Annotated in this window: 51 protein-coding genes (2 of these 51 only partly in view); 39 read left to right on the plus strand and 12 right to left on the minus strand. The window is 62.5% G+C overall.

Annotated elements, in window-relative coordinates:
• The 4 genes in view from GVN17_RS06360 to GVN17_RS06375 are tightly spaced (at most 58 nt apart) and all read left to right on the plus strand, a layout consistent with a single transcriptional unit that may run on beyond the window.
• Positions 1-54: the final stretch of an ABC transporter permease gene (locus GVN17_RS06360; RefSeq protein WP_166594391.1), read on the plus strand. 966 nt of this gene lie to the left of the window's left edge; the window shows 54 of its 1,020 coding nt (coding positions 967-1,020); the start codon falls outside the window, past its left edge; it ends in the stop codon at positions 52-54.
• Positions 55-56: 2 nt separating this feature from the next.
• On the plus strand, positions 57-1,070 hold the full coding sequence (locus GVN17_RS06365; RefSeq protein ID WP_166594392.1) for an ABC transporter permease: 1,014 nt from the start codon (positions 57-59) through the stop codon (positions 1,068-1,070).
• Positions 1,067-2,857 carry an ABC transporter ATP-binding protein gene (locus GVN17_RS06370; protein ID WP_166594393.1) on the plus strand — a complete coding sequence of 597 codons (1,791 nt, stop codon included), beginning with the start codon at positions 1,067-1,069 and terminating at the stop codon, positions 2,855-2,857. The genes GVN17_RS06365 and GVN17_RS06370 overlap by 4 nt, the downstream gene beginning before the upstream one ends.
• A gap of 58 nt (positions 2,858-2,915) precedes the next feature.
• Positions 2,916-3,938, plus strand: coding sequence for an aldo/keto reductase (locus GVN17_RS06375; protein WP_178115706.1), 1,023 nt, complete (start codon positions 2,916-2,918; stop codon positions 3,936-3,938).
• A 151-nt stretch (positions 3,939-4,089) separates the two neighbouring features.
• On the opposite strand, the gene GVN17_RS06380 is transcribed toward GVN17_RS06375, so the two are convergent.
• Positions 4,090-5,316, minus strand: a complete 1,227-nt coding sequence (locus GVN17_RS06380; RefSeq protein WP_166594394.1) for an MFS transporter — start codon at positions 5,314-5,316, stop codon at positions 4,090-4,092.
• A gap of 287 nt (positions 5,317-5,603) precedes the next feature.
• Between GVN17_RS06380 and GVN17_RS06385 the strand changes: the two genes are divergently transcribed.
• The 4 genes from GVN17_RS06385 (at position 5,604) to GVN17_RS06400 (ending at position 9,948) form a co-directional block, all read left to right on the plus strand.
• Positions 5,604-6,677 carry an ABC transporter substrate-binding protein gene (locus tag GVN17_RS06385; protein WP_256665105.1) on the plus strand — a complete coding sequence of 358 codons (1,074 nt, stop codon included), beginning with the start codon at positions 5,604-5,606 and terminating at the stop codon, positions 6,675-6,677.
• A complete protein-coding gene (locus GVN17_RS06390) occupies positions 6,670-8,394 on the plus strand; it encodes an FAD-dependent oxidoreductase (RefSeq protein ID WP_166594395.1) in 1,725 nt (574 codons plus the stop codon). The genes GVN17_RS06385 and GVN17_RS06390 overlap by 8 nt, the downstream gene beginning before the upstream one ends.
• Positions 8,395-8,419: 25 nt before the next feature.
• Complete coding sequence (locus GVN17_RS06395; protein WP_166594396.1) at positions 8,420-8,800, plus strand: 2Fe-2S iron-sulfur cluster-binding protein; 381 nt, start codon at positions 8,420-8,422, stop codon at positions 8,798-8,800.
• Between the two features lie 83 nt (positions 8,801-8,883).
• On the plus strand, positions 8,884-9,948 hold the full coding sequence (locus GVN17_RS06400) for an ABC transporter substrate-binding protein (RefSeq protein WP_166594397.1): 1,065 nt from the start codon (positions 8,884-8,886) through the stop codon (positions 9,946-9,948).
• Between the two features lie 510 nt (positions 9,949-10,458).
• Here GVN17_RS06400 and GVN17_RS06405 read toward each other — a convergent pair.
• Positions 10,459-11,370 carry an AraC family transcriptional regulator gene (locus GVN17_RS06405; protein WP_166594398.1) on the minus strand — a complete coding sequence of 304 codons (912 nt, stop codon included), beginning with the start codon at positions 11,368-11,370 and terminating at the stop codon, positions 10,459-10,461.
• Between the two features lie 101 nt (positions 11,371-11,471).
• Between GVN17_RS06405 and GVN17_RS06410 the strand changes: the two genes are divergently transcribed.
• From GVN17_RS06410 to GVN17_RS06430, 5 genes are read left to right on the plus strand one after another with little or no spacing between them, the layout of a single operon-like run.
• Positions 11,472-12,032, plus strand: coding sequence for a carboxymuconolactone decarboxylase family protein (locus GVN17_RS06410; RefSeq protein WP_166594399.1), 561 nt, complete (start codon positions 11,472-11,474; stop codon positions 12,030-12,032).
• Between the two features lie 46 nt (positions 12,033-12,078).
• Positions 12,079-13,149 carry an acyl-CoA dehydrogenase family protein gene (locus tag GVN17_RS06415; protein WP_166594400.1) on the plus strand — a complete coding sequence of 357 codons (1,071 nt, stop codon included), beginning with the start codon at positions 12,079-12,081 and terminating at the stop codon, positions 13,147-13,149.
• Entirely contained in the window at positions 13,146-14,000 is an 855-nt protein-coding gene (locus tag GVN17_RS06420) for an ABC transporter ATP-binding protein (RefSeq protein WP_166594401.1), read from the plus strand. The genes GVN17_RS06415 and GVN17_RS06420 overlap by 4 nt, the downstream gene beginning before the upstream one ends.
• Positions 13,966-15,165, plus strand: coding sequence for an ABC transporter substrate-binding protein (locus GVN17_RS06425; protein WP_166594402.1), 1,200 nt, complete (start codon positions 13,966-13,968; stop codon positions 15,163-15,165). The genes GVN17_RS06420 and GVN17_RS06425 overlap by 35 nt, the downstream gene beginning before the upstream one ends.
• A 32-nt stretch (positions 15,166-15,197) precedes the next feature.
• On the plus strand, positions 15,198-15,926 hold the full coding sequence (locus tag GVN17_RS06430; protein ID WP_166594751.1) for an ABC transporter permease: 729 nt from the start codon (positions 15,198-15,200) through the stop codon (positions 15,924-15,926).
• 262 nt (positions 15,927-16,188) lie between these two features.
• Here GVN17_RS06430 and GVN17_RS06435 read toward each other — a convergent pair whose 3' ends face one another.
• From GVN17_RS06435 to GVN17_RS06450, 4 genes are all read right to left on the minus strand, one after another.
• Complete coding sequence (locus GVN17_RS06435) at positions 16,189-17,025, minus strand: CmcJ/NvfI family oxidoreductase (RefSeq protein WP_166594403.1); 837 nt, start codon at positions 17,023-17,025, stop codon at positions 16,189-16,191.
• Between the two features lie 31 nt (positions 17,026-17,056).
• Positions 17,057-17,797: an SDR family NAD(P)-dependent oxidoreductase gene (locus tag GVN17_RS06440; RefSeq protein ID WP_166594404.1), complete on the minus strand. Its 741-nt coding sequence runs from the start codon at positions 17,795-17,797 to the stop codon at positions 17,057-17,059.
• Between the two features lie 120 nt (positions 17,798-17,917).
• On the minus strand, positions 17,918-19,216 hold the full coding sequence (locus tag GVN17_RS06445) for an MFS transporter (protein ID WP_166594405.1): 1,299 nt from the start codon (positions 19,214-19,216) through the stop codon (positions 17,918-17,920).
• 199 nt (positions 19,217-19,415) lie between these two features.
• Positions 19,416-20,621, minus strand: a complete 1,206-nt coding sequence (locus GVN17_RS06450; RefSeq protein ID WP_166594406.1) for a LysR family transcriptional regulator — start codon at positions 20,619-20,621, stop codon at positions 19,416-19,418.
• A gap of 157 nt (positions 20,622-20,778) precedes the next feature.
• On the opposite strand from GVN17_RS06450, the gene galB reads away from it, so the two are divergent.
• Genes galB through GVN17_RS06465 form a run of 3 tightly spaced genes read left to right on the plus strand, consistent with a single transcriptional unit; the run spans position 20,779 to position 23,308 of the window.
• The gene (gene galB, locus GVN17_RS06455) at positions 20,779-21,513 is read left to right on the plus strand and encodes a 4-oxalmesaconate hydratase (protein WP_166594407.1); all 735 of its coding nucleotides are present in this window, start codon (positions 20,779-20,781) and stop codon (positions 21,511-21,513) included.
• Entirely contained in the window at positions 21,510-22,226 is a 717-nt protein-coding gene (locus GVN17_RS06460) for a 4-carboxy-4-hydroxy-2-oxoadipate aldolase/oxaloacetate decarboxylase (protein ID WP_166594408.1), read from the plus strand. Before galB ends, GVN17_RS06460 begins: the two co-directional genes overlap by 4 nt.
• A 2-nt stretch (positions 22,227-22,228) precedes the next feature.
• A complete protein-coding gene (locus tag GVN17_RS06465) occupies positions 22,229-23,308 on the plus strand; it encodes a 4-oxalomesaconate tautomerase (RefSeq protein WP_166594409.1) in 1,080 nt (359 codons plus the stop codon).
• 24 nt (positions 23,309-23,332) lie between these two features.
• Here the strand turns inward: GVN17_RS06465 and GVN17_RS06470 are convergent, their stop codons facing one another.
• The 4 genes from GVN17_RS06470 to GVN17_RS06485 form a co-directional block, all read right to left on the minus strand.
• Positions 23,333-24,307 (minus strand): GlxA family transcriptional regulator, encoded by a 975-nt coding sequence (locus GVN17_RS06470; RefSeq protein ID WP_166594410.1) that lies wholly within the window; start codon positions 24,305-24,307, stop codon positions 23,333-23,335.
• 211 nt (positions 24,308-24,518) lie between these two features.
• Positions 24,519-25,496, minus strand: a complete 978-nt coding sequence (locus tag GVN17_RS06475; RefSeq protein ID WP_166594411.1) for a sensor histidine kinase — start codon at positions 25,494-25,496, stop codon at positions 24,519-24,521.
• Positions 25,497-25,668: 172 nt separating this feature from the next.
• Positions 25,669-26,895: an acyl-CoA dehydrogenase family protein gene (locus tag GVN17_RS06480; protein WP_166594412.1), complete on the minus strand. Its 1,227-nt coding sequence runs from the start codon at positions 26,893-26,895 to the stop codon at positions 25,669-25,671.
• A 60-nt stretch (positions 26,896-26,955) separates the two neighbouring features.
• Positions 26,956-28,329 (minus strand): LLM class flavin-dependent oxidoreductase, encoded by a 1,374-nt coding sequence (locus GVN17_RS06485; RefSeq protein WP_166594413.1) that lies wholly within the window; start codon positions 28,327-28,329, stop codon positions 26,956-26,958.
• A 591-nt stretch (positions 28,330-28,920) separates the two neighbouring features.
• Between GVN17_RS06485 and GVN17_RS06490 the strand changes: the two genes are divergently transcribed.
• The 4 genes from GVN17_RS06490 (at position 28,921) to GVN17_RS06505 (ending at position 32,881) form a co-directional block, all read left to right on the plus strand.
• Positions 28,921-29,949 carry an ABC transporter substrate-binding protein gene (locus GVN17_RS06490; RefSeq protein ID WP_166594414.1) on the plus strand — a complete coding sequence of 343 codons (1,029 nt, stop codon included), beginning with the start codon at positions 28,921-28,923 and terminating at the stop codon, positions 29,947-29,949.
• 412 nt (positions 29,950-30,361) lie between these two features.
• Positions 30,362-31,231: an ABC transporter ATP-binding protein gene (locus tag GVN17_RS06495; protein ID WP_371928492.1), complete on the plus strand. Its 870-nt coding sequence runs from the start codon at positions 30,362-30,364 to the stop codon at positions 31,229-31,231.
• A 2-nt stretch (positions 31,232-31,233) separates the two neighbouring features.
• Entirely contained in the window at positions 31,234-32,025 is a 792-nt protein-coding gene (locus GVN17_RS06500) for an ABC transporter permease (protein ID WP_166594415.1), read from the plus strand.
• On the plus strand, positions 32,015-32,881 hold the full coding sequence (locus GVN17_RS06505) for a transporter substrate-binding domain-containing protein (RefSeq protein ID WP_256665108.1): 867 nt from the start codon (positions 32,015-32,017) through the stop codon (positions 32,879-32,881). Before GVN17_RS06500 ends, GVN17_RS06505 begins: the two co-directional genes overlap by 11 nt.
• A gap of 12 nt (positions 32,882-32,893) precedes the next feature.
• Here the strand turns inward: GVN17_RS06505 and msrA are convergent, their stop codons facing one another.
• A complete protein-coding gene (gene msrA / locus GVN17_RS06510; protein WP_166594416.1) occupies positions 32,894-33,400 on the minus strand; it encodes a peptide-methionine (S)-S-oxide reductase MsrA in 507 nt (168 codons plus the stop codon).
• Positions 33,401-33,577: 177 nt separating this feature from the next.
• Here msrA and uvsE point away from each other — a divergent pair, with 177 nt between their 5' ends.
• The 13 genes from uvsE to GVN17_RS06575 all read left to right on the plus strand — a co-directional run bounded on the left by uvsE (position 33,578) and on the right by GVN17_RS06575 (position 49,141).
• Positions 33,578-34,609: a UV DNA damage repair endonuclease UvsE gene (uvsE, locus tag GVN17_RS06515; protein ID WP_166594417.1), complete on the plus strand. Its 1,032-nt coding sequence runs from the start codon at positions 33,578-33,580 to the stop codon at positions 34,607-34,609.
• Between the two features lie 320 nt (positions 34,610-34,929).
• Positions 34,930-36,054, plus strand: coding sequence for a diguanylate cyclase (locus tag GVN17_RS06520; protein WP_166594418.1), 1,125 nt, complete (start codon positions 34,930-34,932; stop codon positions 36,052-36,054).
• A gap of 214 nt (positions 36,055-36,268) precedes the next feature.
• A complete protein-coding gene (locus GVN17_RS06525; RefSeq protein WP_166594419.1) occupies positions 36,269-37,894 on the plus strand; it encodes an NADP-dependent glyceraldehyde-3-phosphate dehydrogenase in 1,626 nt (541 codons plus the stop codon).
• 102 nt (positions 37,895-37,996) lie between these two features.
• Positions 37,997-38,593, plus strand: a complete 597-nt coding sequence (locus GVN17_RS06530; protein WP_166594420.1) for a LemA family protein — start codon at positions 37,997-37,999, stop codon at positions 38,591-38,593.
• 24 nt (positions 38,594-38,617) lie between these two features.
• Positions 38,618-40,507 carry a M48 family metallopeptidase gene (locus GVN17_RS06535; RefSeq protein ID WP_166594421.1) on the plus strand — a complete coding sequence of 630 codons (1,890 nt, stop codon included), beginning with the start codon at positions 38,618-38,620 and terminating at the stop codon, positions 40,505-40,507.
• 172 nt (positions 40,508-40,679) lie between these two features.
• Positions 40,680-41,306 carry a biliverdin-producing heme oxygenase gene (locus GVN17_RS06540; RefSeq protein WP_256665109.1) on the plus strand — a complete coding sequence of 209 codons (627 nt, stop codon included), beginning with the start codon at positions 40,680-40,682 and terminating at the stop codon, positions 41,304-41,306.
• Positions 41,303-43,525 (plus strand): ATP-binding protein, encoded by a 2,223-nt coding sequence (locus tag GVN17_RS06545; protein ID WP_166594422.1) that lies wholly within the window; start codon positions 41,303-41,305, stop codon positions 43,523-43,525. Before GVN17_RS06540 ends, GVN17_RS06545 begins: the two co-directional genes overlap by 4 nt.
• 301 nt (positions 43,526-43,826) lie before the next feature.
• On the plus strand, positions 43,827-44,750 hold the full coding sequence (gene pcaQ, locus GVN17_RS06550; protein WP_166594423.1) for a pca operon transcription factor PcaQ: 924 nt from the start codon (positions 43,827-43,829) through the stop codon (positions 44,748-44,750).
• A 126-nt stretch (positions 44,751-44,876) separates the two neighbouring features.
• Positions 44,877-45,596: a protocatechuate 3,4-dioxygenase subunit beta gene (gene pcaH / locus GVN17_RS06555; protein WP_166594424.1), complete on the plus strand. Its 720-nt coding sequence runs from the start codon at positions 44,877-44,879 to the stop codon at positions 45,594-45,596.
• 10 nt (positions 45,597-45,606) lie between these two features.
• A complete protein-coding gene (pcaG, locus tag GVN17_RS06560; RefSeq protein WP_166594425.1) occupies positions 45,607-46,209 on the plus strand; it encodes a protocatechuate 3,4-dioxygenase subunit alpha in 603 nt (200 codons plus the stop codon).
• 47 nt (positions 46,210-46,256) lie between these two features.
• The gene (locus tag GVN17_RS06565) at positions 46,257-47,621 is read left to right on the plus strand and encodes a 3-carboxy-cis,cis-muconate cycloisomerase (protein ID WP_166594426.1); all 1,365 of its coding nucleotides are present in this window, start codon (positions 46,257-46,259) and stop codon (positions 47,619-47,621) included.
• 16 nt (positions 47,622-47,637) lie between these two features.
• Positions 47,638-48,033, plus strand: coding sequence for a 4-carboxymuconolactone decarboxylase (gene pcaC / locus GVN17_RS06570; RefSeq protein WP_166594427.1), 396 nt, complete (start codon positions 47,638-47,640; stop codon positions 48,031-48,033).
• Positions 48,034-48,253: 220 nt separating this feature from the next.
• A complete protein-coding gene (locus GVN17_RS06575) occupies positions 48,254-49,141 on the plus strand; it encodes a DMT family transporter (RefSeq protein WP_166594428.1) in 888 nt (295 codons plus the stop codon).
• Between the two features lie 71 nt (positions 49,142-49,212).
• On the opposite strand, the gene GVN17_RS06580 is transcribed toward GVN17_RS06575, so the two are convergent.
• Complete coding sequence (locus tag GVN17_RS06580; RefSeq protein WP_256665110.1) at positions 49,213-50,580, minus strand: MFS transporter; 1,368 nt, start codon at positions 50,578-50,580, stop codon at positions 49,213-49,215.
• Positions 50,581-50,875: 295 nt separating this feature from the next.
• On the opposite strand from GVN17_RS06580, the gene quiC reads away from it, so the two are divergent.
• The 6 genes from quiC to GVN17_RS06610 all read left to right on the plus strand — a co-directional run.
• A complete protein-coding gene (gene quiC, locus GVN17_RS06585; protein ID WP_166594429.1) occupies positions 50,876-52,783 on the plus strand; it encodes a 3-dehydroshikimate dehydratase QuiC in 1,908 nt (635 codons plus the stop codon).
• An 89-nt stretch (positions 52,784-52,872) separates the two neighbouring features.
• Entirely contained in the window at positions 52,873-53,544 is a 672-nt protein-coding gene (locus tag GVN17_RS06590; RefSeq protein ID WP_166594430.1) for a TetR/AcrR family transcriptional regulator, read from the plus strand.
• Positions 53,545-53,635: 91 nt separating this feature from the next.
• Positions 53,636-55,030, plus strand: a complete 1,395-nt coding sequence (locus tag GVN17_RS06595; protein WP_166594431.1) for an MFS transporter — start codon at positions 53,636-53,638, stop codon at positions 55,028-55,030.
• Positions 55,031-55,158: 128 nt separating this feature from the next.
• Positions 55,159-55,926, plus strand: a complete 768-nt coding sequence (locus tag GVN17_RS06600; RefSeq protein ID WP_166594432.1) for an SDR family NAD(P)-dependent oxidoreductase — start codon at positions 55,159-55,161, stop codon at positions 55,924-55,926.
• Positions 55,927-55,941: 15 nt separating this feature from the next.
• On the plus strand, positions 55,942-57,150 hold the full coding sequence (locus GVN17_RS06605) for an acetyl-CoA C-acyltransferase (RefSeq protein WP_166594433.1): 1,209 nt from the start codon (positions 55,942-55,944) through the stop codon (positions 57,148-57,150).
• A gap of 91 nt (positions 57,151-57,241) precedes the next feature.
• A protein-coding gene (locus GVN17_RS06610; RefSeq protein WP_166594434.1) for an enoyl-CoA hydratase crosses the window boundary here: on the plus strand, positions 57,242-57,671 show its 5' portion. The gene runs 344 nt beyond the window's last position; the window shows 430 of its 774 coding nt (coding positions 1-430); the start codon lies at positions 57,242-57,244; its stop codon lies beyond the right edge, outside the window.

Here is a 57,671-nt window from a genome sequence, read left to right on the forward strand (position 1 = left end):
CTGCTGCACAAACGGCTCGATCCCCGGATATCTCCGCGAAAAGGGGGGCGTTGAGCATGACCCTGGAAACCTCTGCACCCATCAGCCGTCCACGGCCCGCACCGGTCAACCTGCCGGACAGTTCCTGGCGGCAGCAACTGGGCAGCTCGTTGCTCGGGCGTTTCGCGGGCAACGGGAAAACCCTGGCGGATCAGCCGGGCGACCCTTCCTCTGAGTTTCACGCCCACGACCGCTGGCCCGTGCTGCGTGCCTTATTGCGCTCACCGGGCGCCGTCGTCGGCATCGGCGTGTTGCTGCTGATCGTGCTCGTGGCGTTGGCGGCGGGGCACCTGTACCCCGGCGACCCGCTGGACATGGCGGGTCAGCCGCTGTTGGCGCCGGGCGAAGACTGGGCATTCCCACTGGGCACCGACGCCCTCGGGCGCGACATCGCCGCTGGCCTCGCCCACGGGGCACGGGTCTCACTGTTGGTCGGCATCACGGCGGCGCTGGTCAGCGTGGTGATCGGCACCCTGATCGGCGCGCTGGCCGGGTACTTCGGCGGGCGTATTGACCGTGCCCTGACCTGGCTGATCGAGCTGTTCCAGACCACGCCGTCGTTCCTGCTGGTCGTGGTGGTGGTCTCGATCACCCAATCCACGGTGGGCGTGATCGCCGTGGTGATCGGTCTGACGTCCTGGGACACCGTCGCCCGACTGGTGCGTGCGGAATTTCGTGCACTGCTCAACGCCGATTTCGTGCTGGCGGCACGGACGGTGGGATACAGCACCCGGTGGATCATCTTTCGTGAAGTCCTGCCCAATGCCTTGCCGCCGATCATCATCACCGCCTCGGTGATTGTGGCGTCGGCGATTCTCACTGAGTCGTCGCTGTCGTTCCTCGGCGTCGGTGACCCCAACCTCATCAGTTGGGGCAGCATGATCGGCAGTGGCCGCGACATGCTGCGCAGCGCGCTTTACCTGACCGCGATCCCCGGCGCCGTGCTGGTGGTCACCGTGTTTAGCCTGAATCTGGTGGGTGACGCGCTGATCGGCGCATTGAATCCAAGACTGCGTGGGAGAACGGCATGAACGCTGTAGCCAATATCGACGACTCGGGTCAGCCGTTGCTCAGCGTGAGCGATCTGCGGGTCAATTACGGCGAGTACCAGGCGGTCAAAGGCGTGAGCTTCACGGTGGCGCGGGGCGAAACCCTGGCGCTGGTGGGCGAATCCGGGTGCGGCAAGTCCACCACGGCCATGGCGATCATGCGCCTGCTGGGCGGGCGTGCCGGGATCACCGGCAACGTCGATTTCGACGGCCAGAACCTGTCCACCGTCAGCGACCCGGTGATGCGCAGCCTGCGGGGCAACGACATTTCGATGGTGTTTCAGGACCCCATGACCTCGCTGAACCCGGTGCTGAGCATCGGCGAGCAGATCGGCGAGGTGCTGCGGCGCCATCGTGGCCTGTCGCGCAAGGACGCCCGCGACGAAGCCCTGAAGCTGCTGAAAAAAGTGCGCATCCCCAACGCCGCAGCGCGGCTCGACGATTTTCCGCACAACCTGTCCGGCGGTCAGCGGCAGCGGGTGATGATCGCCATCGCCGTGGCCTGCAACCCGCGTTTGTTGATCGCGGACGAGCCGACCACCGCGCTGGACGTCACGGTGCAGGCGCACATCCTGCAACTGCTCAAGGAGTTGAGCGAGGAATACGCCATGGGCCTGCTGTTGATCACCCACGACCTGGGCGTGGTCGGGCAATGGGCGGACCGGGTGGCGGTGATGTACGACGGACTGATCGTCGAGTCAGGGACCACCGAGGCCATCTTCACCGCGCCGCAACACGCTTACACCAAAGGGCTACTGGGCGCTTCGCTGCGGCTGGACACGGATGCCCATTACGCCACCGCGTCGTTGCCGGAAATCAACGTGCGCAAGCACAACAGCGGGGTCATCGAGTTCGATTTGCACAGCCATTCCCGCTATTTCACAGCCCGGGATGCCAGCACGGGCGCCCTGGAACAACCGATCCTTGACGTTCGTCATTTGCGCACCGAGTACAAGACCAGTCAGGGTACGGTCACCGCGGTGGACGACGTGAGCTTCCAGATCCGGCCCGGCGAAACCTTGGGGCTGGTGGGGGAATCCGGCTGTGGGAAGTCCACGCTGAGCAAGACAATTCTCGGGCTGATCAAGGCCCGTTCGGGGGAGATCCTGCTGAACGGGACCGATATCGCCGGTTTTGACGAAAAACAGCTTCGTGGCCATCGCCCGTTCGTGCAAATGGTGTTTCAGGACCCCTATGGCTCGCTGAACCCCAAGCACAGCGTCTATCGCATCCTCGACGGCGTGCTGAAAAACCACGGGGTGAAGAGCGCGCAAAGTCGCAGCCAGCAGATCTTCGAGATCATCCACCGTGTCGGCCTGCCGCAATCGGCGGTGTGGAAATACCCCCATGAATTTTCCGGCGGCCAGCGCCAGCGCATCGGCGTGGCGCGGGCCCTGATCCTGCGGCCGTCGCTGGTGATCCTCGACGAAGCGGTGTCGTCGCTGGACGTCTCGGTGCGGGCGCAGATCCTCAACCTGCTGGCGGACCTGAAGCAGGAATTCGGGCTTTCCTACCTGTTCATTTCCCACGATCTGTCGGTGGTCAAGTACATGGCCGACCGGGTGCTGGTGATGCACGACGGCAAGATCGTCGAAGAGGGGGCCTACGACGGCATCTGGAAAAACGCCCGCCACGATTACACCCGCAAACTCATTGGCTCCGTTCCCGTGCCGCGTTATGCGCTGGCGGACGATGAGTCGGTGCCCTACGCGGATTCGGCCTGGCAGGAACTGCCGGTGGCCATGCTGCTGTCGCGCTTCGCGGTCTAGCGGCGACGTTTCCACACATTTGCTACACACACGATGAAAGACCATTGAGGGAGAAAACATGAGCGCTATCGAATACCGCAATCTGGGTCGCAACGGCATCAAGGTGTCGCCTATCACCTTGGGGACCATGATGTTCGGCGGCCAGACCGACGACAGCGTGGCCAAGCGGATCGTCGACAAGGCCTATGAGCAGGGCATCAACTTCATCGACACGGCCAACGGCTACAACGGCGGCGCATCAGAGGAAGTGGTCGGGCGCCTGATCGCCGACCGTCGCTCGCAGTGGGTGCTGTCGACCAAGTTCGTCAACCCGAACCCCGGCGCCATTGGCCCGAACGACCGTGGCGCGTCCCGTCACAACGTCATTCAGTCGGTGGACGCCAGCCTCAAACGCCTGAACACCGATTACATCGACCTGTTCTACCTGCACCGCGAGGACCACACGACGCCGGTGGAAGAGACCGTTCGCGCGCTGTCCGACCTGATTCGTGCGGGCAAGATTCGTTCTTACGGGCTGTCCAACCACCGGGGCTGGAAACTCGCCGAGTTCAGCCGTGCGGCGGATGTGCTGGGGGTTGAACGTCCGGCGGCGAGCCAGCCGTTGTACAACCTGGCCAACCGTCAGATTGAAAACGAGCATTTGCCTGCGGCCGAGTATTACGGGATTGGCGTGGTGTCCTACAGCCCGCTGGCCCGTGGCGTACTGACCGCGAAGTACGATCCGACGCAGCCGCCGTCCGAAGGCACCCGCGCAGGCCGCAACGACAAGCGCCTGCAACAGACCGAATGGCGCCCGGAGTCGCTGAACCTGGCGCAACGGGTCAAGGACCACGCCCAGTCGCGGGGCATCACGCCGGGCCAGTTCGCCTTGGCCTGGGTGCTGAACAACCAGCTCATCACGTCCGCCATCGCGGGTCCGCGCACCGAAGAGCAATGGAATGACTATGTGCCCGCGCTGAACTACGCGTTCACGGCGGAAGACGAAGCCTTCATCGACGACCTGGTCATCACCGGCCACTCCTCGACACCAGGCTACAACGACCCGAGCCACCCATTTGCGGGTCGTAAGTCGCGGGTTTGATCAAACGTCAGGCCTCGCCGCAAACCTTGTGGGAGACGCCGGAGGTTACGACGGCAGCGAAGGCGGAGTGTCAGAGGATTCATCTCTCACTGATCCACCGCTTTCGCGGCCGTCGTACCTCCGGCTGCTCCCACAGGGTCGGCTGATGACCCTACGACTGCGCCGTCACATCCCACCCGCGCCACCGCCTCTGCACCAACAACCCACCCGCCAGCGTCACGGCCACCAGTCCCCAGGCGGCGATGGTGGTGGTCACGCCCCATCGATCCGCGAGAAACCCGCCAATCAGCGTCGCTACGGGCTGCAGGCCGAAGCCGATGATGCTGAACAACCCCATCAGACGTCCGCGCATGGCCGGAGGGGAAAGGATCTGGACCATGCTGGTGCAGGTCACCATGGCCTGCCACGTTGCCAGCCCGAACATGAACAACGCGATCAACTGCAACGCCAGCCATTGACTCAGTGCGCTGACGATCAGCCAGCCGCCCATCCACACCAGCGTGAGCGAAAGCGTCAGCCCCATGCGTTTGATATGGCTGATGACTGGCGACAGAAAGAACGCATACACCAGCGACCCGGACGCCGCCGCTGCCAGCAACAGGCCCGTGCGCCGGGGATCGCCGTGGGCCACGGCGGGCAACAGGGCCAGGGTGCCCAGGCCGAACATCGTCAGCGTCGCGCAGCAGATGTAAATGTTGCGCAAGGTCAGGGTGTCGCGGATGTGCGCCAAGGCCTCGGTCAGCGAGGCGGACGCCTGCCCCTGACGCCGCTCCTGATTCACGCCGCGCAACGAGATCAGCGAGAAAATCACCACCCAGTACGACAAACCGTTGGCCCAGAACGCTGCCGACATCCCCACCTGCGCCACCACATACCCCGCCAGCGTGGGCCCCACCGTCCGGCACACATTGAGAATCATCGAGTTGATGCTGATCAGCTTGCGGATGTTGTCCATCCCCGCCAAGTCAAACAGAAACGCCTGCTGGGTCGGGAAATACACCGAATTCACACAGCCCATGAGAAAGGCGAACACATAGATATGCGCCAATTGCACGTGCTCGGCCTGAATCATCGCGGCGATGGCGAACGTCAGCGCGATCTCCAGCAGATGGCAACCGATGAGCAGTTTGCGCCGGTCGTAGCGGTCGGCGAGGCCGCCGGTGAACAGGCTGAACGCCAGAATCGGCACGCTTGAACACAACGCGCTGACGCCAAGGGCAAACGCCTGTCCGCCGGACAACTGATAGACCAACAGCGCCATCGCCGTCTGTTGCAGCCAGATGCCGATCATTGAGACAGACTGGCCCGACAGATAAACCCGTGTATGCGCCGTGCGCAAAGGCGTGAAGTTATTCAACCACAACGAAAGGGCAGACATCGGCGTTATCGATCCGGTCAATAATAAGGAAGTGGATTGTTTATTGACTGTTGTTGATTCAACAGTGCTGTTGCTCAGGCAACACTGAACTAACCTGAGCAACTTAAAACGCTCGACAGACTGATGAGTGTGTCAATGACTGTCAATCAATCCCCGGTCATAAACTCAGAACGTAACGGTCTATCTGCTGTTATTTAGTTTGCATTACACTCGCTGCACCTCGCACGAGGCCACTATAGACAACCGCGTTGTTTCTATTAAATGTCGTGCGACCACGTCCGCCATTGATGAAGTTCCCCGTTGCAGTGTCGTTGGATTGCGAACAACGCCTGCGAATGCCCAAACCCATTCCGTTAATGGCCGATTTCATGACCGATCTGAACCTGTGGTACACCCGTTGCCCCACCCCGACGCCCCTCGGCCTTGCCGTGAAACTGGGCTATCTGGAATCTGCGCTGGCGCAGCATTCGGTGGGCATCCAGTCGCTGCAAAGCTCGACGGATGAAAAAGTCCGCGCCAGCCATTTCGATCACTCCCAGCCATGGTCCTTCCGCCAGGGCGGCAACATTCCTCCGATTCACGCCCGCGCCAGTGGCCGAGACACCCGGTTGGTCGGCATCACCTGGATCGACGAATTTCAGGCGGTCATCACGCTGCCGTCATCAGGCATCACCGACGCTTCGCAACTGGTGGGCAAACGCCTCGGTCTGCCACGCCAGCCGCCGGGGATCATCGACTTTCAGCGGGCGACTGCGCTCAAGGGCGTGCTCTCGACCCTCGAAGTCGCAGGCATCCCGCGCAAGGACGTGCATTTTGTCGACGTCGTGACGCAGACCCCGCAATTCGGCCAGGCCACCGTGGGCTATCCGCCCGAGCTGAAACGCCGCCTGCCGTACGCGGCGGAATTCACGCAACTGATCAAAGGCACCATCGACGCGTTTTTCATCAAAGGCGCGGAAGGCCTGAGCGTGGCCCATCAGTTCGGCGCAGTGATCCTCAGTGAAACCGGCAGCCACAACGATGCGGCGATTCGCATCAACAACGGCACGCCACGGCTGTTGACGGTGGACGGAACCCTCGCTCAAGAGCGGCCCGATCTGGTTCAGGCCTTGCTGGAGTCCGTGCACCGTGCGGGTCAATGGGCAGCGCAGAACCCCGATTTGACCCAGCGCTTCGTGGCCCAGGAAATCGGCGTGTCCGAGGAAGCGGTGCAAGGCGCATTCGGCCCGGACCTGCACCTTAAATTCACCACCCACCTCGACCCGTCGGGCGTGGAAGCGATTCAGTCGTTCAAGCATTTCCTCTTGCGCGAAGGCTTCATCGAACAGGACTTCTCGGTTGAGGACTGGCTGCATGTCTGAGTCGCCCTCGGTCTGGGACGTCATCGTGTTGGGTGGTGGGGCAGCCGGTCTGGTCGCGGCGTTTCATGCGCGTCAGACCGGGGCGTCGGTGCTGGTGGTGAACAAGGGGCTGGTCGGGCGTAGCGGCGCGACGATCACCTCGGGCGGCGGCGTGTCCATTGCGGGGGAAAGCCTGCGCGCCCTGGGCCTCGACGCTGATGCCAGCGACACCGAAGAGCGCTTTCTGCACGACACCATCACGGCGGGGTCCTGGCTCAACGACCAGCAGTTGGTTGAAAGTATGGTGACTGGCGTGGGCGAAGAGGTCGGTCGGCTGGTGGAGTGGGGCATTAAATTCACCATCAACCGGCGTGCGCCGGGTCACAGCAGCGGGCGGGGCATTCACATCAGTGGCGTGGACATGCAGCGCGCGTTGACGCGGATTGCGGTGCAGGCGGGGGTGAGTTTTCGCGAGGACTTTCAATCGACGCAACTGCTGCAACGTCAGGGCGAGGTGGTCGGCGTGCTGGGCCTGGATCGTCGCACCGGTTCGGTGGACAGCATTTTCGGCCACGCCACGGTGATCGCCACAGGTGGCGCCACCTCGAACTGGAGCTTGCGCACCGCACCGGAAGAGCTGTCTGGGGAGGGACAGCGCATGGCGGTGGAAGCGGGCGCGACCCTGATCGACATGGAAATGACCCAGTTCTTGCCCTGCTGCCTGGCCGCCCCGGCAATCTGGCGCGGTTTGCAGTTTCCATGGATTCTTGGCCCGCAAAGCGGCGTCCACGCCTGGTTGATGAACCGCTTCGGCGAACGCTTCATGGCGCGGTGGGACCCGGCCCGGATGGAGCTGGCGACCCGCGACATGGTGTCGGCCGCCTGCGCCACGGAAGTCTACGAAGGGCGCGGCAGTCCCAACGGTGGCGTGTACTTGTCATGGAAACACCTGCCCAACGACATCATCGACAACTTCCCGTTGAACTCCCGCAACATCAGCGCCGATTGGCAGTGGGAAGGCTTCGACATGACGCCGTTGGTGGCGCGGATCAAGCAGGGCTACGCCATCGAAGTCGCCCCCGCCGCGCACTTTTCCCTCGGCGGCGTGCGCGTCGACAAAGGCGCCAGCACTGGCGTGCCGGGGCTGTTCGCCTGCGGTGAAGCCACCGGCGCGATGCACGGCGCCAATCGCCTGTCTGGCAACGCGGGCGCTCAAGTGTTGGTGCAGGGTAGGGTGGCCGGGGTCGCGGCGGCCCGTGATGCACGGGATCGCCGTGCCCGTGACCGCCACGCCGAAAACGTGGGCAGCGCCTACGCGACGACGATCGCCCCGTTAGAACGGGACAGCGGCGTTGTGCCTTTCGAACTCAAGGAGCAACTGTCGCAACTGGCCGAAACGGCGCTCGGGCCGGTCCGCACGGCCGAGTCGATCGTCAAGGCCCAGGCCACGTTGGAAGACCTGAAGGACAACGCCCTGCCGCAGTTGGCCTGCCGCACCCGGGATTCGATGTGGAACCGCGACTGGAGCGACGCGCTGGAATGTCAGGCGGCGTTTTCAGTGCTGGACGCCGCGTTGCTCGGTGCCGCCGGACGTACCCATTCCATCGGCGCACACCAGCGTCACGACCACAAAGGCGCTTACGCCGGGCCGCTGAGCCACTCGCTCATCCGTTACGACGGTCAGGCACTGGTGCGTGACACCACCCCCGTGGCCTTTCCGTTTTTAGCGCGGCCATGAACCTTTTTGTTATCGGGAGCCTTGCATGCTCATGCACCTGACGCTGTTCCGTGACGGCGAGCTTCGCCAGCTGGACATTCAACTGCCGCCACCTGCCGGTCTGGGGTTGGGCATTGATCGCTGGGAAGGCGCGTCGGTCAGTACCGCGCTGCAATACGCCCAGCGTGTGTTCGAACCCAACCTCGGCTATTCGCTGTCCTGCCGTCGCGGGCTGTGCAAGCTTTGTGCGATGCGCATCGACGGTGAGGTCAAGCTGGCGTGCACCGTGCCGTTGCACGACGGGATTCGCATCGAACCGGCCAAGCCGAAACTGGCGCTGCACGACACCGTGGTCGAGCTGAGTCTGGTGCGGGAGAAGCCCCAGCGGATCAAGGCGGTGCAAGTGGCCGCCGACGTCATGCCATGAATCGAAAGACCTCAACAACCACCTGACTGCCTGTCGGGATTGCACCAATCCAACGCCAAGCCAACCCGTTCAGGAGTCTGATCATGTCCGAAGCACTGCTAAAAGAACCGCAAGCCGTCGAGAGCGCCGCACCGACCACGATCTGGTACACCCGCTGCCCGGTGCCCACCACGTCTGGTATCGCCCAGCACAAACACTGGCTGCAACACGAATTCGCCCGTCACGGCATCACCCTGGATTCGATCCGCGCGTCGCAGGACCGCGCCGTGCGGGAATCGCACTTCCGCCACAGCCTGGCCGGCAGCTTCCGTGAAGGCGGCAACGTGCCGCCGATCTGGGCCAAGGCACAAGGGCAGGACACCGTGGTGGTGGGCATCACGTGGGTCGATGAAGAACAGCTGGTGTTCGTGCGCGGCGACAGCGACATCAAGACCGTCGCCGACCTGCGTGGCCGTAAACTCGGCGTGGTGCGCAAGGCCGCCAGCGACCTGGTGGACGTGGGGCGGGCGGAGGGATTACGCGGGCTGTTGACCGCCTTGCAACTGGGCGGCGTGCCACGGGACAGCGTGGAGATCGTTGACATCGCGACACCGGAATGGGACCTCAAGGAAGTCTCGAAAACCCGCGAAGACCATCATGCGATTCCGACACTGGCGTTGCTCAACGGCACCGTGGACGCGATCTTCATCAAGGGTGCGGGCAGTGCCCGTGCGCTGGCTCAGGGGCTGCGGCCGATCCTCAACATCAACGAACAGGAAGACCCGTTGCTGCGGCTGAGCGCCGGTTCGCCGCGTCCCATCACCGTGGATCGCCAGACGCTTCAGGACTCGCCCGAGATCGTCACCCGTTACCTCGCCGTGCTGTTGAAGACCTACGAGTGGGCCAAGGACCATCCGCAGGAAGTGGTGGACACCATCGCCGCCGAAACCGCGACCGATGCCGAGAGCGTGCGCTACGCGTTCGGCCCTGAGCTGCACCTGTCGTTCGAACCGAAACTGTCTGAGGTCTACATCGAAGGGCTGCGTCGGCAGAAGGATTTCCTGCTGGCCGAAGGTTTCATCGACAAGGATTTCGACTTCGAGCGCTGGATCGACCCCGCGCCGCTGGAAAAGGCCTGGGCATTAAAGGATGAGATTGTGTTGGGCTAACCCCAATTGACAGCGCTGCCATAGGCGGCGCCTGCACTTCTTTTCGCGAATAAATTCGCTCCCACAGGGAGTCGGCGGCGTTGCCAAATGCTGAGTCCGACGCGGTTTTTCTGTAGGAGCGAATTCATTCGCGAAGGGGCCGGTAGATTCAGCGAATCAGTGTCGGCTGTACTACCGTCTCGCGAATAAATTCGCTCCTACAGGGAGTCGGCGGCGTTGCCAAATACTGAGTCCGACGCGGTTTTTCTGTAGGAGCGAATTCATTCGTGAAGGGGCCGGTACATCCAGCGAATCGGTGTCGGCTGTACTACCGTCTCGCGAATAAATTCGCTCCTACAGGGAGTCGGCGGCGTTGCCAAATACTGAGTCCGACGCGGTTCCAACTGTGGGAGCGAATTCATTCGCGAAGGGGCCGGTACATCCAACGCATACCTGCCAGCTTGTACCCCCGTCTCGCGAATAAATTCGCTCCTACAGGTAATCAGCGGCGCTGCCAAATGCTGAGCCAGATCACCGCCGATCATGCTGCTTGCGATACGCCCCCGGCTGCACACCCTCGGCCTTGGTAAACGCGCGGGTGAAGGCGGACACCGATTGGTAACCCACGGCGCTGGCGACGTGTTCGACGGTCTGATTGGCTTTGAGCAAGTGCGCGGCGTGGCGCATGCGCAGGGCGAGCAGGACGTTGCCTGGCGATTGCCCGGCGATCTCGTTGAAGCGTTTGAAGAAGGCCGACCGCGACAAGCCGGTGCATGCGGCCATGGTCTCCAGCGTCCAGGCGTGCTCGGGGCGTTCGATCATCTGTTGCAGCAGCGCTGCGAACAACGGCTGGCGGGCGAGGGCCACCAGCCCGCCCAGCGCCGGATTGCCGCCCACGTGTTGACGCAGCACGTACAAAAACAGCAAATGGCTCAACCGCTCCAGGAGCGTCGATGAAGGGCCCGATGCGCGTTGACACTCCTGCAGGATCAACTCGAACACACTGCGCGCCGCCGTAGACGACGGGTCACCCGCTCGGAGAATGATGAAATCGGGCAACGCTTCCACGATCAGCGACGACAAACCGGCGTGAAAATGAAAGAAGCCGCACACCAGCCCTACGCCATCGGCAGCGGCACCGTCCAGGGCGAGCATTTCCATGCGCGGTTGACCCTGGGCGGCCTGAGCGTCGGCCTCATTCGACAGCCGATACGGCAAATCCCGCAGCAGAAACACCGCATCCCCCGTATCCAGGTGCTGAGGCTGATCATGGCCCTCGACGTGCAGCCAGCATTGCCCCTGCACCAACACATGAAAGCTCGACCGCGCCAGCCCTTGAGTGCTGGCGTGCCAGCCGCCGCAATAGCGGCCCACGTGGAAAATGCTGGCGTCCAGCTCAAGACTCTCTAATAACCAATCGATTAGCGGGGTGGCGAAATTCATCTAATGGAAACACTCAGGAGCAAGTAATCGCTACTTTAGAATATGGAGTGAAATTTTTATAACCAACACACTGGTCGGACCCTCTACCACAGGAGTCCAACATGTCCCGCGTCACCGTGCAAACCCTGCAAAGCGCGCCTGAAGCCGCCAAACCCTTTCTGGAAAACGCGCTCAAGGCCAACGGATATCTGCCCAATCTGCTCGGCGTGCTGGCCAATGCACCGGCCGCGCTGGAAACCTACCTGACCGTCTCGGCAATCAATGGCAAGGCTGAGCTAAGTCTGGCCGAAAGGGAAGTGGTGCAACTGATCGCAGCGACCCGTCATGGCTGCTCGTTCTGCGTCGCGGGCCACACCGCCGTGGGGTTGAACAAGGCACGTCTGGCCCCGGAGGTCGTCGAGGCTCTGCGCACAGGTTCCGCGCTGCCCGAGGCGAAGCTCGAAACACTGGCCGCTTTCGCCCGTGAAGTGATTGCCACTCGTGGCAACGTGTCCGACACCACTTATGCCGCGTTCAAAGGGGCAGGTTACAGCGAAGGCAATGCGCTGGAAGTGATCCTCGGCGTCAGCCTGGCGACCCTGTGCAACTTCGCCAACGTGTTCGCCCAGACCGAGCTCAACCCGGAACTTGAGAAATACCAATGGCAACGTCCCGCGCAGTGAGTGCGGGCGTCGATGCATGAATGAAAGACAGATAAGGAGAGCTCTCATGGTGGATTCGGTACTTGGCCACTGGCTGGATGCGCACGCCCAGGCACTGGATCTCGGCCAGTGCGATCCGGAGTCCGTGCTGCCGCAACTGGCCGACGCCGGGGTGATGCGGGTCGGCATTGGCCGGAAAGACGGCGGTTCAGGTGGCACGCTGGCCGACGCGGTGGAGACCGTGGCGGCCATCGCGACCCATTCGGTGACGGCGGCGTTCGTGTTTTGGGGGCAACGGGCGTTCATCGAATACCTGCTGCACAGCCCCAATGCGCGATTGAGGGAAACCCTGCTGCCCGCGCTGCTCGACGGTTCGCTGGCGGGGGCCACAGGGCTCTCCAACGCAATGAAGTTTTTATCCGGCATCGAAACCCTGCAAGTACGCGGCATTGAAAACCCAGACGGCTGGTCACTGGAAGGCCGCCTGCACTGGGTGACCAACCTGCGCAAACAGAGTTTCGTGGTCGCGGCGGCCATTGAGGGCGAGGCGGGGAAAAAGCCCTTCGTCATGGCCATCCCTTCGACCGCGAGCGGCCTGCGTCGGTCAGAAGACTTGCAGCTCATGGGCTTGCAGTCGAGCAACACGGCAGCGCTGGAGTTCAGTGACATCGAATTGTCCCGCGACTGGCTGTTGCACCCCGATGCGAAGCAGTTTCTGCCAGCGGTGCGCCCCGGCTTTCTAGGCCTGCAATGCGGCTTGTCGATTGGCCTGGCACGGCGTTCACTGGACGAAGTCAAACGTCACCTCGACGGCACGCGTTCTGTGCTGAGCGCCGAACATCATGAACAGGTCGAGCGTCTGGAGTCCGTGATCAGCGGACTCAAGGCCGGGTTGCTCGATGGCCGTTTTCTGACCCAGGCCGCCGCGCTGTTCCGCTTGCGCATCGCCTTGGCGCAGTCCGTCGCAAGCGCCGTGCAACTGGAGCTGCAAGCCAGTGGCGGCAAGGCGTTTCTCGATGAGCACGGCAGCGCGTTTGCCCGACGCTGGCGCGAGTCGGCGTTCATCCCCATCGTCACGCCGAGCCTGGTGCAACTTCAAGGCGAGTTGCAGCGTCAGGCCCGAGAGTCGGCGGCATGAACGGGTCCGCGAATCCCGTGTTGAGCGCCCGGGGCATCAGCCTGGGGTACGCCCGCGAGCAAGGCTGGCAGCACGTGTTGGCGCAGTTCGACCTGGAAGCGCGCGCCGGGGAGGTGGTCTCGATTCTCGGTCCCAGCGGCGTCGGCAAGTCGAGCCTTTTGCGCGTATTGGCCGGCCTGCAAACTGCGCACACCGGTGACGTCCACGTGGCGGGTGAGCCGCTGACCGGGCCGCATCCTCGGGTCGCCGTGGCGTTTCAGGACCCGAGCCTGTTGCCGTGGCTGACCCTGGAAAAGAACGTGGCCTTCGGGCTGGATTTCGCCAGTCAGCCGTCCTTGAGCGCGGCTGAACGGCAAATCCGTGTCGATCAGGCCATCGCGGAAGTCGGCCTGAGCCATGCGCGCGGCTATCACCCGGCGCAGTTGTCGGGCGGCATGGCGCAGCGTACGGCGCTGGCCCGTTGTCTGGCGCGTCAGCCGCTGGTGTTGCTGCTGGACGAACCCTTCGGGGCGCTGGACGAGGTGACCCGCGCCGACATGCAACAGCTGCTGCTGGACGTGACGGCGCGGCATGACACCGCCGCGATCCTGATCACCCACGACATCGACGAAGCCTTGCTGCTCTCCAACCGCATCCTGCTACTGGGCGACACCCCGGCGCGGACGGTGGGCGAGTGGCACATCGATCTGCCACGGCCTCGGGCCGAGCTGGTCGAGGAAATGGGCGCGCTGCGTGTCGACATTCTGAAAACCCTTCGGCGGGCGAGCCGCAACCCCCACCCTCGAACCGAATCGCTCGAATCGCCGGAGATTGGCCATGTGCCTGGACGACTTCACTCACACCCGTCGTGACTTTTTGAAACTGAGCGCGATGCTCACCGCCGCAGGCGCGATGCCGCTGCTCAACAGCCTGCAAGCCCGGGCCGCCGCCGAACCGGATGCCCCGGTGCGCATCGGCTACTTGCCGATCACTGACGCCACGCCGTTGCTGGTGGCCCATAACAATGGCCTGTTCGAAGCCGAAGGCGTTCAGGCCGAGCGGCCGGTGCTGTTGCGCAGTTGGGCGCAGGTCATCGAGGCGTTCATTTCAGGGCAGGTCAACGTGATTCACCTGCTGTCGCCGATGACCGTCTGGGCGCGCTACGGCAGCAAGGTCCCGGCCAAGGTCGTGGCGTGGAACCACGTTGGCGGCTCGGGTTTGACCGTCGGCCCGGACATCACCGACGTCAAGCAATTGGGCGGGCAGTCCATCGCCATTCCCTTCTGGTATTCGGTGCACAACGTCGTGGTGCAACAGCTGCTGCGCGACAACGGCCTGACCCCGGTGAGCAAACCGGCCAGCACACAACTCGCGGCCAACGAGGTGAACCTGGTGGTGCTGCCGCCGTCGGACATGCCGCCCGCGCTCGCCAGCAAGCGTATTGCCGGTTACATCGTCGCCGAGCCGTTCAACGCATTGGCCGAAGATCTGAAAGTCGGTCGCGTGCAGCGCTTCACCGGCGACGTCTGGCGCAACCATGCGTGCTGCGTGGTGTTCATGCACGAGCACGATTTGAACAACCGGCCGGAGTGGTCGCAGAAGGTGGTCAACGCCATCGTCAAGGCGCAGGTCTGGACCCGTGACAACCGCGCCGAGGCCGCGAAGCTGCTGTCCAAGGACGGCGCCAACCGTTACACGCCCCACGCCCAGACCGTGCTCGATCGGGTGTTGTCGCCAGCCGCGAGTGAGCGGCAGGGCTACCTCGCCAGCGGCGCCATTCAGCACGCGCAATGGGACGAGCACCGCATCGATTTCCAGCCTTACCCGTTCCCGAGCTACACCGAGGAGCTGGTGCGCCGCTTGAAAGACACGCTGATCGAAGGTGACAAGGGTTTCCTCGCCAGCCTCGATCCGAAAACCGTCGCCGGGGATCTGGTCGATGACCGCTTCGTGCGCAACAGCATTGCGGCAGTGGGCGGGTTGAAAACCTTCGGCCTCGCCGAGAGCTTTCAGCGGAACGAGGAGTACAGCGCTTGACGCCACGCAAGCACTCGTCGCTCGGGCCTTGGCTGCTGGGGATCGGCGGGCTGCTGTGCCTGCTGATCGTCTGGTGGCTGGGCATTCACCTGTTCGGCGATCCGAAGGGGCTGTCGGCCCGGTTTTCCCCGCAGGCAACCCTCGCCAGTCTCTGGACGCTGCTGGGCAGTGCCGAGTTGTACGGCCACGTGTGGGTGAGCCTGAAACGCATTCTGGTGGGGTTGCTGTTGGCCTTGCTGATCGGCGTGCCGCTGGGCCTGTTGATCGGCAGCTCGCGGAATCTGGAGGCGGCGACCACCCCGGCGTTTCAGTTCCTGCGCATGATCTCGCCGCTGTCGTGGATGCCCGTGGTGGTGATGCTGATGGGCGTGGGCGACCAGCCGATCTACTTTCTGCTGACCTTCGCGGCGGTGTGGCCGATCCTGTTGAACACCGTGGCGGGGGTGAAACAGCTCGACCCGCGCTGGCTGCAATTGAGCCGCAGCTTGAGCGCCAGTCGCTGGGAAACACTGACCAAGGTCATCGTGCCCGGCGTGCTGGGGCATGTGTTGACCGGTGTGCGGTTGTCGATCGGCATCCTCTGGATCGTATTGGTGCCGTGCGAAATGCTCGGCGTCAGCGCGGGCCTGGGCTACTTCATCCTCGACACCCGCGACCGCCTCGCGTACTCGGAATTGATGGCCATGGTGCTGCTGATCGGCGTGCTGGGCTTCATGCTCGACGCCTTGGCCCGTGGGCTGCATCGGCGGTGGGTGCATTGAGGTCACAGGCTCGCTCCCACAGAACTCTGTGTCGCCACGAGTCTCGGGGTCTGGCTCCGGCGCAACGGTGGGAGCGCATTCATTCGCGAAAGCGGCGGTACAGCCCGTACATCTCTATCGCCTGGCCCATCTTTCGCGAATGAATTCGCTCCCACAGAAGTCCAGTGTCGCCTCCGAATTTCAGGGCTGATCCGAGTCAAACTGGGGGATCAATTTCACAAACGCCATCGCCGGGAAGCCGTTCGGCTACAGGGCGTGCGATTCACTCCTCAAAAAACACCAACGCCCGCAACTCAATGCTGCGGCGCGGCGGTGCGTTGGGCGGGGTGGTGGGGTCGTCGAAGGCGGTGTGGGCGCCGGCCCTGGCGATGAGGTCGGTTCTGGAATCGTAGATCTTCAACAGCAACGCTTCCTCGGGGCGCAGTTGCGGGTAGTAATACCAGCGGTGGTTTGGATTGGCCCGGATGGAAAACGTCTCGCCCACCTTGTCGCGGTACACCAGATCGCTGGGGATGAAGTCCTCGGCGTCCATCGTGCTGGCGTCGCACAAAGCGAGCGGAGTGGTGAAGATAGGCCCGCCGATCGGGCGCCACAGGTTGATGATCGCGAAGCGTTTTTGCAGGCGCTGTTCGGCTTCGTCGGCGGGCAGATGATCACGCACGCGGCGGATGGCCGAGCGCTCGGTCTGGTCGTTGTGCACGTAGCGCACCGGTTCGCGCAGACCCGCCGCTTCACGGCCTGGCTGATCGACGCGGATCGTGTGGTCGAAAATCAGCGTTTTGACCGCACCGGTCTGTGCCCGCAACAGCGCATCCGCTTCGGCGTAATACTGCTGCACGACCTGCGCCTCGTCTTCCAGGTCCGCCACGGCACTGGCCTGTTCGACCCGCTGAAACCCTTGGGCGTCCAGCAACGGCGCGGTCTTGAGCAAGCGCGCGTTGTGAATGTCCACGCGCGTCGGTTGTAGCGTGCCGGTGCGTTGCGGCTGGCCGTCGGGCTGCGGCCAGGTGTAATTGACCGGCCGCACGCCGTCGTCCAGCAGGTAATTGAGTTCGCCGACGACAGACGCCGGGCCGAGGTTTGGCTGATGAATGCCCATGTGAACGTTCCTCCAGTGGAGACGAAGCGCTTCAGAAAGGTTCTTTGTAGGGCCGCAGATCGAGCTCCTGAGTCCAGGCGCTGCGCGGTTGCGAATGCAGGTACCAATAGGCGTCGGCGATGTCGTCCAGCGCCAGCGTGCCGTCATCGCCCAGTTGTTCAAAACGCTGCGGAGCGTTGCTGCGGATGCGTTCGCCATTGATCGCACCGTCGATCACCACATGAGCCACGTGCACGTTTTGCGGGCCGAATTCCCGGGCGAACGATTGGCTCAGCGAGCGCAACCCGGCCTTGGCGGCGGCAAAGGCGGCGAAGGGCGGTTTGCCGCGCAACGCGGAGGTCGCGCCGGTGAACAGCAACGTGCCGCCGCCGTTTTCCAGCAGCAGCCGGGTCGTTTCCCGGGCGAAGATAAACCCGCCGAGGGTAGACGCACGCCAGGTCTGCTCAAACAGTTCGGTGCTCAGCTCCAGCGTCGGCGCGACCACGGAGTTGCCGACGTTGAAGATCGCGACTTTCAACGGACCCCACTGACGGATGCGCTGGATGGCGGCAAGCGTGTCGGCTTCGCTGCCTGCATCGCCCGGCAACGCGAGGGCTTCGCCATCGACGGCTTCGATGCTGCGCACCACGGCGTTGAGTTTTTCAGGACTGCGGCCACTCACCGCCACCTTATAACCACCTTGGGCAAAACGCCTGGCAAGGGCGGCGCCCAAGCCTTCGACGGCGCCGACACCCGTGATCCAGACCACTTCTTTCGCGATGGATGAGGACATGGAATCCACTCTCGGAGATCGATAGAAATCCACTCTACCTGCCCCGATCCAAGACCCCATAGACTTTGGAGCGCTATCCATATAGCTAGGATTTAGCTTTAAGCGCTGATAACCCTGCGGTCACCGAAAAACGGCTGGGGTTTTCTTGAGCGCGGCTTCCGTGGGGGACGGCTCATTCACGACACTCGCCGGGTGGTCGCTGAGGTCCACGCCCGTGGCATTCGGCAGGCACATCGCAGCAATGAAGGCGATGAGGTACGAGCTTACCGCGAAGATTCCCATGGCCACGGGCAGGCTCATTTCTGTCGAGGCGAAGCCCACGGCGGCGGGCATGATCGAGCCGAAGCCGCGCCCGAAGCTGGTGCAGAAACCGGCGCCGTTGGCGCGAATCTGGGTGGGGTAGAGCTCGGAAAACGCCAGTGGCAAACCGGACGCGAGGCCACCCTGGAACCCGCCGAGCAATAAGCCCAACGCCAACACCACGGTCATGTTGACCGGCGCAAACATGTAGACCGAGACCACCAGCGTCTGGCAGATCAGGAACAGCATGAAGGCCCGGCCACGGCTGATGTAGTCACTGATCAGGCCATAGACGAACGGGCCGATCAGCGAGCCGATGATGTTCACCGCGAGGTAGCCGGACGTAGACGCAATGGGCAGGTTAAGCACCGTGCGCATGTAGGTCGGCAGCCAGGTGATCATGATGTACGCCGCGCCGAAGATTCCGCTGGCCAGGATTGTGCTGATCAACGTGATGCGACGGTGTTCGCCACCGAAGATCACCCGCAGGTCGATCTTGCGCGACTGCTTGCTCACCTGCTGGAACGCCTCGGATTCCGGCACCAGGCGACGGATGAACCAGATCAACAGTGCAGGCAACAGGCCGATGGCGAAAAAGGCGCGCCAGGCGATGTCTTCCGGTAGAAACGCGAACACCACGGGCATCACGGTCAGGGAGATGGCGTAACCCACGGCGTAGCCGCTTTGCACCGAGGCGGCCACCCGGCCGCGCAAGGCGGGTTTGATGGCTTCGCTGATCAGCACCGCGCCCACGACGGCTTCGCCACCGTAGCCAATGCCTTGCAGGAAGCGTACGGGCAGAAACGACCAGAAGCCGTTGCAGAACCCCGCCATGCAGGTGAAGGTCGCGACCCACAGGACCGTGGCCTGCATGACTTTAATGCGGCCGTAACGGTCGGCCAGCATGCCGGCGCCCCAACCGCCGATGGCGCTGCCGATCAATGAGACTGAGCCGAGCAGACCCGCGTCGGATTTGCTCAACGCCAACACGGTCATCAGCACGGGCATCATCAACGCGTAAATCGTCGAATCCATCGAATCGAGGGTGAAGCCACCGAAGCAGGCCCAATAGGTCCGCTTCTCCTGTTTGTTCAAGTCCGAATACCAACCCAGTCGCATGGTGCTTTCCTTTATTTTTATAGGAGGACGTCAGCAGGCTAAATCGGAACGGGCAGGCAGGCCTCTGCGAAATGCTGATGGAGCCTGCGATTATGGTTATGGACCCTTTGCGCCAATGATTGCGGGGGCTTCTCAGGTGTCGGTCGATTGTCGAATAAAGAAAAGCGATAGCGCTAAAGTCAGCAGCGAATCGTGCTGATCAATGATCGGACATTTCTTTCACGACGTGTCGGATCGCCCCCATCGCTGCATTGGCCGCCGCCGAATGCAGGCTGGCATTGCGGTAGATCAGGCCGATGGGGCGCGCCGTGCCGGTCAGTTGCACGTCGATCTGACAGAGCTCACCGGAGGCCATCTCCTGCTCCAATTGATGGCGGGACACCGCCGCCAGCATGTCCGAGCGCAGCAACAAACCGCGAATGATGGCCATGTCAGCGGTTTCGACCACTGGCCATGGCGCCTGTACACCCGCTTCGGTGAAGCAGGCTTCCAGCAGACGGCGAGCGGGCGAACCGGCGCGGGGCAATACCCACCGGGCATTGGCCAACGCGTGCACGGCGACCGGCCCCGTACTCAGCGGGTGATCATGGCGCGCCAGAACCACCATTTCCTCGACGAGCAAGGCTTCTCCGGTCATGTCCGAGGCATAGTCCGCCGAGCGCAAGGCCCCAAAAATAAAATCGATGTCTCCTACACGCAGTTCCGTGGCCAGGAAATCAAAGGGGCTTTCGTTGGTGATGACCCGGATGCCGGGGTGCTCGGCAGTCAGGCGGACGATGGCTTCGGGCAGGATTCGCGTACGGCCCAAGGGCAGGGCGCCGATGTGCACGACGCCTTCCAGCGCGCCGCGCATGGCGGTGATGTCCGAACGCATATGCCGCACCTCATTAAGGGCGCGGCGTATGGGGAACAGGATTTCGAGGCTGACGCGGGTGGGCTGCAACCCTTTGGGCGTGCGCTCGAACAATGATTGGCCGCAGCCGCCTTCCATGACCTTGAGCGCCGAACTGACCGCTGGCTGGCTCAGGCCGAAATGCCGGGCCACCGTCTGCATGTGCCGGGTTTCGCAGAGTTTGACGAACAGTTCCAGGCGTCGCGCCTGAAACAGGTACAGGGGTTCAACGAGTGGGGTCGCCGCGTTGAGCAGGAGGGGCACGGTCTGCAACTCGTCGAGGACGCGCAACGCGCGGGGCAGAATCCGTTCGCCGGATTCACTGAGGCGCATGCCGTTGACGTGGCGTTCGAACAGCGACACACCCAGTGCGATTTCCAGCTCGGAGATCGCCCGCGTGACCACCGACTGCGCCCGATACAGGGCTTCCGACGCCTTGGACACGCTGCCCAACTGCGCCACACGGACGAAGGCGCGGACCTGCATGAGGTTGACGAGGTCATCACTGAACATAGAGGGCGGGGCGCTCCGAAAGGCACGAATGGCGGGAATATGCGGGGCATCAGTGTGCCTTGCAATAAGTAAAACGCATATCAGCATGGGTTGAACGCATTATTCCGCGACCCCGACGGGTGACATGCTCTGGAAAAAAGCAGGAGGTTCATCCCATATGGTCACCCCACAGAAAACCGCACTGGTCGTCAGCGCTCATTCCGCCGATTTCGTCTGGCGCGCAGGCGGTTCAATCGCGCTGCACGTGAGTCAGGGCTACGCCGTGCACATCGTCTGTCTGTCATTCGGCGAACGGGGCGAGTCGGCCAAGCTGTGGCGCAAGGGCGAGATGACTGAGGACAAGGTCAAAGACGCCCGTCGCACCGAGGCGCTGGCTGCCGCCGAGATTCTGGGTGCCACCATCGAGTTCTTTGACATCGGCGATTACCCGATGCGCGCCGACCGGGAGACCTTGTTTCGTCTGGCGGACGTGTTTCGTCGCGTGCAGCCGTCCTTCGTGCTCAGCCATTCGCTGAAAGACCCCTACAACTACGATCACCCGCTGGCCATGAACCTGACGCAAGAGGCTCGCATCATTGCCCAGGCAGAAGGTTATCGTCCGGGGGAGAAAATCGTCGGCGCGCCACCGGTCTACAGCTTCGAGCCGCACCAGCCCGAACAATGCGAATGGCGGCCCGATGTGCTGCTGGACATCACCAGCGTGTGGGACCGTAAATACGCGGCCATCCAGTGCATGGCGGGTCAGGAACACCTGTGGGAGTACTACACACGGGTCGCGCTGCAACGAGGTGTTCAGGCCAAGCGCAACGTGGGCATCACCTCGGCGCGGGACATCGTCTATGGCGAGGGGTATCAAAGCATCTTCCCGCGCGTGACGGAGAATCTGGCATGAGTCACTTGATTGGAAAATCAGGCTTCGTGGTGCGTCAGATACCCCGTGCCGACCCGTCGTCCATTGATGATCTGAGCCGTTTCGGTGTCGCCACCGTGCACGAAGCCCAAGGCCGCAAGGGCTTACTCAGCAGCCGGTTGCGGCCTATTCAGCAGGGCGTGTGCGTCAGCGGCACTGCCGTCACTGTGTCGGTGGCGCCGGGTGACAACTGGATGTTTCACGTGGCGGTGGAGCAGTGCCAGCAAGGCGACATTCTGGTCGTCGCGCCGACGTCGCCGTGCACCGATGGTTATTTCGGCGATCTGTTGGCCACGTCGCTCAAGGCCCGGGGTGTACGCGCGTTGGTGATCGATGCGGGTGTTCGCGACACACAGACCCTGCGCGAGATGGGATTTGCCGTGTGGTCCAGCGCGGTGCACGCGCAAGGCACTGTGAAAGAGGTGCTGGGCTCGGTCAATTTACCCATCATCTGTGCGGGACAGTTGATCAATGCCGGGGATGTCATCGTCGCCGACGACGACGGCGTGGTCGTGGTCCGACACGCTGAACTGGCGCCGGTGCTTGACGCGACGCGCAAGCGGGCAGACCTTGAGGAGCAGAAACGCGTGAGGCTGGCCAATGGCGAACTGGGCCTCGACATCTACGACATGCGCGGCCGTCTCGCGGAGAAAGGCCTGACGTATGTCGACCGACTGGAAGAGATCGAACACTGACGATGAGTCAAACCCGCATTCCCTGTCTGTTCATGCGTGGCGGCACCTCCAAGGGCGCGTATTTTCTCGCGAGCGATTTGCCGGCGCCGGGGGAGGTGCGTGATCGGGTGTTGCTGGCCGTAATGGGATCGCCGGATACCCGGCAGATCAATGGCCTGGGGGGCGGGGATTCACTGACCAGCAAGGTGGCGATCATCAGCCCTTCCGAACGGGAAGATGCCGACGTGGATTACCTGTTCGCCCAAGTGTTGGTGGACGAGCCTCGTGTGGATTACGGCCAGAATTGCGGCAACGTCCTGGCTGGTGTCGGACCGTTCGCCCTTGAGCGGGGTTTGATCGCAGCCTCTCCGGGTGTGACGCCGGTGCGGGTGTTCATGGTCAATACCGGGCAGGTGGCGGTGATCCACGTTCCTACGGCCAATGGCGAGGTCGATTACGCGGGCGATCAACGGATTGACGGTGTGCCGGGAACAGGGGCTGCGCTGGCCGTCGAATTCAAGGACATCGCCGGGTCGAGTTGCGGCGCCTTGTTGCCCACGGGCCAGGTGCGGGATGTGATCGACGGCATTGAGGTCACGTGCATCGACTTCGGCATGCCTGTGGTACTGATCCGCGCAGGCGATCTGGGCAAGAGCGGTCACGAAACCCCGCACTGCCTCGATGCCGATGCGACGCTTAAAGCGCGACTGGAGTCGATCCGTCTCCAGGCCGGCCCTTTGATGAATCTCGGGGAGGTCGGTCAGCGCAACGTGCCAAAGATGGTCTTGGTTGCTGCGCCCCGTGAAGGTGGCGCGATCTGCACCCGATCGTTCATCCCGCACCGTTGCCACACGGCCATTGGTGTCTTCGGCGCGGTGAGTGTGGCGGCGGCGTGTCTGCTGCCTGGCTCTGTTGCCGATGACTTCGTGGAACGGGAGGACACCGACCCTCAGCGCCTGAAGATCGAACACCCCACGGGGCACTTCGTCGCTGAGATCCACCGGTCTGAAGGGCAGCTGCTTGGCGGAGGTATTGTCCGCACCGCTCGACTGTTGTTCGAAGGCCGCGTGTGCATTCCTGCCACCGTGTGGAAACCGGCTTGATCCTGATAGCACACGTCGACGCTGTCATTCTCCCCCGAACTGCTGCCGATACTGATTCGGCGACAATCCGATCCGTTCGCTGAATACCTTGCGCATGTGCCGTGGGCTGCCGAAGCCGCAGCGGGTGGCGAGGGTCTTGAGGGGCAGGTTGCAGGCTTCCAGCAGTTTCCTGGCGTGGTCGATGCGGGCGTTCTGCACGTACTGCATGGGCGTCACGCCGACTTCTCGTTGAAAGGCGCGGGCAAAATTGCGGGCGCTCATGGCGGCAAGGTCGGCCATGCGCTGAATGGTGTAAGGCTCTTCGATGTGATCGACGACGTAGGCCTGGACCTTGGCAATGGCACCGCCGTCCCGGGGCACCGCTGCCAGCAGGGGGCCATAAGGGGTCTGGCCGCCCTGGCGCTTCATCACTACCAGCAGGATTTTCGCGACCTCCAAGGCCAACTCTTTGCCGTGGTCTTCGGCGACGACGGCCAGCGCCATGTCGATACCGGCGGTGATGCCGCCCGAGGTGATGAGATTGCGGTCCATGACGTAGATCTGTTCGGTTTCGACCCGCGTCTCCGGGTAGCGCTGGGCGAGGCGCTCGACGTAATTCCAGTGGGTGGTGCAGCGATAGCCGTCGATCAGCCCGGCCTCGGCCAACAGGAACACGCCGGTGCAAATCGCGCCGAAGCGCCGGGCGTTTTTGACGGCATCCGGCAGCCAGTCGTTCAGCGCGGGGTGGCTGACACCGTAGGCGCCCGGGCCGCCGGGAACCAGAAGCAGGTCAACGGAGGTGGGACAGTCCTCAAGGCGCAGGTCGGCATGGACCTTGAGGCCACACGAACTGCGAACCAGGCCCGCACGGTCGGACACAGTGAGCAAGTGATAATGCTTTTCCGTAGGGAGCAGGCGGTTCGCCAGGGTAAAGACGTCCATCGGGCCGGTCACGTCGAGCATCAGCACGTCGTTGAACAGCACCATCACTACGGTCTTGTGGGCACAAGGGTCTTGCATGCATCAACCGCCTTTTTTCAGGGCCGGACCGGCACAGGCCGGTGGCTCGGGTCTTCCATGGCGGGAGTGTAGGGCAAATCGAAGGGAATCCGGTACAGCGGAATCGGGAGAGTGCCCGCAGGATCGTGTGCGTAGAGTTTGCTACCGCTGCTATCTGCCGGGAATCGGCAGTAAAACCAGACACCTCGGTCGTGTCAGGTGGAAAGGGACCTCAATGGTTCTTGCACCCCACCGGGAGTTGAAACCGGATCATCGCGCCGCCCAGCTCGGAGGTTTCGGCGTAGAGGTTGCCGTTGTGGGCTTCGACCACGGATCGGCAGATGGTCAGCCCCATGCCGAGTCCGCTGGGCTTGGTGGTGTAGAACGCGCCGAAAATCTGCTGTCGGTCTTGCACCGGGATGCCGGGGCCGTTGTCCTCTACGGACACCTGTACGCCGTCGCGCAAGGACACCGAAGACACTTTCACCACACCCGACGATATCGGGGCTTGGGCGACAGCTTCGAGGGCGTTGGCGATCAGGTTGTACACCAATTGCTGGACCTGAACCGGATCGGCGATCACGGACTGGTTGGCCATGAGTTCGGTGTTCAGCGCCACCCCGGCCCGCGTCAGCGCAGGCGCATGCAGGTGGGCGGCTTCGTGAATCAGATCGTTGACGTTGACCGGTTGCGGCATACACGGCGACCGACGGGCCAGCGCCCGCAGGGCTGCCACGATGTTGGCGGCCCGTTCGCAGTCCTTGCGGATGTCGCTGAGGCCATCAATGGCTTCGTCCAGATTCGGGTTGTCCCGTTGCAGCCAGCGGACGCAGGCCGACGCGTTGGAGGCGATGGCCAGCAGCGGTTGGCAGATTTCATGGGCGATGGACACCGTCAGCTCACCCATCACCTGTAAATGCGCGTTGCGTGAGAAGTCATCCTGCGGGCTGATCGCGGGTGCGGGTTTAAGAATGGCGTTGTGAGATGGGGTGGGGGCGTGTGGCGCCCAGAGTTCCAGCGTGCCCAGGTGCTGGGCCGGGTAGGGCGTCGGCAGCGGGGTGATGGCGATGCCGCTGTGCGGGTCGGGGATCAGCCGATACATCGACTCGGTCTGCCCCGGGGGCAGTGACATGTCGTAGTAGTCTGACCAGGGCTGATCTGCACCGGCACTGGCGTTGGAAGCGCGTTGAGGTGAACGTTTTTCTGGCATCGAGCCCCCGGATTCAAAGCGCCTCGTGTCGTCGTCGCCGAGTATACGCAGCGATCCGGGGCCGAAACGAAAGTCGTTCCCGTTTGGCAGAATCGGGCACCTTGATGGCCGTTACAGTCCCCTTGGTGCCCCGGATTGGCAAGACCGTATCCAGAAACGCAGCGCTGAAGAATCACGCCACGCCGATTTTCCACTGCGCAGGTGGCGGCGTGCCGTTGACCGCGTAGTCGCCGACGATGCGGTCCTTGTAGATGCGCGGGTTGTGGGAGGTGAGGGTGCGGGCGTTGCGCCAGAAACGGTCAAGACCCAGCGGGCGCAGCGTGGCGGACGCGCTGAGGGCGTCGAACATCCGCGAGCTGGCGTCGAGGATCAAGTCGCTGACGATGGTTTGCGACTGGGCAATCTCCAGCTCGGCGATGTCCACGGCTTTCTTCAAGGCCTCGGCATCACCGGTGAGCCGCGCCTGATACGCCCGTTCCAAGGCCTCGGCGGTCTTCAGCACAATGGCCCCGGCGCTGTAGGCCGCCGCGCGCAGACTGCCCACCACCTGCAATACCTGCGGGTCCTGGGCCACCCGCGACGCATTGCCGTTGCTGAAACTGCGGGTGCGCTTGGCCACGGCAGCCGCCACTTCGCCGCTGAGGGCACGACCGATCCCGGCAAGGTTGGCCAGGTGCACGATCTGATACAGCGCCGGGGAATACTGGAATTTGTCATCGACGCTGACGATGTTCCGCGTGTCCACCGCTACGCCCCGCAGATGCGTGGTGCCGCTGGCGGTGAGGCGCTGGCCGAAGCCGTTCCAGTCGTCCACCACCTCCACGCCTTCCGCGTCACGGCGCACAGTCACAAACACGCGTTTGTCGTCGTGATCGCTGACCGCCACGTCGATCCATTCGCTGTACAGGCAGCCTGTGGTGTAGAACTTGTTGCCGTCGATGCGCCACTGCTCGCCGTCCAGATACAGCCGCGAATGCAGGTGCGATTGCGGCGTGTCGCCGACTTCGCCGGTGGCTGGGCCCACGGTTTCGCCGCGCACCAGCCGCTCGAACCAGACTTTGCGCCGTTCTTCGTCACGGCTGTTCAGCAGGTTTTCCGTGAACCCCAAATGCCCGCGCAGGGCCTGCACCAGATTGGAATCGGCTTCGCCCAGCTCAATCAGCAGGTTGGCCAGCTCGGGCAAAGTGACGCCCAGCCCACCGTATTCTTTCGGCACCCGCACGGCGGTGAAACCCGAGGCCTTGAGCAGTTGCAGCTCTTGGACCGGCAACCGGCGCTCCAGCTCGCGGCTGATCGCGCCTTCGCGCAGGTTGGCAAACAGCGGACGGAACCGCTCGGCCAGTTGTTCATAGCGGGCGGAAGGGCCTGCGCCCCAGGCTGCGTTGACTTGATGCGCCATGGTCAAACTCTCTGTACAAAAAATGAATCAGGAGGCGTCCGCCTCATGGTTTTTTGGAAATCAAACGGCAATCGACGGCTCACGAAGCAAGGTCGCCGGGTGCGCGGGGAAGGGCAGGCCCAGACGCTCGCGCAGGGTATTGCCGGTCGGGCCGTCTTGCGGCACCAGCCCACGTCGTTTCAGCTCCGGCAGGATCAGGGCGATGAAATCGTCGAGCCCCTCGGGGTAGGTCGGCGGCAGGATGTTGAAGCCGTCGGCCCCGTAGCCTTCGAACCACGCCTGCAACTGGTCCACGACTTCTTCCGGCGACCCCACCAGCGTCCAGTGCCCCCGCGCACCGGCCAGGCGCAGGTACAGCTCGCGGATGCTCAGGCCTTCGGCGGCCAGTTGCAGGATCAACTGCTGACGGCTCTTCGAGGCGTTGGTGGCGGGCAGGTCTTGAGGCAGCGGGCCATCCAGCGGCAAATGGGACAGATCGACCCCACCCAGCAGGCCGGATAGCAGGCTCAGGCCGACTTCCGGGTGTACCAGATTTTGCAGCCGCTGATGCTTGGCGTGGGCTTCGGCGGAAGTGGGTGCGGTGAAGATGGTCACCCCCGGCAGAATCTTGATGTGCTCGGGTTTGCGGCCCAGCACGGCAGCGCGGGATTTGATGTCGCTGTAGAACGCCTGTGCATCGGCCAGACTCTGGTGCGCGGCGAAAATCGCCTCGGCGGTGGCCGCTGCCAGATCACGTCCGTCTTCAGACGCCCCCGCCTGCACCAGCACCGGTTTGCCTTGGGGGGAACGCAGCACGTTCAACGGCCCACGCACGTGGAAATGCTCGCCGTGGTGGTCGGTGCGGTGCAGCTTGGTGCGGTCCAGGAACACGCCTTTTTCCTTGTCCAGCAGCAGCGTGTCGTCTTCCCAGCTGTCCCAGAGTTTCTGCACCACTTCATGAAACTCCCGCGCCCGACTATAGCGGTCGGCGTGGGCAGGCTGCTGGCCCTCGGCGGTCTTGGCGAAGTTCTTCGCGGCGTCGGGGTCGCTGCTGGTGACCAGGTTCCAGCCGACGCGACCGCCGCTGATCTGGTCCAGCGAGGCGAACTGGCGCGCCAGGTTGAACGGCTCGCTGTAGCTGGTGCTGGCCGTCGCCACCAGACCGATGCGCGAGGTGACGACTGCCAGCGCGGACAGCAGCGTCAGCGGTTCGAAACTCAAGCTCGGCGCGATCACCCGGTCGAAGGTCGGCGCGTCGATGCCGCGCACGGACACGCTGTCGGCGAGAAATAGTGTGTCGAACCCGGCTGTTTCGGCCTTGCGTGCAAGATCGATGAAGTGGTCCAGGCGGACGCCTGCGTCGGCCTGAGAGCCGGTGTCACGCCAGGCCGCGATGTGGTGCCCGGTGGCGCGCAGGAAGAGGCCGAGTTTCAGGGTGTCAGTGCGTGTGCTCATGGGATGACTCCGTGCAATCGTGAGTATTCAGCCAGCGTCCGTTAATGGCACGCGCCTGTTTATCTTGCAGGGAATAAAACAGGCAGGTGTTCGTGGGGTCATTCATTAAGCGGTGCGCAGTAGAGGTCATGAAGTTGCAAGGGCTGTGCCGTAAAAGGGCCGTTATTTAAAAGGCGCAATACATCAGTATTTAACCAGGCTCGTTAAACGCAGCTTCGAATTGATGTGTGTCAAGAGGAGGTTATCTGTTGTTTGACTGTTGCTGGATCAACACTTGTCTTGCGCGGTGTCATTCGCGTGCGCGGTGGCGGAAAGCCGCATCCCTTAGCAGGCCGCCTTAACGGCGACAGGGATTGCACAGGCCTCACCGTTGACCAGTCATTCCATCGGAGTTGCGAACTAAGGCATTGCATATAACAGCCGGCATAACTTTAGTTGAAAACGTTATAGCCAATATTCAAGTGACAATTGACGCTGAATCCATCGCCTCATTATTGTCGCTCCGGCCATAGCCTCTTATTTAAACAGTGCCTGCCGTTCATGAATAACGCGTGCCTGTCTCGAAGATTTGAATAGCCAAGGACGCTCGTCATGGAAACGCTTAACAGCCGCAGGGCTTTTATCAAACAGGTGGCGTTATTGGGCACGGCGGCGGCCGCCGGGATGATCCTCCCAGGCTGCGGCAAGCCGGAAAAAACCGTCAACGCTGCGCCTGCCGTGATCAAGAACCGCTCGGATCAGGTGGTCAGCTTCAAATACCCGGACAACCCGTCGTTCGACCTGGTGTACCTCGCCGACTCGTTGGGCTATTTCGAGGGCACCCGCACCCGGCCGAATTACATCGGCAAGATTGCCGCGCCGCAGATCATCCCGCTGGTCGGCACCGGTGAAATCGACTTCGGTTCGCGGATGGTGCCGTTGGTGATTTCGGCGATTGCCAGCGGCCTCGACCTCAAGGTGGTCGCGGCGGGCGGCAAGACCCTGCAGGAAGCGCCGCACATGAAGTATTTCGTGCGGGCCGATTCGGGGATTTTCACGCCCAAGGACATGGAAGGCAAAACCGTGGGCTTCAACAGTTTCGGGGCCTGTGCCGAGTTCGTGACCAAGAAATACCTGCGTGAACATGACGTGGACGTGGACAAAATCAAATGGGTGGTCGTGCCCGATAACCAGGGCGAACAGACCGTGCTGACCCGCAACGTCGACATCGCGATCATTCACCCGCCAGCGTCCGGCGGCGCGGAACACAACCCCGAACTGCGCAAGTTGTGGAGCGACTACGACCTCGACAAAGGCCTGGGCGGCATGGCGCCGTACAGCGGCTATGGCAAGTTCATCCGGGAAAACCCTGAGGCCACGCAGGATTTCGTCACCGCGATTGCGAAGGCCGCCAACTGGGTCAATGCCAACCCTGACGAGGCGCGCAAGATCGTTTCCCAACGCATCGGCACGCCGCTGGAGCTGGTGGAGCGCTACGCCTACGTCGATGACCTGGTGGTGACCGAACCGCCGATTCAGTACTACATCGACATCCTCGAAAACGAGAAGAAGATCAAGCCCGGGGCAGTGGCCGTGAAGGACGTGTACACCAATGCGTTCAATGCGCTGGCGAAAGCTTGAGCGCAGGGCGTCGGCATGGATTCCCCCGGTCACGCAGCCGCTGCAAAACCTGTAGGAGCGAATTCATTCGCGAAAGGGCCGGTACAGCCAAGAAATCTTCATTGTCTGAACCCCCTTCGCGAATGAATTCGCTCCCACAGTGAAGAGGACGTCGTGCTCAAGGTCTGCGACCGACACCGAACCTGTGGGAGCAGCCGTAGGTTACGACGGCCCCGAAGGCAGTGGGTCGGCCGATGCATGTGTGCCTGCCTTGACGCAAATTACCCGTAGGAGCGAATTCATTCGCGAAAGATATTCCAGGCGACGCCTCTTCATCGCCTGTCCTGGCTTTCGCGAATGAATTCGCTCCCACAAAGAACCGGTGTTCACCCAATGAAAGGGGTGGTCATTACAAAGGACAGAAGAGGCATCAGTGCACAAAATCTCCACAGTTAATCTGCACATGGAATATCAGGCGCAGGACGAATCAGGCAAAACCGAGCGGATCGAGGTGTTGAAGGACTTTGATCTTCAAGTGCGCGAAGGCGAGTTCCTGTCGATCCTCGGCCCGTCCGGCTGCGGCAAATCCACCTACCTGAATATCCTCGCCGGGCTCGCGCAGAAAACCGGCGGCACGCTGGAGATCGACGGAAAACCCTTGCAGGGCATCAACCGCAATCAGGGTGTGGTGTTTCAGGGCTATGCCTTGCTGCCGTGGCGTTCTGTGCTGGACAACATCGCCGTGGGGCTGGAGATCCGGGGCGTCGGCAAAACCGAGCGACGGGAACGGGCACGCGAATACCTCGACCTCGTTGGCCTGACGGGCTTCGCCTCCCGCTACCCGCACGAACTCTCAGGCGGCATGCGCCAACGCGTGGCCATCGCCCGCTCGCTGGTCTACGAACCTGACGTGCTGCTGATGGACGAGCCCTTCGCTGCCCTCGACGCACAAACCCGCGAAACGCTCCAGGACGAACTCCTGCGCATCTGGGACCTGCACAAAAAAACCATCGTGTTCATCACCCATAGCCTCGACGAAGCGATCTTCCTGTCTGATCGCGTGGCGGTCATGACCCCGCGCCCTGGCCGGATCAAGGAGATCATCGACATCGACCTGCCACGTCCCCGATTGCCGCAACTGCGCAACAGCCATGCCTTCGTTCATCTGCGTCAGCGGGCGTGGGCGTCGTTGCGCGAAGGCATGGGCAATGCAGTTCCGGATGCGGCGGAGGTCGAAGAAGCCGCCCGTCATGAAAGCTGGCAGCAGGTCGCCCGGCTCGGTGGCTATCGGGTGGGGGTCTGAGCATGAGTGCGTGGTCTCGCTGGTCCCGACACTCACGCCGCGCGGTGGACAGTTCCATCGGCATTCTGGCCTTTCTGGCGCTGTGGGAAGCCTTGCCCCGACTGGGCATCGTCAACCCCGGTTACCTGAGTCCGCCGTCGGCCGTGCTCGGCGCCATTATCGACATGGCAGGTAATGGCGCGCTGCTCCAACACCTTCAGGCCAGTCTGATCCGGTCTCTGGCAGGCCTCGCGTTGGCCATCGTCACGGGCATTTCGCTGGGCCTGCTGATGGGCTGGTTTGCGCGGCTGGAGCGGATTCTCGACCCCTTATTGCAGTTGTTCCGGCAAACCTCGGCACTGGCGCTGTTTCCCGTGTTCATCCTGTTTCTGGGCATCGGCGAACTGTCGAAAGTGGCGATCATCTTCTGGGCGTCGTTCTGGCCAATCCTGTTGAGCACCATCAGCGGGGTCAAACAGGTGGACAGCCTGCTGATCAACTCGGCGCTGTCGATGGGCGCCAACCGCCGTTTTCTGTTCCTGAAAATCGTCCTGCCCTCGGCGTCGCCGTCGATCTTTACCGGGGTGCGTTTGGCGGGCGCCTATTGCATCACTGCGCTGGTGGCGGCCGAGATGATCGGCGCCCATTCCGGGCTGGGGTTCCTGACGCTCAATTCGCAGGAGGTGTTCCAGATCCCGAGCATGTACGCGGGGATTCTGCTGCTGGCGGTGGTGGGGCTGTTGTTGAACTTCCTGCTGGCGCTGCTGGAGCGTCGCTTCACCCGTTGGCGCCGTGGGTTGAAACATGCGGGCTGACACCGCCGCAGCGTTCACGGGAGGCTGGATTCGCTGGAGCCTGGCCGGGTTGATCGGCGCGGCAGCGGTCTGTGCCATCTGGCTGTTGCCAATGATCGATGGCGCCGAACAGGGGGCAGGTCCGGTGTTGCTGCAAGCGCAGGCCCGGCAGGTGTTGCGCATCGGCGTGCGCAGCTACCCGCGGCCGACCTACAGCACTGATGCGCTCGTGTCTGAGCCGGATGAAATGGACAGCGAACTGGCCACCGCATTGGGCCGTTATCTGGGGGTGAAGGTTGAGCTGACGGCGATCCCGGCACAGGACGTCGCGGGTTTTTTGCGCAGGGGCGCAGTGGACGCGGTGATCGCCGGAAGCCTCGATATTCCGGGGCTTGAGCGACAACGGGCAGCCCTGAGCGACGTGCCATCGGCGTATGAAAAGGGCGCGTTGCTCAGCCTGCGCAACGCGCCGCAAACCTCAATCAAAGGTCAGACCGTTTGCGTGGCCAATGGCAGCCCATGGGTCCACACGTTGCAAACGAAAGGCGCGCAGGTCCAAACCTACGTGTCCGGGATTCGGGCAGCCACAGCGTTCATGGCGGGCGACTGCCAGTTGCTGGCCGACGAACGCACAGTCCTCACCAGCCTCCTGCAAACCCCCGACTGGCGCTTCTACCGTATGCTGCCGCAAACCCTCGAAGCCAGCAGCGATGCGCGGGTCTACCTGTCCCAACCTGACCCGAAAAGCCTGCGCCTGCTACAAGCGGGACTGCGCGACTGGCAGACCGACGGCGGGCAGGCGAAGGCTTGGGATGTGCACAGCAATGCGTTTCTGGTCGATAGCATGAAGATCAGCGATGGGTTGGTGTGTCACTGATCCGTACGACCTTTATGCGCGCTTCGGCAACACCCAATCCTTGCGGATGAAATGGCAGGTGTAGCCATTCGGGACGCGTTCCAGGTAATCCTGGTGCTCCGGTTCCGCTTCCCAGAAATCCCCGGCCGGGCTGATTTCGGTCACGACTTTGCCAGGCCACAGGTCGGAGGCATCGACGTCTTTGACGGTGTCTTCGGCGATGTGTTTCTGCTCGTCGTTCAGGTAGAAAATCGCCGACCGGTAGCTCAGGCCGATGTCGTTGCCCTGGCGATTGGCCGTGGACGGGTCGTGGATCTGGAAGAAGAATTCGAGGATTTTCCGATAGCTGATCAGCGCCGGGTCGAAGACGATTTCAATGGCTTCGGCGTGGGTGCCGTGGTTGCGGTAGGTGGCGTTCGGCACATCGCCACCGGAGTAGCCGACGCGGGTGGACACGACGCCGGGGTAGCGGCGCAGCAGGTCCTGCATGCCCCAGAAGCAGCCGCCGGCGAGGAGGGCGGTTTCGGTTTGAGTGGTCATGGTGCAATCCTTCCTGTGTGCGTTGAACGCACAGATGTCAAAGTGTGTCCCAGTGTGCTCGCCTGTCGTCGACCGGTGCAAGGGGGCGAAATAACCCGAACTCCCGACCCGTCCGTGACGTCTGCTGTGAGAGGCACCCCGTCAAAACCGTCATCAGGACCCTCTTCAGGACTTTCCGTGAACACACCCCGCATCGGCTTCGCCTGCATGTACCGCCACCCCGAGCGCGAACTGACGCTCAAGGAACTCAAAGCGCTGGAGGGCGGTTATAACCCGCGCACCACGACCTTGCGCTGGATGGACAGCGTCACCGTGCAAGAGGCGCAGGACAAGTTGCTGGACATTGTCGAGCACAACCTGGCGGCGCAGATTCGCCTGTTGGGTTATGTCGCGCAGTTGCCAGCGGGGCGACGGATGTTGCGCTTGAGCAGCGATCTCTTGCCGTTCTACAGCCATCCCAAGGTCGCGGCGTTCTATCAAACGTCCTCGGTCATGACCCGGCTGGCGAGTCTGTTTGCCGCCATTGGCGACACGGCGCGGGCGGCGGACATCCGGCTGTCGTTCCACCCCGGTCAGTTCTGCGTGTTGGGGTCGGACCGTCCGGACGTGGTAGAGAACAGCCTTGCGGAGTTCGAATACCACGCCGACATGATCCGCATGATGGGTTTCGGTCGCCGTTTCCAGGATTTCAAATGCAATATTCACATCGCGGGGCGACTCGGTGCGGACGGGGTGCGCGCCGTGTGGCCACGTCTGTCTGAAGTGGCACGCCAGTGCATTACGTTCGAGAACGACGAGAAAACCTACGGCGTCGATGACTGCCTGCAACTGGCGGACCTGGCGCCGGTGGTGCTGGACATTCACCACTGCTGGATTCATGAGAGCCGTTACATCGCCCCCGACGACCCCCGGGTCAACCGCATCGTCGACAGTTGGCGTGGCGTACGGCCGGTCATGCATTACTCGCAGCCGCCCGAAAGCCTTCAGGCACTGGGCTTCACCGCCGAGCAGAAGCTGGAGATGGAGGCATTGCTTCAGGTGGTCAACAAACGTGACCTGTACCTGCACAGCGACCGCATGTGGAACGACTGGACCAACCGCTACGCCCTGCAATTCCTCGATCGGTTCGACATCATGTTCGAAGCCAAGGACAAGAACCTGGCCACGGAAGCGTTCTATTGGCAGTTCATGGACCCCTCACAACCCTGAATTCCAGAATGGGGGGGCTGAATCCTGTGGAAGCGATTCATTCGCGAACGGTTTTTCGGGCGACGCATCACCATTGCCTGTCCCGGCTTTCGCGAACGAATTCGCTCCCACAACGAGAACAGCGCACATGGCGGAAATCGAGGGATGGCGGGTCTCCGATGTCATCACCGCCGCCTCTAAATGGCGCGTTCGGACGTTTTTTGGCTTGAGCGGTCGGTAAAAGCATGAATTGTCGGCGCTTTCGGTGCGTCCGTGTTGTGTGCGGTCATGGCCCGGTGCCACAATCGCGCCTGTGACCGCAGGATGGGCAGGCCATTTCGATGTACCTCGTTGAGTTTCAGCATGAGCGCAAAGCCCTGATCGATGCTCAGGTGCGGACGGATCGATTGCAGCTGCTGTTCAGGCAAACGGTGTTCTCCGTGCTGGGCAGTTTTCTGGCTGCCGTGATGTTGAGTTGGCTGTGCTGGAGCCGGATCGATCACGCGCTGGTGTTTGGCTGGCTGATGCCATTGGGCGCGTCCACCGCGCTGAGGGTGGCGCTGCTGGTCACGTATTTCCGCAGCCCTGTCGTCACGCGCACCCCTGAATGCTGGGAGCTCAAATACTGGCTGACGCTGGTGCTGTCCGCGACGATCTGGGGGTTAGGCGCGCTGGCGTTGATGCGCTCCGATGACCTGCTGATCCAGGCCCTGGTGTTGCTGTTTACGGTGGGGATGTCGGTCAGCGCCGTGTCCTGTTATTCGGCGTATCGCTCGATGACCATCGTGTCCATCGGGCTGGTCTTGCTGCCGTGTTCGCTCTGGCTGCTGTTTCAACAGGGCACGATGCAGGTGGGCATGGCCGTGGCGTCGCTGGTGTTCGCGTCTTTCGTGATCACTGCCACCCGCAGACTGTCCGAGGCGATGGAGACGGCGTTTCGCCTGACCCGGGAAATGGAGCACGCTCGCGACATCGCCAATCAGGCGGCGCAAACCGATGAACTGACCGGGATGAAGAACCGTCGAGCGTTTTTCCATCATGCCGAGCAGACGTACGCGCACGGCAAACGCAACCGCCAGCCGATCAGTGCGCTGATGCTGGACATCGACCACTTCAAGCGGATCAACGATTCTTATGGGCATCAGGCCGGGGATCAGGTGTTGCGGCAGATCGGGGTCGTGATCAGCGAGTGCGCGAAGGAGGGCGACATTTGCGGCCGGCTGGGCGGCGAAGAGTTCGCGCTGCTGCTGGTCGACACGTCCCTCATTGCCGCCGAGGTACGGGCCGAGCAACTGCGCCAATCCATCTCGCGGCTGTGCTGTGATCACGGTGAAGTGATCACCGCCAGCATTGGCGTGGCGTCGATGGGGGCGGAAGGGCAGAGCGTTCATGCGTTGCTCAACGACGCGGACAAAGCGCTGTTCCGGGCGAAGGCGCAGGGGCGTAATCAAACCGCAGTGGCATGAGGGGCGGTTTGTCCAGACCGACGCGTGCGTGTCAGACAGACCGCCTTCGCTGCCGTCGTAACCTCCGGCGTCTCCCACGGGGTTCGTTGTTCGGCCATGAGATCGCGACCCTTTCTGTCACACCCCCGTGACATTCCCCCTGACTCTTTTCATTCTCTTCAAGCTGTGGCGTAGTGTCTGGCGCACATTGGCCGACTGGAAGAGGTAAAGAGCGATGACCCTGCAAAACCAACTGGACAACCTGTACCCGCGTGCCGAGGACATCCCCGAGCAGTTCCGCGCAGGCCCTGTCATCGAGCAGCGGGATTACTTGGTCAACGGCGCGCTGCATCAGTGGCAGGGGCCATTGGCGCCGGTGCTCAGTCCGGTGTCGCTGAAGACCGACGCAGGCCTTGAAGACGTGATCCTCGGCAGCACGCCGCTGATGGACGCCGACACCGCGATGACCGCCCTTGATGCGGCCGTCAAAGCCTATGACCGAGGGCAGGGTGCCTGGCCGACGATGCGCGTCGTGGACCGCATTCATCACGTCGAAACCTTCCTCAAGAAAATGCGCGAACAACGCGAGGCCGTCGTGACCCTGCTGATGTGGGAGATCGGCAAGAACCTCAAGGACTCGCAGAAAGAGTTCGACCGCACCTGCGATTACATCGTCGACACCATCAACGCCCTCAAGGAACTGGACCGCCGCTCCAGCCGGTTCGAGCTTGAACAGGACACCCTCGGCCAGATTCGTCGCGTGCCGCTGGGCGTGACCCTGTGCATGGGGCCCTACAACTACCCGCTGAACGAAACCTTCACCACGCTGATTCCGGCGCTGATCATGGGCAATACCGTGGTCTTCAAACCCGCCAAGTTCGGCGTGCTGCTGATCCGTCCGTTGCTCGAAGCCTTCCGCGACAGCTTCCCCGCCGGCGTGATCAACGTCATCTACGGCAGCGGCCGTGAGACCGTCAGTGCGCTGATGGCCAGCGGCAAGATCGACGTCTTCGCCTTCATCGGCACCAACAAGGCCGCCAGCGCCCTGAAAAAACTGCACCCCAAACCGCACCGCCTGCGTGCGGCACTGGGCCTGGACGCAAAGAACCCGGGCATCGTCCTGCCCGATGTCAACCTCGACAACGCCGTGACCGAAGCCATCACCGGCTCGCTGTCGTTCAACGGACAACGCTGCACCGCGCTGAAAATCCTGTTCGTGCACGAGAACGTGGTGGGCAGTTTTCTGGAGAAATTCGAAGAAAAACTTGCCCAGCTGAAACCGGGCATGCCGTGGGAGCCGGGGGTTTCCCTGACGCCGCTGCCGGAACCGGGCAAGACCGACTACTTGCAAGGCCTGGTGGATGACGCCGTGAGCAAAGGCGCCAAGGTGGTCAACGAAGGCGGCGCCACGACCCATCGGCAGTTCTTCTACCCGGCGGTGCTGTACCCGGTGACACCGGACATGCGCGTCTACCACGAAGAACAGTTCGGGCCGGTGGTGCCGGTGGTGGCGTACCGCGATCTGGAAACCGTCATTGAGTACGTGCTGGACTCGGATTTCGGCCAGCAGTTGAGCATCTTCGGCAACGACTCCAAGCAGGTCGGGCGACTGGTCGATGCGTTCGCCAATCAGGTGGGCCGCATCAACATCAACGCCCAGTGCCAGCGCGGGCCGGACAGCTTCCCGTTCAACGGCCGCAAGAACTCGGCCGAAGGCACGCTTTCGGTGGACGATGCCCTGCGCGTGTTCTCGATCCGCACACTGGTCGCGACCAAGTTCCAGGAGAACAACAAAGCGCTGTTCAGCGACATCATCCACAATCGCGAGTCGAGCTTCCTGACCACCGATTACATTTTTTGATCGCCCGGTTTATCGCTGGGTTTCCTGATGTGTCTCGCAGCGACTTGGGCTAAGATTCCGCAGCCCACGTCGCTGTAGTCATTGCACCTCAAGGAAGTCAGCATGAGCGTCTCCGCTATCGTTTTTCTGGTTGTCGTCGTCGGTTCGGTGGTCTACGTCATCGGCGTCTACAACCGACTTGTCCTGTTGCGGAACCGCTTCAAGAATGCCTTCGCCCAGATCGAAGTGCAGCTCAAGCGCCGTCACGACCTGATCCCCAATCTGGTCGAAACCGCCAAAGCCTACCTCGCCCATGAACGCGACACCCTGGAGTCGGTGATCAGTGCGCGCAATCAGGCGGTGGCCGGTCTCAAGGCAGCATCCGGTCAGCCCGGAGATGAACAACGCATGGCGCAACTGGGGAGTGCCGAAGGGGCGTTGACCAACGCCATGGGTCGTCTGAACGTGACCATGGAGGCCTACCCGGACCTCAAGGCTTCGCAGAACATGCAGCAGCTCAGCGAAGAGCTGACCAGCACCGAAAACAAGGTGGCGTTTGCCCGTCAGGCGTATAACGACGCGGTGATGGAATACAACACCTACAAGCAGTCCTTCCCGCCGGTGTTTTTCGCCGCCAACTTCGGTCACAAGGCCGATGCCGGTGTGCTGGAGTTCGCCGACACCGCGCAGATTCAGGCCGTGCCCAAGGTGGCGTTTTAATCGACCCACCGCAGGGACCGCGTGATGAACTTCTTCGAGCAGCAAGACCGCGCCCGGCGCAACACCGGGCGGCTGGTGCTGTTGATGACCCTGGCGGTCATCAGTCTGGTGGCGCTCACCAGCCTGGCGGTGAGCGTTGGGCTGCAATTCATGGCCGACAGCGGCAGCAAACACCGAACCTTGCACGTGGCCTGGAATCTGGTGCCCGGGATTGCGCTGGTGACGGTGCTGGTGATCCTCTTGGCGTCGTTGTACAAAAGCCGCCAGCTTCAGGGCGGCGGCAAGGCGATTGCCGAGCGCCTGGGCGGGCGGCTGATCAACCTGACGCAGCACAACGACGACGAGCGCAAGGTCCTCAATGTGGTCGAGGAAATGGCCATTGCCTCGGGCAGTCCGGTGCCGCCGGTCTATCTGATCGACGACACCAGCATCAACGCCTTCGCCGCCGGATTGACCCCGCAAGACGCCGTGATCGGCATCACCCGGGGTGCGATTTGCCTGCTGTCGCGGGAAGAACTGCAAGGGGTGATCGCCCATGAGTTCAGCCACATTCACAACGGTGACATGTGCCTGAACACCCGGCTGGTCTCGGTGCTGCACGGGATTCTGGTGATCGGGCTGATCGGCGAGTTCGGCATGCGCAGCGCGAAAGACGGCGAAAAAGCCGCGCTGCCCTTGTTTTTCGTCGGCGCGACGCTGTGGGTGTTGGGCTATACCGGTACATTTTTCGGCAATTGGATCAAGGCTGCGGTCAGCCGGGAGCGGGAGTTTCTCGCTGATGCCTCCGCCGTGCAGTTCACCCGGGACCCGGCCACCATCGGCGGTGCGCTGAAAAAGATTGGCGGGTACGGGCAAGGCTCGAACTTGCAGGCGAGTCACGCACCGGAGTTCAGCCATCTTTATTTCGCAGCGGGGGTGGCGGCCTACGTTGAAGGCTTCATGGCCACGCACCCACCGCTGAAGAAACGCATTCGACGCATCGAGCCGCAGTGGGACGGCGTGTTTGCCGAGGTGGTGTGGCCGACTGCTTATACGCACTTTGCTGCGACGGCGCCTGTGCGCGTACCGACCGAATACAATGGGTTGAACCTGACCCTTGCCGGGATCGAAGAATCGTTGGCGTCGATTGGCGACCCGAAACCGGTGCACCGGGCCTTGGCTCAAGGCGCGTTGGCCCGACTGGACGGGCTGCTCTACGACGCCGCGCACCACGAGATCGGGGCGCAAGCGCTGGTATACGGCCTGTTGCTGTCGTCCGACGCCGCGATGAGGGAGCAGCAATTGCAGCTTCTGAAACCCCGGATCGAGGCGCGACTGGAGGATCGTTTGCGGCGTCTGGTCACGCCGTTGCAACGACTGGATCAAGACCTGCGCCTGCCGCTGATTGACCTCGCGATCCCGGCGCTCAAACAGATGAATACGCAGGCCATCGTCAGGTTCACGGACAGCATGACGCTATTGATCAAGGCAGATCAGCGGATCGAAATGTGGGAATGGACGCTGCTGCGGATCGTCGAGCGCAGCGTGAACCCACCGCGTCAACGCCAGGCGAAATACGATCTCGTGCAGTTGGGCGATGACGTGGGTGTTCTGTTAAGCGCATTGGCAAGGGCAGGCCATGACAACCCGGATCAGGCGCAGGCGGCGTTCGTGCATGCCCGCGCCAGTTTGCCAGTGCCTCTCGCCGGTCTGGAAATGGCCGCACCGAAAGGCCTGAAATCCCTCGCTACGTCCGTCAGCCGCCTGAACCTTTTGTGGCCGTTGCAAAAGCCGCAACTGCTCAAGGCCATGGCCCGCTGCGTCGAACACGACGGACGGGTCACCGCGGCCGAAGCCGAATTGATGCGCGCCGTCGCCGACATCCTCGATTGCCCATTGCCGCCGATTGCCGGGTCCGGTCTGACGCACCCCTGAGGCTGTGGTAAACGCCGAAGGGGCTTTGAGATCGCCGTTGCCATAAGGCAAGCCCTTGAGACGCATGTTTACACCCGGGCATGGTGTCCATTACCGTGCGAGACAGTCATTTGGCAGAACCTTGCGGATGTCTGCCTACGCCCCACTTTTTCATTGCTGACTGGACACCCCTTTGGTTGAAGCTACCCCCGAGTCGATTTCCCTTTCATCGTCATCGTTGCCGTCCGTCAGCGTGTTGCAACAGCTGCGCGCGGCCACTGCGGTGCAGCACAAGGCGCTGGAGGCACGACTGCCGTTGACGAGCCCCGACCTCGATCGTTCCACCTATGCGCGCATCATCAAGGCCTATTACGGTTTCCATGTGCCGTTGCAGCACAGCATCGAGTGTTTTCTGGATGCCGCCACTGACCCCGCACGGCAAAAAATCCCCGCGCTAATCAAAGACCTTCACGCCTTGGGGCTGCACCGCGCACAGATCGACGCCTTGCCGCTTTGCACGGATTTACCCGTCATCGACAGCGAAGCGCGCTTGCTGGGCGTGATGTATGTGATGGAAGGCGCGACGCTGGGCGGCCAGGTGCTGCGGCGGATCGTCGCCGACCGGCTGGGCATCGACGCCGACACCGGCGGTGAGTTTCTTGACGTGTATGGCCGGGACACCGGGCGGTTATGGAAAGCATTTCTGGCACGCCTGGCCGACTTCGATCATCCTGACGGAAACCCATGGGTGGTGGATGCAGCATGCGACACCTTCGCCCGCTTTGAGCACTGGCTGGATCGCGCAGGCGTTTTGAAATGAACCCCACTCCCGAACACACTTTGGAATCGTTGCTGCACAACTGCGCTGACGAACCCATTCGCATCCCCGGCGCCATCCAGCCCCATGGCGTGCTGTTGACCCTCGAGGAAACCTCCTGGACCGTCCAGCAAGCGAGCGCCAATGCTTCCTTGCTGCTGGGCGGTGCCGATGACCTGCGTGCCGGCCAGCCGCTGTCGATCTGGCTCGGCGTGGATCAGGCCGACGCCCTGCGCGAGGCCGTGGCCACCGGCCCGCTGGACGACATCAATCCGCTGCGCCTGCGCTGTGGTGGCCAGTGGGCAGACGGCTTGATCCATCGGCATGACGGCCTGCTGTTCCTCGAACTGGAACCCGTCGATGAGCACGCTGTGTTGCCGCCGCTGGACCATCACCTGAGTCGGACCCTGCGCCGTCTGCAATCGGCGAAAACCCTCGCTGAGCTGTACGACATCAGCGTCAACGAGATACGGACGCTGACCGGCTACGATCGGGTGCTGATTTACCGCTTCCAGGAACAGGGGCACGGCCAGGTGATCGCCGAGTCCGCCACCCCCGAACTCGATGCCTATCAGGGCCTCTTCTTTCCAGCCAGTGACATCCCCGAGCAAGCCCGCGAACTCTATCGCCTCAACTGGCTGCGGATCATTCCGGACGCCGCGTATGTGCCGGTGCCGATGGTGCCTGCGCTGCGCCCGGACACCGGCCAGCCGCTGGACATGAGTTACGCGGTGCTGCGCAGCGTTTCGCCGATTCACTGCCAGTACATGCAAAACATGGGCGTGCGCTCGTCGATGAGCATTTCGTTGCTCAAGGACGAGCAACTGTGGGGCCTGATCAGCTGCGGCAACCGCGGACCGCTGCAAGTGCCTCATGCCTTGCGCGCTGCCTGCCAGACCATCGGCCAGGTGCTGTCGATGCAGATCAGCGCCCTGGAGGGTGTGCAGGCTCAGCGTCAACGTCAGTCCAAGGACAACCTGCTCGCCAGCCTGGCTCAGGCGATGGTAGAGGCCGACGGCGATGTGTATCAGGGGCTGGTCGAGCACGCTGACGAGTTGCTGGCCCTGGCCGATGCCCATGGCGCGGCGGTCGTCATCGAGCAGGATATTCATGTGTTTGGCCAATGCCCGACCCGCGAGCAGGTGCGGGCGTTGCTGGGTTGGGTGCAGCGGCAGCCGTCTCCCGTGGTCGACACCTCCAGCCTGAGCGCGGTGTTTCCCGACGCTGCGGAGTATCAGCACGTCGCCAGCGGCCTCTTGGCGTTCACGCTGCCCAAGCCCGTCGACAACGGTGTGCTGTGGTTCCGCCCGGAAATCAAGGACAGCGTGCAGTGGAGCGGCAACCCCGACGTGTCCAAGGTGCGGGTGGGCAACCGGTTGCAGCCCCGTGAATCCTTCGAAGTCTGGAAGCAACAGGTGGAAGGCACGTCCCGGCTGTGGAGCGTCGGCGATCTGTACGCCGTGACCGATTTGCGTCGCTCGGCGCTGGAGTCGGACCTGTCGCGGCAAGTGCTGCGGGAGAAAGACGCCGTGCGAGCGCGGGATGAGCTGGTGGCGGTGGTCTCCCACGATCTGCGCAGCCCGCTGACGGTGATCGTCATGCAGTGCGGGATGATGCAGCGGCTGATCGCGGCGGACGTCAGCCCCGCGTCGAAACGGCTTAATTCCGCCATCGACACCTTGCAACGGGCGACGGCGCGCATGACCAACTTGCTGGAAGATTTGCTCGATACGTCGAAGATCGAGGCCGGGCGGTATTCCATCGACCCGCAGCCGCTGGAATTGAGCCCGTTTTTCGAAGACGCGTGGTCACTGCTGCTGCCGCTGGCGCTGAACAAATTCATCGACCTGACCTTCACCGGTGAGCCGAACCTGAAGATCATGGCCGACCCTGAGCGGATGTTTCAGGTGTTGTCGAACCTGGTGGGCAACGCGATCAAGTTCACCCCGAAAGAAGGCCGGATCAGTGTCACCGCGACCGTCGAAGGGGATTTTGTCGCGATCACCATCGTCGACTCCGGGCCGGGCATTGCGCCGGAGCAGCTGCCCCATGTGTTCGAGCGCTACTGGCGCATCCGCGAAGGCAACCCGAGCGGGACGGGGTTGGGGCTGTACATCTCGCAAGGGATCGTCAAAGCCCATGGCGGCGAACTGACTGCGAGCAGCGAGCAGGGTGTGGGCAGTACGTTTCGGCTTACCGTGCCGTCGGTGGCCAGCGCTTGAGATGAGTGCCGGTCTGGCGGGCGCTGTCGCTGCCGTCGTCCCTCCGGCGTCTCCCACGGGATTGGGGAATGCCTTGAGATGTGTGGACGGTGTCGAACCTGTGGGGCAGCGGCTGTTCAACCTCCGCCATGTTCCACGGGATTGGGCTTGACCATGAAATGTGTGGACGGCACCCAACCTGTGGGAGCCGCCGGAGGGACGACGGCCGCGATGGCGGTGGGTCGGGCTGCCACAGGTCTGAAGGCTTCGTCATCGGAGCGAATCGCTTGACGCCTAACTGTTTGAGAAGGTTTTTCCGCCTGTGAACATCGACACCCGCATCAAATTCCGCCATCTGCTGTGTTTCCTGGAGGTCGCGAGGCAGGGCAGTCTGGCGAAGGCGGCGGACAAGCTGGCGATCAGTCAGCCGGCGCTGTCGAAGACCCTCAAGGAGCTGGAAAGCCTGCTGTCGGCCACGCTGTTCGTGCGCAGCAAGCGCGGCGCGGCGTTGACCGAAGCGGGGGTGGCGTTCATGCGCTACGCCGGGCCCAGCGTTCAGGCGTTGCGCGAAGGGGTGAACAGCCTGCGGTCGGGCATTCATGAGCCGGTGACGGTGCGTTTGGGGGTGCTGTCGACAGTCGAAAGCCTGCTGGTGCCGGAAGTGATCTGTCGCCTGCACGCCCGGCACCCGTCACTGGTGGTCAGCGTCGCCACGGGCCCTAGCGCTTACCTGCTGTCTCAACTGCGTCTGGGCGAGCTGGATTTGGTGGTCGGGCGCATGACCGACAGCCCACAAATTCTCGGCCTGAGCTTTGAGCACCTCTACAGCGAATCCATGACCCTGGTGGTGCGGGCAGGCCATCTGCTTCTCGCCAAGGGCGACCTTCGCGCCACACTGGAAGACTTTCCGCTGGTGTTGCCGCTGGCGGGGACCACCATTCGCCAGTTCGCCGACAGCCTGTTCGTGCAACACGGCATTCAGCCCCCTCGGCAGCGTCTGGAAACCCTGTCCCTGACCGTCAGTCGTCGTTACGTAGCATCCAGCGACGCGGTGTGGATCGCACCCTTCGACGCGGTTCGTCAGGATTTGCACAGCGGCGAATTGGTGGAGCTGGGCATGCGCGAACCGGGCGGCTCGGTGGGGCTGTGCAGCAACCCGGCGCTGCCTCTGACGCTGGCGGCGCAGTGGTGTGTGGACGTGCTGCGGGAGGTGGGCCACGCGTACCGCAAGGGCGATTATCCATAACCAGAGGGTTATGGATGCCGGTGGTTTTTTCAATGTTGTCGAGGACGTCGCTGGGGGACACTGCGCCGATGCCTGTGGGTCCTCCGGCAGGCGCGAACCTCTCATAACGACAACAAGGAGAATGGCATGTCCGACCTGCACGACAGCCGTTTCGCCACCCGCGACCGTCATTGGCACCCCAAGGCACTGACCCCGGATTACAAGACATCGATTCTGCGCTCGCCGCGTCAGGCACTGGTGAGCATTCCCCAGTCGATGTCGGAAACCAGGGGACCCGATTTCACACGTTTGCAATTCGGGCGTCATGACGCGGACCTGCTGCTCAACTTCAACCACGGCGGCCTGCCCATCGGTGAGCGCATCATCGTTGCCGGTCGGGTCATCGATCAGTACGGCCAGCCCGTGCCGCACACGCTGGTGGAAATGTGGCAAGCCAATGCCGGTGGTCGTTATCGGCACAAAAAAGACGCCTATCTGGCGCCGCTGGACCCCAATTTCGGCGGCGTGGGTCGTTGCCTCACCGACCGCGACGGCTATTACTGCTTCCGCACCGTCAAGCCCGGCCCGTACCCTTGGCGCAATGGCCCCAACGACTGGCGTCCCGCGCACATTCACGTCTCTGTCAGCGGCCCGTCGATAGCCACCCGACTGATCACACAGCTGTATTTCGAAGGCGATCCGTTGATCCCCCTGTGCCCCATTGTCAATGCCATCGCCAACCCGGAAGCGGTGCAAGGCCTCATCGCCAGGCTCGACATGAGCATGGCCAATCCGATGGATTGCCTGGCGTACCGCTTCGACATCGTGCTGCGCGGCCAGCGCAAGACCCACTTCGAAAACGTCTGAGGAGGCTGACATGCCCGTTCATATTCTGCCGGAAACCCCTTCACAGACCGCTGGCCCCTACGTTCACATCGGCCTTGCGCTGGCCGCCGCGGGCAACCCGCCCCGGGAGCAGGAAATCTGGAACGAGATGGCCAGGCCGGACGCCCCCGGCGAGCACATCCTGCTGCTGGGCCACGTCTACGACGGCAACGGTCACCTGATTCGCGATTCGTTTCTGGAGCTGTGGCAAGCCAACGCCGACGGCGTGTACGAGACGGATTTCGACCTGAACAAGCCCTTCAACAGCTTTGGCCGCACGGCGACCAGCGACGAAGGCGAATGGCTGGCCATGACCGTTAAACCGGGCGTCGTACGTAACGCAGCGGGGCTGCCCATGGCACCCCATGTGAACCTGTCGCTGTTCGCTCGCGGCATCAACATTCACCTGCACACGCGGCTGTATTTCGATGACGAAGCGGCCAGCAACGCGCTAGACCCGGTGCTCAACCTGATTGAGCAACCGGCCCGTCGTCAGACATTAGTTGCGAAACGCTGCACCGTGGACGGCAAAGTCGCCTATCGTTTCGACATCCGTGTGCAGGGCGAAGATGAGACCGTGTTCTTCGATTTCTGACCGCGTGACCGCATGAACTGTATGGACGAGCCGTCAGGAGCAGTACGTTGAACAGATCCGGCAATCAGCTTTTCGACCGTTATTTCACTCAACACACCATGCGCGAGGTCTTTTCCGATCAAGGGCGAGTGCAAGGCATGCTCGATTTCGAAGCCGCGCTGGCCAATGCCGAGGCCACGGTCGGCGCGATCCCGACCGACGTCGTGGCCGATATCGTCGCAGCGTGCGATGCATCGCTGTACGACTTCGATGCGCTGGCCGTTGCCATCGGCGACGCGGGCAACTCCGCCATTCCGCTGGTGAAGGCGCTGGGCAAGCAAGTCGCCACGCGCAACCCCACCGCCGAGCGTTACGTGCACATGGGCGCCACCAGTCAGGACGCGATGGACAGTGGGCTGGTGCTGCAACTGCGCAGCGCGATCGGTCTGTTGGAGCAGGCATTGGCCAACCTCGCGGAAGCGTTGGCGCAACAGGCCCAGCGGCATGCCAACGTCCCGATGGCGGGGCGCACCTGGCTGCAACAGGCGACTCCGGTCACCCTTGGCGCGAAAATCGCCGGATGGCTGGGGGCGGTGACCCGCCATCGTCAGCGTCTCAAAGAGCTGAAATCGCGGGTGCTGTGCGTGCAATTCGGGGGCGCGTCGGGGAGCCTGGCGGCGCTGGGCGACATGGCCTTTCCCATCGCCGAAGCCTTGGCCAGGGAACTGAAACTGAACCTGCCCGATCAGCCGTGGCACACCCAGCGCGACCGGCTGGTGGAGTTCGCCAGCCTGTTGGGACTGATGGCGGGGAGCCTGGGCAAGATCGGGCGGGACGTGAGCCTTTTGATGCAGACCGAAACCGGTGAGGTGTTCGAACCGGCAGCGGCGGGCAAGGGCGGTTCATCCACCATGCCCCACAAACGCAACCCGGTGGGGGCAGCGGTGATGATCGCCGCCGCCACCCGTGCGCCGGGGTTGGTGGCCACGTTGCTCAGCGCCATGCCACAGGAGCATGAGCGCAGCCTGGGTTTGTGGCACGCCGAATGGGAAACACTGCCGGAGCTTTGCTGCCTCGTGTCCGGGTCGTTGCAACAGGCGCTGGCGGTCATTCCCGGCCTTGAGGTGGATGCCGAGCGGATGGCCCACAACCTGGCGCTGACCCAAGGGCTGGTGTTGGCGGAGGCGGTGAGCATTGCGCTGGCCGGACGCGTGGGGCGAGACAGGGCCCACCACCTGATCGAGCAATGCTGTCGCCGAGCCGTGGAGCAGGGGCAACCTTTGCGCGTCATAATGGGCGCCGATCCGGCGGTCAGCGAACAGCTGTCGCCGCAGGCGCTGGATAATCTGCTCGACCCCACCCGTTACCTGGGGCAGTCGCGGCGCTGGGTCAAGCGCGCGGTGGCCGATCACCAGGCTTTCAATCTTCGTTGAATCGACAGGATCGCAAATGGACGAGAAACACCGTTACGAAGCCGGCATGAGCGTGCGCCGTGAAGTCTTGGGCGACGCCCACGTCGACCGCAGTCTGGAGAAACTCACGCCGTTCAACGGCGAGTTTCAGGAAATGATCACCCGCCATGCCTGGGGCGACATCTGGACCCGCCCCGGCTTGCCACGCCATACCCGCAGCCTGATCACCATCGCCATGCTGATCGGCATGAACCGCGAGGGCGAACTGCGCCTGCATCTGCGTGCCGCAAAAAACAACGGCGTGACCCGCGACGAGATCAAGGAAGTGTTGATGCAAAGCGCGATCTATTGCGGCATACCGGCAGCCAACGCGAGTTTTCATCTGGCAGAAGCCGTGTGGGATGAACTGGGGGTTGAGTCGTTGCAGGAGTGAGCGCTGCGAACGGTGCGAGCGGGGTAAATGGGGCGCTCGCTTGCGCACTCTGCGCTGCCGACGGCGTCCGACTTACGACGCCGGGCGCGACAAAAACGACGTCATCCTTGAGGTTTCTTTGGTTATCTGACGACAGCTTCTATATTCTCTGCGTGTCTAGCTCCAGACTCGCAGCGATGGTCGGTCGACTACGCGCTTCCGCAAGGCCAAAGGAACCCTGATGAGCACCACCCGTACGCCGCTCTCCGGCGTCAACCAGCCACTCAAGGGCATCGCACTGATTGTCCTGGCGACCTTCCTGTTTTCCAGTCACGACACCCTGTCCAAATACCTCTCCGGCATTTACCCGATCATGATGGTGGTCTGGGTGCGTTATGTCGTGCACACCGCGTTGATGGCCTGCATTTTCATGCCGTCCGCAGGGCTGCGCGTATTACGGACCAAGCGGCCGGGGCTTCAAGCGCTGCGGGCGGCATGCCTGTTGGGCACGAGTCTGTTATTCACCAGCGGACTGATGTTCATCCCGATTGCCGAAGCCACGGCCGTGAACTTCCTGGCGCCCTTGCTGGTGACGGCCTTGTCGGTGCCGCTGCTCAAGGAGCAGGTGTCGCGAGGTCAGTGGATAGCCGTGCTTGTAGGGTTTGGCGGGGTGATGGTGATCGTGCATCCCGGCGGCGAACTGTTCACCCCCGCCGTACTGCTGCCGCTGGGCTCCGCGCTGTGTTTTGCGTGTTATCAATTGCTCACTCGGCTGGTTGCCGCCCATGACAGCCCGACCACGAGCAATTTCTTTGCGGGGCTGTTCAATAGCCTGCTGATGAGCGCCATCGTGCCGTTTTTCTGGCAATCGCCGCAGTGGATACACATTCCATTCATGCTGGCACTGGGCACCTGCGGGATGGTCGCGCATTTGCTGCTGACCCAGGCTTTCCGGTTCGCGGCACCCGCGTTGCTGGCGCCGTTTGGCTACTGCCAGATCGTGTTCGCGGGGCTGTGGGGGTATCTGGTGTTCAACCACGCGCCGTCGCTGACGGCGCAAGCGGGGATTGCGATTATCTGCCTGAGCGGCTTGGCGGCCGCCTGGCAGCAGCGCAGGTCAGGCGGGTAGGGCGTTGACCACGGCGCGATGCGGGGGGGGGCAGTCCAGAATGGCGCTTGACCCATCCGCATCGCTGACCCTCAGGCAGCGCTTTCTTTAACGTCACGCGGCGCCATGAAGAACATCCACACCAGCGCCAGAAAATACATTGCCGGAATCAACGTAAACACCACGTTGTAATTGTTGTGGGTCGCCGTCAGCACGGCCCCGACAATCTGGGTCATGAACATCCCGCCAATCGACGCGCACATCCCGCCAAACCCGAACACCGTGCTCACCCTGTGCGGCGGTGTGTAATCCATCACCAGGGTCCATATGTTCGCTGTCCATGCCTGATGCGCCCCCACGGCCAGCGCGATCGCCGCCACCGCGATCCACAGCCCGCTCGCGTTGGCCGCAAACACCACGCAAATGATCGTCAGCGCGAAGATCAGCATCGACACCAGACGCGCCGTCATCGGACGCACCCCCCGGCCGATCAGCCACGACGACAGGACACCACCGCCGATGCTGCCGAAATCCGCCGTCAGCCAGATCAGCATCAATGGCAGACCCATTTCCGTCACGCTGATGCCCAGGTGGTATTGCTGGTTCAGAAACGGCGGCAGCCAATACAGGTAGAACCAGAACACCGGCGCGGTCATCGCGTACGCCAGTGCGAATGCCCAGGTGCCACGCATTTTCAGGATCGTCGAGAACGGGACTTTCTCCGTCACCCCCTCGGGCTCGCGACCCTGTTGGATGTAGGCCCGCTCGCTTTCACGAACAGTGGGGTGGTCTTCGGGATTGAAGTATTTCAAGCGCCAGGTGATCACCCAGGTCAGGCCCAGGACGCTCATGCACATGAACACCGCCTGCCAGCCCCAGACGGACAGAATCAGCGGCAGCAGGGCCGGGGTGATCATCGCGCCAACGTTGGTGCCTGCGTTGAAAATGCCCGTTGCGACGGCCCGCTCTCCGGCCGGGAACCAGAGCCGTGTGGTTTTGACGCAGGCCGGGTAGTTGGCCGCCTCGGTCAGCCCGAGAATGAACCGGCAGACCATGAAGCCCGCCGCCGATGTCGCCAGGCCGTGCGCGCCGGTGGCGACACTCCAGAGCAGCACGGCGAGGAAAAATGCCCGTTTCACTCCGACGCGGTCGATGAACCGGCCTTGCAACAGGAAACCGATGGCGTAGCCCGCCTGAAACCAGAAATTGATGTTGGCGTAATCCATGGCCGTCCAACGCATTTGCTCGGCCAGAATGGGCTGCATGACGCCCAGCGCGGCGCGGTCGATGTAGTTGAGGGTGGTGGCGAGGAACACCAGCGCGAGCATGCCCCAGCGGGTCTTGCCCACGGCGAGCGCGCCTCGGACTTTGTCGCCGATCCCGGCATGAGGGGTCACGTGAGTGTCCGGAGAGCTGGCTGCGACCGGCGCAGACGAAGCGGGGTAGGAGCGCATGAGCATTTAACCTGTCTTGGAATTGTTATGGTTTTGTCGGCGATGGCGGCGCCAATGCGGCGCAGCAAAGGGTTCACACGCAGGCAGAGGCAGCCTTTGTCCGACAATGTGCAAACGATGGTGGAGATCATGGGCGGGAGCGTCAATTGAGGTAAACCGCTTTTGGGCGATTATCGAACACAAAACTAACCGGTACGTACATTTAAATTGCACTGACAGGACGGGCGAAGAATAATCGGTTTTGACACCGAAGCATCAGCCAGGCGCTGTCTCTTGGGTGCGTTCATTCTGGAGTCAGTTTATGCAGCGTTCGATTGCCACCGTTTCCCTGAGCGGGACCCTGCCCGAAAAGCTGGAAGCCATTGCCGCCGCCGGGTTCGACGGCGTGGAAATCTTTGAAAATGACCTGCTGTACTACGACGGCAGCCCGCGCACCGTGCGGCAGATGTGCGCGGATCTGGGCATCGCGATCACCTTGTTTCAGCCGTTTCGCGAATTCGAAGGCTGCCGACGTGACCGCTTGCAACGCAACCTGGACCGGGCCGAACGCAAGTTCGATCTGATGCAAGCGCTGGGCACTGACCTGGTGTTGGTGTGCAGTAACACCGCCAGCGATTCCCTCGGAGACGAAAACCTCCTGCTTGACGACCTGGCGCTGTTGGCCGAACGGGCCGGTGCGCGGCAGTTGCGCGTGGGCTACGAGGGACTTGCCTGGGGCCGGCATGTCAACACTTGGCAGCAGGTGTGGAACCTGGTGCGTCAGGTCAATCACCCGGCCCTGGGGGTGTTGCTGGACAGCTTTCACACGCTGTCGTTGAAGGGTGATCCGGGCGCCATTGCCGATATTCCCGGTGACAAGATTTTCTTCGTGCAAATGGCCGACGCGCCTTTGCTGGCCATGGACGTACTGGAGTGGAGTCGGCATTTTCGCTGCTTTCCTGGCCAGGGTGAATTTGACCTGCCGGGTTTTCTCGCCCCGATCCTGCGCAGCGGTTACACCGGGCCGTTGTCGCTGGAAATCTTCAACGATGGTTTTCGTGCTGCGCCCCCTCGGTCCAATGCGGCGGACGGCTTGCGTTCGCTCCTGTACCTGGAAGAAAAAACCCGCGAGCGGCTTGCCGAGGAGGCGCAGCCTGTTTCGCCCGGGTTGTTGTTCAACCCGCCGAAAGCCAGTGCGTACGACGGCGTTGAATTTCTTGAATTTGCTGTCGATGAGGCTCACGGCGCCCGTTTGGGCAGTTGGTTGCAGGGCCTCGGCTTCGCTCAGTTGGGTCAGCACCGCTCGAAGGCTGTCCGCCTGTTGGGGCAGGGCGATATCAAGATCGTGCTCAATGCCGAGCCTTATTCCTTCGCCCACAGTTTTTTCGAATCCCACGGCCCGTCGCTGTGCGCCACGGCGTTGCGCGTTGAAAATGGCAGCGCGGCGCTGGAGCGCGCCCGACAGTACAAGGGGCAGCCGTACCGTGGACTGGTCGGGCCGAACGAGCGACAGATTCCCGCCGTGCGCGCCCCGGATGGCAGCCTGATTTATCTGGTAGAGCCAGCCCCGCCCGGCCAGTCGATCTACGACAGCGATTTCAACATTCACTCGGACGCCCCCGTTACCGGTGGTCTGCAACGCATCGACCACATGGCCATGGCGCTCCCGGCGGACAGCCTCGACACGTGGGTGCTGTTCTACAAGAGCCTGCTGGATTTCGAGGCCGACGACGAAGTGGTGCTCCCGGACCCCTACGGTCTGGTGAAAAGCCGTGCGTTGCGCAGCCGTTGCAGCACCGTGCGCCTGCCGCTGAACATCTCCGAGAACCGTAACACGGCGATTTCGCATGCCCTGTCGAGTTACCGCGGCTCCGGTGTGCATCACGTCGCTTTCGCCTGCGAGGACATTTTTACCCAGGTGGCGCGGGCGAAAGAGGCTGGTGTGCAATTGCTGGACATCCCCCTCAATTATTACGACGACCTGGCGGCCCGCTTCGATTTCGACGACGCGTTTCTAAGTGAATTGGCCTATTACAACGTGCTGTATGACCGCGATGCCAAGGGGGGTGAGCTGTTTCATGTGTACACCGAGGCGTTCGACGATCGATTTTTCTTCGAGATACTGCAACGCAAAAATGGCTACGCCGGTTATGGCGCAGCCAACGTGGCGGTGCGTCTGGCAGCCATGGCCGCTTCACGGAAAGGCACGCCACGGCAAGCGAGGTTGTGACAGACCACGCGCATGCTGGCATATGCCGCTTCCGTAACGCGGCGCTGCGGCTCATAATCGGCGGATTCCACCGTGGTCGTGAGCCAAGCATGAAAACTGTCGACGACACTCTTGTCGAAGCGTCCTTAGAGTCGCCACGCAAGGGCCGCAAGAACAATCCGGAAAAAACCCGCGACGGCATCCTCCAGGCCGCCGTCGCTGAATTCGTCGCCCAAGGCCTTTCAGGTGCACGGGTCGACGCCATAGCCGAACGTACGCAAACCTCGAAACGGATGATTTATTACTACTTCAACAGCAAGGAACAGCTGTACAGCGAAGTGCTGGAGAAGTTGTACGGCGACATCCGTCACACCGAAAGCAGCCTGAAACTCGACGTTCTGCCGCCCATGGAGGCGATTCAGCGTCTGGTGGAGTTCACTTTCGATCACCACGACCGCAACGTCGATTTCGTGCGCATCGTCTGCATCGAGAACATCCACAACGGCGAAAACGTCAAACAGTCTCCGACCATTCGGGCGCTGAGCCAGCATGTGCTACAAGCGCTGGACGAGACGTTGCGACGTGGAGAAAAAGAAGGCGTGTTTCGCGAAGGTGTACAGGCGGTCGATCTGCACATGCTGCTGAGTTCGTTCTGTTTCTACCGCGTATCGAACCGCCACACTTTTTCGGAGATTTTCCAGATCGAGCTGGAAGACCCACACATCAAGGCCCGGCACAGGGCGATGGTGAGCGATTCGGTGATGCGGTATCTGAAACCATGACGCCGATTGCCGCCACTGAGGCAAATTCGCTCTGCGCGTGACGCCCTGAAACCGCTACGCTAGAGCACTGCCCATTCAAGGACCGGTGCCGATGTCGCAACGCCAATCCACCCTGATCGCGCTGTTGGTGGCGGTCACGTTTTTCATGGAAAACCTCGACGCGACAGTGATCGCCACGGCCTTGCCGCAAATGGCGAAAACTTTCGGTGTGGCGGCAGTCGACCTGAACATCGGCATGAGCGCCTACATGCTGGCCATCGCGGCCTTCATTCCCATCAGCGGCTGGCTGGCGGATCGGCTGGGCTCGCGGCTGGTGTTCGGCGGCGCCATCGTGCTGTTCACCCTGTCTTCGTTGCTCTGCGGGTTGAGCACAGGGCTGGAGGCGTTCGTCGCGGCGCGGGTACTGCAGGGCATCAGCGGCGCGATGATGGTCCCGGTCGGGCGCCTGGCCGTGATGCGTGCCACGGAAAAGAAGGACCTGGTCCGCGCCATTTCGCTGATCACGTGGCCAGGCCTCGTGGCGCCCATTCTCGGCCCGCCGTTGGGCGGATTCATTGTCACTCACGCCTCATGGCCGTGGATTTTCTACCTCAATCTGCCACTGGGCGCGCTGGCCTTGATCGCCACCTGGGTCTTGATCCCTCGACGCAATGACGTCAGCCAGCGGGCGTTCGATTTTCCCGGTTTCGTGCTGGTGGGGGTAGCGTGCATGGCGTTGCTTTACGGCATGGAGATGCTTGGGCAGGCTCGTGGCAGCCATGGGCCCGGGCTGCTGGTGACGGCCATCGGCGTGGTCAGCGCCGTGCTGGCCTGGGCACACATGCGCAAGCGGGCCGAACCGCTGTTGAACGTCAATGTGGTCGGCATCCGCACGTTCAGCGTCAGCCTCTTCGGCGGCTCGCTGTTTCGCATTGCCATCAGCACCTTGCCGTTCCTGCTGCCGTTGATGTTTCAACTGGGCTTTGGCCTGTCAGCGTTCGATTCGGGGCTGTTGGTGCTGGGCGTGTTCGCGGGGAACCTGGCGATGAAGCCTTTCACCAGCCCCATCATGCAGCGCTGGGGCTTTCGCGCCGTGCTGATGGGCAACGGGGTGATCGGTGTGCTGGCCATCGCGGCCTGCGCGTTGCTCGACGAGCGCATGAGCTGGGGCTTGATCTTGTTCATCCTGTTTGTGGGCGGGCTGTCGCGGTCGATGCAGTTCACGGCCTTCAACACCCTGGGGTTCGCCGACGTGCCGAAGCCGCAGATGAGCGACGCGTCGACGATGTTCAGCATGTTTTTCCAGCTGAGCATGGGCATGGGGGTGGCCATTGGTGCGCTGCTGCTGCGCGGCTCGATGTATCTGCACGGCAACGACGGCCAGGCGCAGACGGCGGACTTTCAGCTGACGTTCATCGGGGTGGCGCTGATCGCATTGCTGGCGTTACTGGATAACCGGCGGCTGTCCTCCGAATCCGGTGAGGCGGTGCTGCAGCGCAAGGCCTGAGCGGCATCGTAACGTCACGCACTGTCCAAAACCGTCATCGCGGCTGCGCGCTTTGACTATTGCCCATTGCCGGGACAGAGCGGAGTATTTCGTCACTCGAACAATAAGAAGTGAAGGACGGCACAATCATGCAGATCGAAGGCAAGGTATTTCTGGTCAGCGGCGGCGCATCGGGTCTGGGCGCGGCGACCGCGCAGATGCTGATCCAGGCGGGCGCGAAGGTCATGCTGGTGGACGTCAATGCCCAGGCGCTGGACACCCAACTGCACGTGCTCGGCGTCAATGCCCGGGCCAGTGTCACCGACATCACGAATGAGGCCGCTGCGCAGGCGGCGGTGGACACGGCGCTGGCTGAGTTCGGTCAGATCAATGGCCTGATCAATTGTGCGGGCATCGTCGGGGCGGAAAAAATCCTCGGCAAGGAAGGCCCCCATGGCCTGGACAGTTTCAGCCGGGTGATCAACGTCAACCTGATCGGCAGCTTCAATCTCCTGCGTCTGACCGCTGCCGCCATCGCCGAGGGCGTGGCGGACGAGGGTGGCGAGCGCGGCGTGATCGTCAACACCGCGTCCGTGGCCGCGTTCGACGGCCAGATCGGTCAGGCCGCCTACGCGGCGTCCAAGGGGGCCATCGCCAGCCTGACCTTACCCGCCGCCCGTGAACTGGCGCGGTTCGGCATCCGGGTCATGACCATCGCCCCCGGCATTTTCGAAACCCCGATGATGGCCGGCATGACCCCGCAGGTGCGCGAGAGCCTGTCCGCAGGCGTCCCTTTCCCGCCACGGCTCGGCAAGCCCGACGAATACGCCGCCCTGGTGCGCCACATCATCGAAAACAGCATGCTCAACGGTGAGGTGATCCGTCTCGACGGTGCCTTGCGCATGGCTGCTCGCTAATCGAGGACATTCAACATGCCACACAACCAGCGTCAGCCACAGAACGAAGACCCCGTGGTGATCGTCAGCGCCGTGCGCACGCCCATGGGCGGCTTCCAGGGAGACCTCAAAAGCCTCACGGCGCCGCAACTCGGCGCGGCGGCCATCCGTGCGGCGGTTGAACGTGCGGGGCTTGAGGCCACGGATGTCGAGCAGGTGCTGTTCGGCTGCGTGCTGCCTGCCGGACTTGGCCAGGCCCCGGCACGACAGGCCGCCTTGGGGGCCGGCCTGAGCAACGGCACCTTGTGCACGACGCTGAACAAGATGTGCGGCTCCGGCATGCAAGCGGCGATCATGGGCCATGACCTGCTGCTGGCGGGCAGCGCCGGGGTGATGGTCGCGGGCGGCATGGAAAGCATGTCCAACGCGCCGTACCTGCTGGACAAAGCGCGCAGCGGTTATCGCATGGGCCACGGGCAGATCGTCGATCACATGTTTCTCGACGGGCTGGAAGACGCCTACGACCGTGGGCGCCTCATGGGCACCTTCGCTGAGGATTGCGCGTCATTCGACAGTTTCAGTCGCGAGGCCCAGGACGCGTTCGCCATCGCCTCGCTGACCCGGGCCCAAGAGGCCATGAAACAGGGTTATTTCGACGCTGAAATCGTCCCGGTGCAGGTGACTGTCGGCAAAGAACAGAAAACCGTCTCCCAGGACGAGCAACCGCCGAAAGCCAGGCTGGACAAGATCGCGCAGCTCAAACCGGCTTTTCGCGAAGGGGGAACGGTCACGGCGGCCAACTCCAGTTCAATTTCCGACGGCGCGGCGGCGTTGACGTTGATGCGTCAATCAGAGGCCGAACGGCGCGGGCTGAAGCCTTTGGCGGTGATTCGCGGCCATGCGGCGTATGCCAACCAGCCCAACCTGTTTCCGACGGCACCGATTGGCGCCATCGAAAAACTGATGCGCAAAACCGGCTGGTCCCTCGCCGATGTGGACCTGTTCGAGATCAACGAGGCGTTTGCCGTGGTCGCGTTGGTGACCATGAGCAAGCTGGAACTGCCCCACGAAAAAGTGAACGTCAACGGCGGCGCCTGTGCCCTCGGCCATCCCATTGGTGCCTCGGGGGCAAGGATTCTGGTGACCCTGTTGTCGGCGCTGAAACAGCGGGGATTGCAACGCGGCGTGGCCGCTATTTGCATCGGCGGCGGCGAAGCCACGGCCATGGCGCTGGAGCTGGTTTAATCGTTTAAATTCAATGGCTTGAAGCTTTAACTTAAAGTCGGGTAATGCTGTTTCCAGTTTTGACAATTTCTGATTAATGGGATCAAGAACAATGGCTTACGAAACAATCTTGAAGGAAATAAACGGTCGGGTTGCGCTGCTCACGCTTAACCGCCCGCAAGCACTGAATGCCCTTAATGCGCAGTTGATCAGCGAGCTCAACCACGCGTTGGATGAACTCGAACGCGACCGTGACATTGGCTGCATCGTGCTGACGGGATCGGCTAAAGCGTTTGCCGCCGGTGCTGATATCAAGGAAATGGCTGAGTTGACGTACCCGCAAATCTATCTGGATGACCTGTTCAGCGACAGCGACCGGGTGGCTAGTCGCCGCAAGCCGATTATCGCAGCGGTGTCCGGGTTTGCGTTGGGGGGCGGCTGTGAACTGGCCCTGATGTGCGATTTCATTTTGGCGGCGGACAACGCCAGGTTCGGTCAGCCGGAGATCAAGCTCGGCGTGCTTCCGGGCATGGGCGGCACGC

Origin of the sequence: Pseudomonas sp. SLFW (assembly GCF_009905615.1) — a bacterium.
Taxonomy (GTDB): domain Bacteria; phylum Pseudomonadota; class Gammaproteobacteria; order Pseudomonadales; family Pseudomonadaceae; genus Aquipseudomonas; species Aquipseudomonas bambusae.

Bases quoted from the DNA above. Each gene is read 5' to 3' on its own strand.
- GVN17_RS06505 (WP_256665108.1), top strand. From the start codon at position 32,015: ATGCGGGCTGACACCGCCGCAGCGTTCACGGGAGGCTGGATTCGCTGG.
- GVN17_RS06395 (WP_166594396.1), top strand. From the start codon at position 8,420: ATGCTCATGCACCTGACGCTGTTCCGTGACGGCGAGCTTCGCCAGCTG.
- msrA (WP_166594416.1), bottom strand. From the start codon at position 33,400: ATGACCACTCAAACCGAAACCGCCCTCCTCGCCGGCGGCTGCTTCTGG.
- GVN17_RS06450 (WP_166594406.1), bottom strand. From the start codon at position 20,621: ATGTTCAGTGATGACCTCGTCAACCTCATGCAGGTCCGCGCCTTCGTC.
- GVN17_RS06600 (WP_166594432.1), top strand. From the start codon at position 55,159: ATGCAGATCGAAGGCAAGGTATTTCTGGTCAGCGGCGGCGCATCGGGT.
- GVN17_RS06580 (WP_256665110.1), bottom strand. From the start codon at position 50,580: ATGCTCATGCGCTCCTACCCCGCTTCGTCTGCGCCGGTCGCAGCCAGC.
- pcaC (WP_166594427.1), top strand. From the start codon at position 47,638: ATGGACGAGAAACACCGTTACGAAGCCGGCATGAGCGTGCGCCGTGAA.
- GVN17_RS06530 (WP_166594420.1), top strand. From the start codon at position 37,997: ATGAGCGTCTCCGCTATCGTTTTTCTGGTTGTCGTCGTCGGTTCGGTG.
- GVN17_RS06535 (WP_166594421.1), top strand. From the start codon at position 38,618: ATGAACTTCTTCGAGCAGCAAGACCGCGCCCGGCGCAACACCGGGCGG.
- GVN17_RS06420 (WP_166594401.1), top strand. From the start codon at position 13,146: ATGAACGGGTCCGCGAATCCCGTGTTGAGCGCCCGGGGCATCAGCCTG.
- GVN17_RS06485 (WP_166594413.1), bottom strand. From the start codon at position 28,329: ATGAGCACACGCACTGACACCCTGAAACTCGGCCTCTTCCTGCGCGCC.
- GVN17_RS06475 (WP_166594411.1), bottom strand. From the start codon at position 25,496: ATGCCAGAAAAACGTTCACCTCAACGCGCTTCCAACGCCAGTGCCGGT.
- GVN17_RS06520 (WP_166594418.1), top strand. From the start codon at position 34,930: ATGTACCTCGTTGAGTTTCAGCATGAGCGCAAAGCCCTGATCGATGCT.
- GVN17_RS06460 (WP_166594408.1), top strand. From the start codon at position 21,510: ATGAGTCACTTGATTGGAAAATCAGGCTTCGTGGTGCGTCAGATACCC.
- GVN17_RS06480 (WP_166594412.1), bottom strand. From the start codon at position 26,895: ATGGCGCATCAAGTCAACGCAGCCTGGGGCGCAGGCCCTTCCGCCCGC.
- GVN17_RS06440 (WP_166594404.1), bottom strand. From the start codon at position 17,797: ATGTCCTCATCCATCGCGAAAGAAGTGGTCTGGATCACGGGTGTCGGC.
- GVN17_RS06380 (WP_166594394.1), bottom strand. From the start codon at position 5,316: ATGTCTGCCCTTTCGTTGTGGTTGAATAACTTCACGCCTTTGCGCACG.
- GVN17_RS06400 (WP_166594397.1), top strand. From the start codon at position 8,884: ATGTCCGAAGCACTGCTAAAAGAACCGCAAGCCGTCGAGAGCGCCGCA.
- GVN17_RS06370 (WP_166594393.1), top strand. From the start codon at position 1,067: ATGAACGCTGTAGCCAATATCGACGACTCGGGTCAGCCGTTGCTCAGC.
- galB (WP_166594407.1), top strand. From the start codon at position 20,779: ATGGTCACCCCACAGAAAACCGCACTGGTCGTCAGCGCTCATTCCGCC.
- quiC (WP_166594429.1), top strand. From the start codon at position 50,876: ATGCAGCGTTCGATTGCCACCGTTTCCCTGAGCGGGACCCTGCCCGAA.
- GVN17_RS06435 (WP_166594403.1), bottom strand. From the start codon at position 17,025: ATGGGCATTCATCAGCCAAACCTCGGCCCGGCGTCTGTCGTCGGCGAA.
- GVN17_RS06605 (WP_166594433.1), top strand. From the start codon at position 55,942: ATGCCACACAACCAGCGTCAGCCACAGAACGAAGACCCCGTGGTGATC.
- GVN17_RS06385 (WP_256665105.1), top strand. From the start codon at position 5,604: ATGAAGTTCCCCGTTGCAGTGTCGTTGGATTGCGAACAACGCCTGCGA.
- GVN17_RS06490 (WP_166594414.1), top strand. From the start codon at position 28,921: ATGGAAACGCTTAACAGCCGCAGGGCTTTTATCAAACAGGTGGCGTTA.
- GVN17_RS06525 (WP_166594419.1), top strand. From the start codon at position 36,269: ATGACCCTGCAAAACCAACTGGACAACCTGTACCCGCGTGCCGAGGAC.
- GVN17_RS06465 (WP_166594409.1), top strand. From the start codon at position 22,229: ATGAGTCAAACCCGCATTCCCTGTCTGTTCATGCGTGGCGGCACCTCC.
- GVN17_RS06425 (WP_166594402.1), top strand. From the start codon at position 13,966: ATGTGCCTGGACGACTTCACTCACACCCGTCGTGACTTTTTGAAACTG.
- pcaG (WP_166594425.1), top strand. From the start codon at position 45,607: ATGCCCGTTCATATTCTGCCGGAAACCCCTTCACAGACCGCTGGCCCC.
- GVN17_RS06365 (WP_166594392.1), top strand. From the start codon at position 57: ATGACCCTGGAAACCTCTGCACCCATCAGCCGTCCACGGCCCGCACCG.
- GVN17_RS06375 (WP_178115706.1), top strand. From the start codon at position 2,916: ATGAGCGCTATCGAATACCGCAATCTGGGTCGCAACGGCATCAAGGTG.
- GVN17_RS06470 (WP_166594410.1), bottom strand. From the start codon at position 24,307: ATGCAAGACCCTTGTGCCCACAAGACCGTAGTGATGGTGCTGTTCAAC.
- pcaH (WP_166594424.1), top strand. From the start codon at position 44,877: ATGTCCGACCTGCACGACAGCCGTTTCGCCACCCGCGACCGTCATTGG.
- GVN17_RS06545 (WP_166594422.1), top strand. From the start codon at position 41,303: ATGAACCCCACTCCCGAACACACTTTGGAATCGTTGCTGCACAACTGC.
- GVN17_RS06410 (WP_166594399.1), top strand. From the start codon at position 11,472: ATGTCCCGCGTCACCGTGCAAACCCTGCAAAGCGCGCCTGAAGCCGCC.
- GVN17_RS06415 (WP_166594400.1), top strand. From the start codon at position 12,079: ATGGTGGATTCGGTACTTGGCCACTGGCTGGATGCGCACGCCCAGGCA.
- GVN17_RS06595 (WP_166594431.1), top strand. From the start codon at position 53,636: ATGTCGCAACGCCAATCCACCCTGATCGCGCTGTTGGTGGCGGTCACG.
- GVN17_RS06445 (WP_166594405.1), bottom strand. From the start codon at position 19,216: ATGCGACTGGGTTGGTATTCGGACTTGAACAAACAGGAGAAGCGGACC.
- GVN17_RS06575 (WP_166594428.1), top strand. From the start codon at position 48,254: ATGAGCACCACCCGTACGCCGCTCTCCGGCGTCAACCAGCCACTCAAG.
- GVN17_RS06500 (WP_166594415.1), top strand. From the start codon at position 31,234: ATGAGTGCGTGGTCTCGCTGGTCCCGACACTCACGCCGCGCGGTGGAC.
- GVN17_RS06390 (WP_166594395.1), top strand. From the start codon at position 6,670: ATGTCTGAGTCGCCCTCGGTCTGGGACGTCATCGTGTTGGGTGGTGGG.
- GVN17_RS06590 (WP_166594430.1), top strand. From the start codon at position 52,873: ATGAAAACTGTCGACGACACTCTTGTCGAAGCGTCCTTAGAGTCGCCA.
- GVN17_RS06405 (WP_166594398.1), bottom strand. From the start codon at position 11,370: ATGAATTTCGCCACCCCGCTAATCGATTGGTTATTAGAGAGTCTTGAG.